We start from the raw sequence: 57,671 nt of genomic DNA, 5'->3' as shown, positions 1-57,671 counted from the left end.
TACCTGAAGCCGCTGTTGGCGAGCGACCAGTTGAGCTTTCAACCACGCAGCCAGATGGAAGAGGATCCGTCGTTCAAGCAATTGATTCCTTATGTCGTCTTGGAGTGGACCGATGCGGAAGGCCAGGTGCATCTGTTTCGCTACACCCGTGGCAGCGGCCAAGGGGAAAAGCGATTGCACGCGAAGCGAAGCGTTGGGATCGGCGGGCACATCTCGTCGGAAGACGCCGACAGCAGCGACTTGTATCGGACCGGAATGCTGCGGGAATTGAACGAAGAACTGGTGATCGAATCGAAGTACGAAGAACAGGTCGTCGGTTTGATCTACGACCCGTCGACCGCTGTCGGCCGAGTTCACTTGGGGGTCGTCCATCTGATGAAAATGGAATCGGCTGACGTCCGGAACAACGAATCGGGGCTCGTCGATTCGGGCTTCGCACCGCTGGCGGAGCTGATCAGCCAACGCGACCATTTCGAAATCTGGTCCCAGTTGTGTCTGGATCATTTGTATCCACAGACCTAGCGCCGGAGTGAAGGCTTCAGCCGATCTGGCTGCAAACGGTCTAAGAAACGGCAAAACGACGCGTCCCCGCGCGTCTCAGCCCCCAGATTCGACGACAACAATTCGCCTGCTGCCCCGCCGCGGACTCGGGCTCCAGGCGACACGTTTACGAAATCTGCGACGGTGACGTATCGCACCCACCCTCGTTTTCCGGGTGCTAGCCATTCAATGGACGCAGCATGTTAGCAGCGGCTTGAGTACCGATCGCGCGGCCGGCGTTGGTTCTTTAGCTCGCGTCGATGTAACAATATCCCAGTGTCAGGTACGCCGCTGCGGCGAACGTCGCAACCAGCAGCGCGTAGGGAAGTTGCGTGGTGACGTGGTCCATGTGATCCGCTCCCGCTCCAAACGATGCCAGGCTGGTGGTGTCGGAGATCGGCGAGCAGTGGTCGCCAAATAGCGCGCCTCCGGTCAGCGATCCAATCGTCAAAAGGACGCTGCCAGAAACGACATCGCCCGCCATCGCGAGCGCCAGCGGCATCATAAAGGGAGTCATGATGGCGTAGGTTCCCCACGACGTGCCGGTGAAAAACGAGATCAACGCAGCGGTCCCAAACGTTACCAGAGGCAACAGGCTGGCTGTCATCCACGGTTCGACGGCCGAGAGTACAAACTGGGGAGCCCCCAGGGACTTCGAGATCGAATTGATACAGTAGGCTGCCGCCAGAATGAGAACCGCTGGCAAGACAGCTTTCATGCCATTGAGCGCCACCGACATGCCGTCTTTCGTGCTGGTAAAGTGTTTGCCAAGCGACATCGCAATTGCCATGTAGGCGATCGCCGCCAGGAACGCTTCGAGGATCTTTGTCGAACCGGTGAACCAAAACGTCCCCAATGAAATGCCGACAATCATCAGATTCGGAATCAGGAAGAAGAGCAGCAGGTTGGGTTTGCCACGATCGCTTGGCGGGATCATGTCGAATTCGATTCCAGTGAGTGGTGTCGCGCCGTCGCGGAGCACCTTGCCCGTTGTCTGCGCCCGCAACTCCGCTTTCCGCATCGGTCCGAAGTTGGGGAAGAGCCGGAATGCGACTAGCCCCGCCATGATCACGGTCAGCCAACCGTAAATGTTGTAGGGAATTGATTGAATGAATACCGCCATGCCCTGTTCGGCCGTTTCGACAGGACCATAACCTTGAAGCAGTGCGGCGATGTAGACCGCCCAACCGCTGATCGGGATCAGGGTGCAGATCGGCGCACTGCCCGAATCGAGAATGTAGGCAAGCATTTCCCGCGAGACCTTGTGGCGGTCGGTCAACGGTCGTGTGATCGGCCCGCTGAACAATGGACTGAAGTAGTCGCTGAAGAAGACACAACCACCCAAGATCCACGCAAAACCGGTCGCTGACCGCGGCGAGCGAACTCTCTTTAACGCCCAATCGGTAAACGATTGCATCGCCCCAACGCGAATGTAAAACGCGATCAGAGTGCCGACCGACAGTTCGATCAGCATCACCCAGATAAAGTCGTCGTTTCCGAGCGATTCCCGCAGCAGATGGGCCAGCCCAGTGATCGGGTCATAGCCCGCCAAAACGACGCCGACAATCGATCCAAACAACAGCGACAGGACGGCGTCCTTCAGAACAAAGGCAACAGCCAACGCAACCACGACAGGCAGCAACGACAAAAATCCGATCTCTAATTCAGTACCCACGAGGCTGGTTGCCTTTCATTCGTTGCAATCTGTTCCGCCACCGAGAACCTGCGGTGTCGGTTGTTTGGTGTTACGCCAACACCCCGGACAGCTCCTCGGCCGAGTGTTTCGACAATCCGTAACGGCTCATCGTCCGCGGTGCCTCGGCCAGATAGTCGCGATCCATCACCACCGAGACGACCCGAATCAGCGCCGAAATGTTGGAGACATCGACATCCAGTTGTTCCCCCAAGGACTTCAGGAAAACCAAACCAAAGCCAACGTCCTCTTGGAAGTAGCGGTTGTCGAGCTTTTGCTGTGCCTTGATCCCCGCAAACCCCCGGGCGGTCGAGAAGCCTTCGTCGTAGTTGGCGACCTGCATGTAACCTTGCAGGCAGCCGAGTTCCGGATCGGGAATGATCTTCAGCCCCAGCTTGTTGCCGATCGCAATTCGTTCCTCGTCAATCGCAGCCATCAAACGTCCAACGGCGGGCGTGACTCCCTCTTCGTAGAACAATAAATCGCCGCCGGTTCGTTCGATCAACGCCGCATTCAGCAGGGTGACCGCGGGATGGATGACCGGGTTTCCGTTCTGCAAGCTGGTCTGCAGCACGTTGGTCGCAGGTGCGATGCAGGGATAGACATCGCTGATTCGGTTCAGCACTTGAGCCGTGTGCTTGGCTGGATAGGCCGACAGGAAAACGCCAGCTTTCAGCTTGAGGAAGACGCGGATTTTCCCTGGCTCGGTGATTCGCACAGCGTACGGAAGGGTCGACGTTTCGGCGACAATGATCCCATCGTTTTCCAGATCGATCCCGGACGCTTTGACAAATTCGAAGCTGCCGCCGCAGGAACTGGGGCAGATCACAACCATTTGCCCCGATCGCAGGTGCGGCTTGCATGCGTCGGCAAACGGCCCCGTGCTGTATGCCGGCCCCACCGCAAAGATCATCTCCGCTCCATCGAGCACGTGGGCGAGATCCGTTCCGGCGTAGTCCACTGCCGCGAAACCTTCCAATTGGCCTTCGCTGTGAATGCCGCCATTTTGACTGATCGCGGTCGTGTTTTCCGTAAACTGCTCAAAGTCGAAAATCCGCACGGTGTGTCCGTGCTGGGAAAAATCAAAGGCCATGGCGCAACCACCATTGCCCGAACCCAAAATAGCGATTTGCATAACGTTTCCTCGTTCGTTGCTCTGTCTTGTTGGCAAAGGGTTTAGTGTTGCATTCGTTTGCGGTAGGAAAGTGGCGTTTCACCCAGCGTCTTTTGGAAACTGCGACACAATTGCGATGCGCTGGAGTATCCACAGGATGCTGCGATTTGTTCGATTGTCATGTCGGTGTTTGCCAGTTGCGTCTGCGCTTGTTCAAATCGAACTTTTCGAATTTCGTGTCCCAGCGTATGGCCGATCGTCTCAAGAAATTGTTGTTCCAGCGAGCGTCGAGAAATCGGTATGTGATTCAAGACATCCGAGACGTTGATTCCCAAACTGGCATTCTGGCGGATGAAACGGATCGCTTGCACGATCTCCGGGCTTTCGTATTTCAAAATGTCTGTCGATTGGCGAACGGCAACATGCAAGGGCTTGATGCGGATCGGTTCCCGAGGTGCATCGGCACCATCCATCATTTGGTCAAGCATTGCCGCAGCCTCAAATCCGTGTTGCTTTGCAGCCAACACGATTCCAGACAATGGTGGGCTGGAAATCGAACTCAACAGGCCGTCATCGTCTCCCGTGAGAACTGCGACATCGTCGGGCACACTGATCTTTAAGAAGTGACACCACTCGGTGATCAGGCGTCCCTGTCGGCCATCGGCAGCAAACACGCCCGTTTTGGGTGGCAGTTTCGTCAGCCAGGTTTTGATCAAATCCTGTTGCGTCTCCCAGTCGTGTTTGAACCACGTCTTGTCGCGGTACTTCCAGAACAGTTCACACGTCTGCCTCGCTTCTCGCAATTTCTTTTGAACCTGCTCAAAACGTTTTTGGGAGTACTGTGGGTGGGGGGGATTGAAACAAGCGAGTTTGTCGCGTTCAAGCGACAGCAGGTGTTTGACGATCAAGTCGGCACGCGCTTCGTCATCCGTTACGACATTGGCAATCAACGGATTGTAGGTTCCGGGGGTAATGGTTTCTAAGTCAACGATTGGAATCTTGTAGCTCAAATGCTGACGACGCGCCTGCAGCGAAAGGAACCGCGACAGGATCCCGTCGCCTCGCCAACCGGGTGGCAGTTGCAGCTTGCCTTGTGCATCTCGCGGCGCGCACAACAACCTCCAGCCTCCATGTCGCTTGGCGTATTCGGCAATACCTTCAATCGCGGCGAGGCTCCAGGTCCCTTCCGGATCAAACAAAATCGCCACCGAGCGCTCACCGCGAAATGGTACAGGATCGGTTTGCTGTTCTGCCATCGTTGCGTCGGCTCAAGGCAATTAAAGAAGCATCGTGTAAGAGCGAGAGTACTTGCAGATGCTTATATGAGAAACGGTCTTTGGCAAAATTCCCAAAGTTCTTCACGTGCGCAAAGTGGCTATCGCTTTGCGCAAATTTATCATTGTAATGCAGGACTTGCAATCCTAAGCTTGCAACATCGACTGCTCTGATTTGTCCAGGCGAGTTAGCGATACGAACTCGCATTCATGCGTCACGCAAACCAAACGGATTTGTATAGGTTGCGGATGTGTCTATCCATTGTTTTCCGACGAACTATTTAGGTATGCCAATGACAACCTGCAAACGTGTTCCTTGCTCCTGCCCTTCCCAAAGACGGGGTTTTACGCTTGTCGAACTGTTGGTGGTGATTGCCATCATCGGAATCTTGGTTGGACTGTTGCTTCCCGCTGTGCAAGCGGCTCGTGAAGCCGCTCGACGGATGAGTTGCACGAACAATTTAAAACAGATTGGACTGGCGCTGCACAACTACCACGACACTTATCAAAAACTTCCACCAGGACTGATCGATCATTCAAGTTCGCAGTCGAGCGCGAAAGCGGGTTGGGGCTGGTCGGTTTTTATCCTGCCTGCAATTGAACAGTCGCCGTTGTTTGACGCGTTGGAAGTCAATACGAAGTCACTGGATGAACATCGCGGCAGCACCACCGAAACAGTGACGACCGTGCAGACGACCACGCCATTGTCTGTCTTCGAATGTCCGTCGGATCCTGGCCCCAGCATCAACACGAAGCGTGGTGGACATGCGAAAACCAACTACGTCGGCGTGTTTGGAAGTGGTTTTTCGACCTCTAGTGCAGGAGGCGGCTACCATGATTCCAATGCAAAAAGTTCGCAGTTTAATGGGCTTTTTGCTGGCAACAGCAAGGTCCGTTTCCGTGACATCCTGGATGGACTCAGCAATACATTTGCCGTTGGGGAAGTGGAGTCGCTGAACAAAAATGCCGGCGTTTGGGTCGGAAATTATGGCCCCAATCGATGGGGTGGCGTCTACTTTGACGCTCGGATCGGGACGCTGATCAATGCGACTTCCGGGACCAACCCAAGCTGGGCGAGTACCGCAAACTTCAGCAGCTTTCATCCCGGCGGCGCACATTTTGTGAAGGCCGATGGATCGGTTGGATTCATCACAGAGAACATCGACGGTCGCACCTATGAAAATCTCGCCAGCCGCAACGATGGCAAGGTGATTGGCGAATATTAGTGCGAGGATCGATTATGAACAGTGCGTTGGGTGTTTTATGTTGGCAGCAAGCGGGTTGCCCCCGAGGGCTTCAGCAGCTGGAAACGCTGGTTGGCAACAGCACCAACGCGGATTCCTACAGCTATCCGGTGTTGTTTCGTCGAGTGCCAGGAGCCAACTTGCAGTCGGTTGTTCTGTCGCCCGATCCTCGGATAGTGCAAGCAATGATTACGGCGGCACAGGAGTTGATCGAACTTGGTGCCAAAGCGATCACGACCAGTTGTGGATTTAACGCGATCTTCCAGCAAGAAATCGCTGCCGCATTGGACGTGCCTGTCTTCACATCCAGCCTTCTGCAGATCCCATTTGCCCGTGCGATGCTTGGGCCCGGCAAAACGCTGGCCGTTGTCACGGCCAGCGGCAGTTCGTTGACATCGCGTCATTTTGCAAGCGTCGGTGTGCATGATATGCACGGCCTGCAAGTGATCGGATTGGAAGAGAACGAGCAATGGAACAAGATCTTTAGAGCTCCGGAAGAAGAGATCGATATCGAGCAGTTTCGCGAGGATCTTGTTGGGCTTATGTCCCGCGTGGCCCAACAGGCACAGGTCGGTGCAATTGTGCTCGAATGTACCGATCTACCACCGTTTGCGAACGCGATTCGCCAGGCGACGGGATTACCCGTTTTCGATTTCATTTCGATGTCCAACTACGTATTCGAAGCTGCCGCTGCGCATGAAACGCCAGTGCCTACCACGACCTAAATCCCCCCCCCACTCGCATCGGCGACTTCATACCGTCGTATATCGGTTGACTGTCCGCTCGATCACTCACGGCCCGGTCAGGCTGCTGCGTCACCGTTGCAACCGGCGAAACAGGAAATGAAAGTTATAGACATGTTCGAAAAGAAAACTCCGCATTTATCATTGGCCGCAGTCGCAGTACTGCTCTGCAGTCTGTCCACTCAGGCAGTTGCTGCAGAGCTGAAAGTCAGTGATTTCAGTTTTGAAGGTGAATACGGCTCTGAAGGTGCTTCGCTTAAGCAACTCGGCAGTAATCACTTCTTGATCCGTCTGAAAACCGTTCCCGAACAACCGCGTTGGACAAACATGGTGCAATTCATCATCGAGAGCAACGCAAAAGGAAACACGCTGCAGATCGATTTAGAAGTTCCCGCTAACGAGTCGGGACTGAATGAAAAGGGCGTGCGAGGATTCATCAGTTGGTCGGCGGATCGGGAAAATTGGAATCCCGTCCCACGCAAGGTTACGGAGCGCGATGGCAAGACATTTGTAAGCTTAGTTTTTCCCGAATTCACCCAAGACAAAATCTATGTCGGTGGTGAAGTTCCGCTGTCCTACGAGCACTGTGTCGCGTTGCTGAAAGATTTCCAGCAACATTCCGATGCCCAGTTGCATGAAATTGGCAAGTCGGTGCAGGGAAGAACGATCTATCGATTGACGATCACCGACCCTAAAAGTCCCATGCCACCAGAGAAACGCTGGGCGCATCACTTCGTCAACCAACACTGCTATGAATATAACGCCCAGTGGCGGATGGTCGGGATGATCCGTTATTTACTTAGCGACGCAGGTGCCGAATGCCGGCAGAAGCATGTATGGCATTTCGTGGTGCAGATGAACGTCGACGGTCCCGCTTCAGGATTAGGTCGCGTTAACACGCAGGGCCGCGACATGAACCGCTCCTATTCGTCGAAGGGGTCGGGGGTCGAGGAACAGGCCTTCGAGTCGTTTGTCGTTCAACGCGACCTCGAAAGCTTGATGGCTTCGGAAACTCCAATCACTACAACTTGGTCGATGCACACATGGGATGGTCCGCTGGTCGAACCGATGGTCCGTCCCGGTCGTGACATGGGAACCAAGGTGGGCCCCTGGACGGAACTTCGCGATATTTTGGCCGCGACGGATCGTGACGGGCAATTCAAAAAAATGTACAGCGCCATGTCGATGAAGCTGACTCCAACAACTTGGTGCAGCGGAACGTTTATCCAATTTGGAGTCTCCGCCTTTTGCTGCGAAGGTGGCGGCCACATTATGAGTCTCGACGAGACGCTGAAAACCGGCGAAGTTCTCACCAAAGCCCTACATGAATTTTACGGCAAAGCTACGCCGTAACGGGTGACCGTCGCTTCGTCATTGCCAATCGAATTCTATCTACACACTGAGATTTGATCATGAGAGTTTTAACTGCTTCGACCGCACTATGTGCGGTACTTGCCTTGCTTCTCGCCGGGTGCGGCGGCCCGAGCGATCAGCCCGATCTTGGGCTCGTCACCGGCGTAGTTTCCGTAGATGGCGCGCCAGTCGAAAGCTTGTTAGTGACGTTTGTTCCGGACAATGGACGGCCGTCATCGGGAGTGACCGACGCTCAAGGGCAGTATGAACTCAACTACATCGGCGACAGCATGGGAGCGAAAGTTGGCCACCACAAGGTCCAGATTTCGACATTGGATATCGGTGAACCCAACCGCCCCAAGAAAGAGATGCTGCCAAGCAAATACAACACGCAGACTGAACTGACTGCAGACGTCAAGGCTGGCGAAAACAAACTCGACTTTGCTCTCTGATTTCGACGAGGCCAAAGGGGCGAGAAGCGCGTCGCGACAAGGAAATGCAGACCTTCTAGTGACCGCCCCGCTGCTGTTATTCACCGCCAATGTGCTGACGATCATGGTCGGATCGTCATTCATACTGTGGCTGGTCCTCACCTCACTGGTGCTGGTCATCGAGCATTAGCGCGGCAGTCGAGCCTTTAAGCGACCGCGTGCTCAGCCGTCCAGTGGACGCAGCATCGTCGCAGCGGCTTGCGTGCCGATCGCGCGGCCGGTGTCGAGGCCGGCGGTGTTGTCGAAGTCGAAGTGGATGCCGCCGAAGATCCGGCTGAGGCCCGCTTCTTCAGCCGCTTCGGTGAAGCTGGCGAATGTCCGCGTGACGACCAGGCTGGGATCCAGCGGACGTTGTCCTGGCGATGCGAAGGCGTCGGTTTGGCTTGTGAAGCTGACGTTGTCCCCCAGCAGCTCCGTTAAGACGGCATCGGCGGCGCCCGAAAAGGTGCTGTGGCCGGAGGTGTAGGTCGGGAACGGTGGACTGGTCAACAGCGGTCGCCATGCGGCGTCTTGGGCCGTTGCGGCGTTTCCATCTTCATCGGCTCTCTGGATCGCATCGATTGGCCGCCACAGATCGTAATGGTACTTGGTGTCCCAGGCGGCGATCCCCGCATCGGCCATCGCGAGGTTCAGCAAGGCCAGCGTGCGGGCGGTTTCAAGCAACGGTTGCTGTTGCCCGACCAGGACGTCGGAGGCGATCTGATTCCAGTGTCCCGGTGGCGTAAAGGTTCCGCCTCCATCGGCCCAAAAGATCGCGATGTCGGTCTGGTCGGCGGTGCGCTCGACGCTGTCGACGCCGCCCAGTCGCATGACTTCGTCGACCGATGCGGCATATTCAGCAGTGGTCAACGCGGGCGGAGCTGCCGGGCGAAAATCAGTGACATCGTCGACGACAAACGGATCGACGTCGACCCACTGAGGCAACAACGGAGGCAGGTAGCCGGGGAAGGTCCGTTGCCAATCTCCTGGAGCGTCGCCGTGAGTGTACGTTCGCGTTGCCAGTGATCCATCGTCGTCACGGAGGGCAAGCATCTGCAGTCCGACCGATTCGCCAAAGGCAAGCCCCGCTGTTCTGTCGGGGCCGTCGGCGATCATGCTCAGCGATTCGTTCCGCGCTGCATTCCAGATCGCCATCGAATCGGCGTCGGGATAAAGTGCCGTCGAAACCGTGTACGCCGCCTCGATCGCTGCAGCTTCGGCGGATGCTCCGGCAGCCGGGGCGACGGCGATCGGCAGATAGGTTTCGTAGCCTCCCTCGATTGCCGCGATCGCATCGAACATCGCCGTCTGGATCATCGCCAGATTGCGAGCGACGCGCGGCGGTTCGGACGTGACGATCCGTCCTTCGTAGGGATCATCGCTTGTTGTCGTCCATTCTCGTACGACGTTCAATGCGGTAGCGTTCCAATTGGTTGCCAGATTGCCGCGACGAATCTGTCGGGTCGTGGTCGTCGATTGCCCCAGTGGATCGATGACCGTGACGGTCAATTCATGGATGCCCGACGATAGGGTTGTCGTGAATTCGAACGCTCCGGTTTGCGCGTCGACCGCCAGAGACTCAAGCACGACGCCGGTTCCATCGGTCAACTGCACCTTTGCTCCGGCAACCGACTGCCCCACCAGTGTCACGTGGTCGCTTAAAATCACACCGTTTCCGTCGGGATCCGAGTCGGGATCGGTTCCGACGGCCAATGCCGGTTCGCTCGCATATCGGTGCTGGGCATTCAGGATCCGCAGTGCATCGATCGGCGTGATCTGCATATCTCCGTTGGTGTCGAGATAAAAAGCATCGGTCGGACGGCCCAGCGGCAACTGGTTTTCAATGCCGCTGTTGATGCGATTCAGAAGGACGACGACATCGGTATTGGTCACCGTACCGCTGTCGTTAACATCCAACGGCAGCACCGGGTTCCGCCAAGCCGAATCCATGCACCACCGCGGCTCCAACCGCTGGATCTGAGGCGTTCGAGCCTGGTGGATCGGAAGCGTACTTCGACAAAAGTTCCGTTTAATTCTCATGTAGGGTTTCTCTGATAAACTACAAACTACTGTGGATGAACAGTTATAAACCCACTCACCCGACCAGTTTGCGAATCAGTATATACTGTTCCCTGTTCGGTTCGACTACGTGTGGTCGTGCCAGATTGTTTTCCGACTACGCCTGATGCTGGCCCCAAATCGATCTCCTTAGAGTTGGGAACACTGCGATTCGAAAGGTCAATGGAGTAGTTAAAGCTTCGGCAAGCTTTACTGTTTTCTCTTCCATTGATAATGTCATCGGAGCATTGACCGCCTGATGTAATTGCTCCGACCCCCGCTGCTGTTTCAGGAGCATTTGCAATACTTTGCTCTGCAGCGGCACCAATGCTGGAACGTCCAAGATTCGTAACAAAATCGACACACTTAGCGAGTAACGACTTTTCTTCCCGAAGTCCAGATGGGTCAATCAATTGAATCACAACGTTCCCCACGTATCGCTGCAAGTTTGTATCACCTCCTCCAAACCCAATCGGGTCTTCGCTCACAAACCTTCCGATCTTCGCATCATAGAACCTCGCCCGGTAGTAGTGCAGCCCAACCGCGTCATCGAACTCACGTCCGGTGAATTGATATCGCGTTCCAAATGCCGCATCCGTTTCCAACACCAAGTTCCCGAACGAATCGTAGCTCAATCGATTCAGCAGGCTGCCATCATCACCGATCAATTCGCGTGTGGTGCCCAGGTGATCGGTCAAGTACCACTGGTTCTCGGCTGAAATAACAATCTCTTGCGACAACACCTGGTCGATCCCAGGGCCATGGAAATACCGAACGGCAAGCTCCGGTGCTTCCGTCGCGAGCGAACCATCGGCATCCACAAAATCCAACAAAACATCTTCGCGGTCGTAGACGAACATCTCGGTCGATTCGCCGCCGGCGGCGTCGCCGTTTTCATCGACGGTGCGTGCAATCCGCCGATCCAACGCGTCGTAGGTGTACGTGACCTCTTGAGCGATCACATCGCCCGATGAGAAATCGGTGACTCGGAACAAGCGATTTCGATGATCAAACCCAAACGTTCGATAGTCTCCCGTCGCATCCTCCGTCCGACGAATCATGTTGCCTTCGGCGTCGTACTGGTAGGTGTACGTCCCATCGGAAAGCAATCGGTTCGCGCCGCCGGTTTGGTAGTTCGCGCCGTGGAGGTGGGAATCGAGTCGGTTGCCGTTGGCGTCGTATTCGTAGTTTTCGTTGCCGCGGATGTCGGAAGCACCACGCGTGGCTCCCGTCAATTGGTCGCGATCGTCGTAACTGTAGTTGGTCGCGCCGGAAATGTCCCCGATGCGAGTGATGCGACTGGACGAATCGTAAGCGAAGTCGTAGAAGGCCAGGACGCCATCGGTCGCGTCGGTGTGGTCTAGATCGGTCAACCGATTGATTTCGTCGTAGGTGTAACGCGTGTTGGCGACCGACAGGGTGCGAGCGACGTCCGCATAGCGCTTGATCGACTCGTACTGGCCGATTTGGTTGAACGCCATGTCGACCGCTTTTTCCGTTGCCCCACCGTCCGATTGATCCATCGCGATCGGGCGGTTCAGCGGATCGTAGGCAGTCGTCGTTTTGGCCCCCAAGCCGTCGGTGACGCTCAGCACATTCCCCACATCGTCGTAGGTGTAGATGAGGGAATGCTGGAGGGAAGGCTGCAGCCGATTGGAATCCCCGGTGTCGATGGCGGCCAACGCCTGAACGCCTACGTTGGCGGTCAAGAACGCATCGACCCGAGTGACGCGGTCGCGGGCATCGTAGGTGTAGTCGTAGCGGCTGAAGTTGTCGTCGATCGACAACACATTGCCCGCTTTGTCATACGCGTAGGTGATGGTCTGCTGGAGTGTAGGCTTTAGCCGATCTTCGGAGGTAGTATCGCCTACCAAAGCCTCGATTTCAGCGGCCAACCATTGTTCGGTGACGACGCGGTCGAGATCGTCGTACTGGAAAACGGTTCCACGTCCGTTGCGATCGAATTGGCGAATCAGGTTGTCGACCGGATCGTAGGTGAAGTAGGTCGTGGCGTCCAAGGGATCGGTTTCCGAAATCAAGCGACCACGCCCGTCGTAGTCGAACCGCGTGGTATTGCCAACCGGATCCGTCAGGGCGATCAAGTGGTTGTCACCGTCGTACTCAAACCGCGTCTCTCCGCCATCGGGATCGATCGTCGCGACGCGTCGATGACGCGCGTCGTAGACGAAGTGAGTGGTGTTGCCGTTGGGATCGGTGACCGACGCGATGTTCCCAAACCGGTCGTACCGCGTTGTCGATTCGTTGCCAAGATCGTCGCGAACCACAGTCGGGCGGTCCATCGAATCGAAGACAACCGTTGTGACGCTGCCCGCCGCATCGGTCGTTTCGACAGGATTTCCCGCTGCGTCGTAAACAAACGAGGTGACCGGAGATTCCAGCGGCCCAGCGCCATCGGGATCGGCTTCGATGACCATCGTCAACCGATTCATCGCATCGTATTGCATCGTGGTCCGGTTACCGTTTTCATCGACGATCGCGGTTTGATTTCCGCGGTCGTCGTATTCAAACCGCCGCGTCGCTGCGTCGGCGGTACCGACCGCAAAGGTGATCGATGTCGGCAGGCCGGCCGCGTTGTAGTCGTAATCGGTTACGCGGCCCAAGGGATCGGCGATCGTATCGATCAAGCCGTGAGCCGCGTAGGTGATTGTCGTGACCAGATCGTCGGTCTGGCCGTTGATCGCATCATCGATCTGCCCAACGACCTCCCGAATCGCCGTCGTGTTGCCAGTGGCCGGATCGAGGGTATAGAGCGTCTGGCGTCCCAATTCATCGGTGACCGAGGTCAATTGATTGAATGTCGTGTCATAAGTCATCCGCCGCGGCGATCCCACTTGGACCGACGTGGTGGTATCGATCGCCGTTCCGATCACGCGGTAGACGCCAACGGCGGCGCCATCGTCGGCGGCGATTTGCAGCGTATACAGACCGGCGAGATTCAATTGCGTGGCATCGATTGCGATGCGTCCCTCCGCATCGTCGTCAAAATTGGTGACCGATCGGATCTCGTTGCCATTGGGATCCAGCAGCCGAATTCGCAACGTGATCTCCGGTGCGTCGATCGTGACAAAGATCGCGCCACCGCTTTCGACCAACCATTGCATCTCGTCGACTTCACCCGCAGCGTCGATCGATCGCACCCCAAGGTCGTCGCTGTCGTCGACCTGTTCGGAAACGATTTCCGGCGGCGAATCGACGATTGTTCGCGGGGACGGTTCGGTGATCGATGCAAAAAATTCGAGCGTTGGCAGCGGCGTACCTTCCTCGACCACGCGCGGTTCCGCTTCCTGCAGTTGCACCGCCGTCTCGGTTGCCACGTCGACCGGCGACGCCTCCGACAAGCTCACCACCACTTCATCAGCCACCTGCCGCTGACCCGCTGTCGAGCCCCCGTTGCGCGTTGCCCGGATTCGGAAGTCACCTGTAGACCTTCCGTCGGCATCGCGAACCAACACCGTATACGTTCCGCTTTGCGGCAGCGACGCGACCGCCAGACTATCGGCAGAGGACGTCGTCACCTCGGCGACCTGGTTGCCATCGGGAGCAAAGAGGATCGCCTGCAGGTATGAAAAGCTGGAAGTGATCTCAGCCAACTCGATCGACAGCGCATCGCCGGCTTGCCCTACGAACCGAAACGTATCGAGATCTCCCCGCCCCAGCGTTGCGGTCACTTCTTCGCCGTTGACGATCGTTTCGGAATCTGCGTCGGCCGCGGCGTCGATCACTGTGGCTGTTAGCCTGTAATCGCCGGTATTGCTGCCGTTGTCATCGCGAACCACCAGGGTGTAGATGCCGCTGGTCGCAGCATCGGTCACGCGCAAGTTGCCGCCGGTGGAAGTCGTCACTTGATCGACCTCAGCTCCCGCGGGATCAAACAGCATCGTTTGCAGGTAGGAAAACCCGTTGTCGACTTCGCGGAAGGCGACCAACAGATCATTCCCCGCGTCGACGGAGATCGTGTAGGTATCGATGTCTCCCAAGTCCAATCGACCATTAACCGTCTGGCCGCTGGTCAACGGGACGTTGTCATGATCGGCTTGCGAATCGATCACCGTGGCGGTCAAACGGTAATCGCCGACATTCCTGCCGTCGGCGTCGCGAACCACCAGCGTGTAGATGCCGCTGGTCGCTGCATCGGTCACGCGCAGGTTGCCTCCGATGGCGGTCGTGACTTGCTCGACCTCCGCTCCCGAAGGATCAAACAGCATCGTTTGCAGGTAGGAAAACCCGTTGCCGACTTCGCGGAAGGCGACCAGTAGATCATCGCCCGCGTCGACGGAGATCGTGTAGGTATCGATATCTCCTTGGTCCAACCGACCATTAACCGTCTGACCGCTGGTCAGCGGGACGCTGTCGTGATCGGTTTGCGAATCGATCACCGTGGCGGTCAAACGGTAATCGCCGACATTCGTGCAGTCGGCATCGCGAACCACCAGGGTGTAGATGCCGCTGGTCGCTGCGTCGGTCACGCGCAAGTTGCCTCCGATGGCGGTCGTGACTTGCTCGACCTCCGCTCCCGAAGGATCAAACAGCATCGTTTGCAGGTAGGAAAACCCGTTGCTGACCTCGCGGAAGGCGACCAACAGATCATCGCCCGCGTCGACTGCGATCGTGTAGGTATCGATATCTCCTTGGTCCAACCGACCATTAACCGTCTGACCGCTGGTCAGCGGGCCGTTGTCGTGATCGGTTTGCGAATCGATCACCGTGGCGGTCAGACGGTAATCGCCGGAATTCGTGCCGGCGGCATCGCGAACCAGCAGGGTATAGATGCCGCCGATCGCAGCGTCGGTCACGCGCAAGTTGCCGCCGGTGGAAGTCGTCACTTGATCGACCTCCGCTCCCGAAGGATCGAACAGCATCGTTTGCAGGTAGGAAAAACCGCTGCTGAATTCGCGGAAGGCGACCAACAGATCATCGCCCGCGTCGACTGCGATCGTGTAGGTATCGATATCTCCTTGGTCCAACCGACCATTAACCGTCTGACCGCTGGTCAGCGGGCCGTTGTCGTGATCGGTTTGCGAATCGATCACCGTGGCGGTCAGACGGTAATCGCCGGAATTCGTGCCGGCGGCATCGCGAACCAGCAGGGTATAGATGCCGCCGATCGCAGCGTCGGTCACGCGCAAGTTGCCGCCGGTGGAAGTCGTCACTTGATCGACCTCCGCTCCCGAAGGATCGAACAGCATCGTTTGCAGGTAGGAAAAACCGCTGCTGAATTCGCGGAAGGCGACCAACAGATCATCGCCCGCGTCGACTGCGATCGTGTAGGTATCGATATCTCCTTGGTCCAACCGACCATTAACCGTCTGACCGCTGGTCAGCGGGCCGTTGTCGTGATCGGTTTGCGAATCGATCACCGTGGCGGTCAGACGGTAATCGCCTGAATTCGTGCCGGCGGCATCGCGAACCAGCAGGGTATAGATGCCGCCGATCGCAGCGTCGGTCACGCGCAAGTTGCCGCCGGTGGAAGTCGTCACTTGATCGACCTCCGCTCCCGAAGGATCGAACAGCATCGTTTGCAGGTAGGAAAAACCGCTGCTGAATTCGCGGAAGGCGACCAACAGATCATCGCCCGCGTCGACCGCGATCGAATAGGTGTCGATGTCTCCCAGGTCCAGATCCGCTTGGATCGTGCGACCGCTGGTCAGGGCAACGGTATCTGCGTCGGCCGCGGCGTCGATCACTGTGGCTGTTAACCTGTAATCGCCGGTATTGCTGCCGTCGGCATCGCGAACCACCAGGGTGTAGATGCCGCTGGTCACGGCGTCGGTCACGCGCAAGTTGCCGCCGGTCGATGTCGTCACTTGATCGACTTCCGCTCCCGAAGGATCGAACAGCATCGTTTGCAGGTAGGAGAAACCGGTGTCGACTTCGCGGAAGGCGACCAACAGATCCTCCCCCGCGTCGACCGCGATCGAATAGGTGTCGATGTCTCCCAGGTCCAGATCCGCTTGGATCGTGCGACCGCTGGTCAGGGCAACGGTATCTGCGTCGGCCGCGGCGTCGATCACTGTGGCTGTTAACCTGTAATCGCCGCTGTTGCGACCATCGGCATCGCGGATCAGGACGGTGTAGCGACCGGAGCTGGCGAGATTGGGAAAGTCGAGATTGCCGCCGGTAGTTTCGGTTGCTTGTCCCAGTTCGTTGCCATCGGGATCAAACAGGACCACTTGCAGGTCCGAGGTCCAGCCCCTCTGTTCGCGAAATGCGATCGACAGCTGTTGTCCGGCGATCACATCGATGGAATAGGTGTCCATATCGCCGCGAACGTCGATCGTGCCATCGATCGTTTCGCCGCTGACAACCCGAACCGTATCGGCATCTTCCCCCCCGTCGATCACGGTCGCGGTCAAGTAAAACGGCTGGTCATCGTGTCGCGCGACGCCGGGGTCGCGGAGCAAGATGGCATAGTTCCCCGATTCGGTAAGTGGACCGCTGCGGGCAAGATTTTCGGCGAATTGCCCAAAGGTCTCTTGTTGTAGGATTTCACCGCTGGGGGACAGTAGGATCGCTTCGAGCGAGGCCGCATCGCTGCGAGCCACCGACACCCACAGCTCCGCACCCGCTGTCGCATCGATGGTGAAGACGTCGTAATCGAGCGGCGCGACCCCGTCGACGGTCGGTAGATCGTTTAGAGTCGCAGCGATGGTTTCGCCACTGGTCAGGCGGTAGGGAGCCGATGGGCCGCTGGCGGCGGTCGGTCGGTCGAGCATCACCAAGTTGCCGCGTTCGTCGTATTCGAACCGCGTCGTAAATCCACGCGCGTCGGTCTGGGCGATGATCAAATTGTCGGCGTTGCGTTGCACGCGGCTGCCATCGCCGGCCTGATCGGTCGACGCGACAGCTTGCCCCAACCGATTCAGTTCGGTTTCGGTCACGTTGCCGTTGCTGTCGACCACGCGAGCCATCGGATCGGCCGGCAGTGCCGCCGCGGGAGGAGCGACGGGATCGAGCGTTTGATCGACCGGCAATAGAATCTGCGTCTGCAGCGGTTCGAAAAACATCTCGGTGCCGTCTTTGCGAATCGACTTTTCAACACGTCCGTGAAAACCGTAAAACGTCTGTTCGACATGGCCGCGCGCGTCGATCTCCTGGATTAAATGATGGCCACTGTCGTACCCAAACGTCCGCGTGCTGCCATCGGGATCGGTGATGCGAGTCAGGTTCCCCGCGTCGTCGTATTGCAACAGCGTCTGCCGCCCAGCGGGATCGATGATCGCGTCGACTTTCCCATTGGCGTCGTAGGTGAAAGTCGTCTCCAGGCCGGTCGGATCGACAATCTTCAACAACCTCCCGGCAGCGTCGTATTGCAACGACGTGACGTTGGCATTGCGATCGGTCACCGAAGTCATGCGACCGGCGGAATCGAAGAGGTAGACGGTTTGATCGGTCAGCGTCCGGCGATAGCTGCCGTCGGCGAGCCTTTCGATCTGCGAAAAGTCTCCCGGCGGCGAAGCGTATTGCCCCGCAGCGTCGGTTTCTTGATAGCGTGTCGTCGTGCCGTCGCCGTCGACCAACAGCAGCGTACCGCCAGGATTGTCGATCAATCGATGCACGCCCGCCAATTGCCAACCGGCCCCCAGCGGACTGTCGACGGCGTTGACGTGTACGAATTCGCCGGTTAGCGTGACGGTCGAACCGCTCGCGGTGGCATCGGATACCTGCAACAAACCTTGGGTCAATTGATATTGATAGATGCCCGAGGGGAGATCGCGCATGTCCCCCTGGATCGCCGCGGTGATATCGCCTCCGTCGGCGGGAAGCGTCCAATAATGTTGCCCTGACAAAACACCTTGGCCGTTGGCGGCGCCGTCGATTTGGCTGGTGAAATCGCCGCGCGAGACCGACAGCGATCCGACCAGCCGTTGATCGATGTCGGCCGGAGCGTTGTCGTAGCCGAAGTGAAGGATCGGCCGCGGATCGGCAGTTTCAGAATCGTAGTGCAGCGTCAAACCACGCGTTGTGCCAAGCGACGTGTAAGGAACCAACGCGTGTGTTTCCAACAACGCCCCGCTGTGCAGTTCGACCTGCGAATTCGCTTCGACCTTGGCCGTGCAATTGGTCGGGGCGGTCGTCTGAGGGCATCCCGAGGCGGTCGATTGCAATGGGCTGGAGCTGACGCATGTGGACGTCGGACACGATTTGTCTTGATTGGTGACTTGCGTTTCGGGAGGTCGCGGCGTCGTGGGCGGCGGGGCGGGGAAGTGCCAACTGCTGTTGCGCACCCCCCCGGAGATCGTTTCGATCCGTTGTCCGTCGCTGCTGACCCGCATGTCCCCGACGTCGTCGAACTGCCCCGTTACAGGATTGATCGACCACAGATCCATCAGCGTGCCAGGCGCCCAGCCGGAGCGGTTGGGGAATGTCAATGGAGCGGGGGCCGTAAAGACCATCTCGCCCGGCTGGATCGTCAGGACGATATCGGGTTGCAGACCGGGCGGCAACGCCGCGGGGGTCAACGTCATCGGGACTTCAGTGATGCTCAACGTGCCATCAAACGAAGTCCCCTGCTGGTTCAACAGGGTTCCAGCAACGATTTCCACCGACGTGTCGGGGACCGCGGCCGTGGTGACCGTCGTGTTGTTGAGCGGGTCGATCGTTTGGCCGTTGGCAAGATCCAATTTGGGAAGATAGATCGGTCGCCCAATCACGTTGTTGACGCCGGCAAACGGATGGCGGTCGAGGACCAGTGGCAGTTTTTCGGCGATGAACGGGTAGCTGGCGTCGCCCGCGTAAATTTCTCCGCGGATCTTCAACGTGTCGCTGACCAGCGTTCCGTTACCCAGGTTCAGCGTAAAACGCCCCGACGCGTCGGTTAACACGCTGACCTGTCCAAGATCCACCTGCATCCCGGCGATTGGCGTACCGTCGACGTCGAGAACGGTGCCGCTAACACGGGTGTCGGTGTTGGGATCCGCAACGACATCCAGCACAAACGAACGTCGCGTTTCCGAAGCACCGTCGGATGCGATGACTTCGAATTCGTAGCGGCCGATTTCGTTGGGGGTCGGCGCCAGGTGCAACATGCCTCGAGCGTCGATGCTGCCGCTGGGCAACACTGCGGGAGCGACCGGTGCCAGCCGGTAGGTGAGCGAATCGCCGTCGGGATCGCTGGCGCCGAGGTCCAAATTCAGCACGCCACCGGGCATCATCGTTTGTGCCGCTATCGCTGGCAGCACCGGCGGCTGGTTGGCCGGTCCGATCAGGACCTCGGTTTGCAGCGGCGCAAGCAGCAGGTTGGGGTTCGCGATTTCGATTTCGATGGGAAGCGACAATTGGCCGGGACCGAGACCCGTTTCCGGAATCGCTGGAGTCAGATTGATGTAGGGAACGCCATTGTCATCGGTTCCGCTGGCGTTCGAGATCTCAACGCCGACCGGCACGTTTGGCAGCTTGACCACCGCCGGGCGTCGCGACATCCCCGACGAACTCTCGACCTGGACCGTGGCAACATACTGCCCGGTTTGAGGGTCCAGCCGATCGCTGAGCAGATGCACGGTGAGTTCGTCGGTTGCAGCGAAGGTTTCTAAATCGATCGCTGGGCCTGGCATCGCAAGACGCGATGCTGAGCTTCGCGGACGCGGCCGCGGGGCACTTTCCTGAGGTGTTTGCACTCGCAAGGCGTCGACGCGCAGCAAGGCTTCGGAGGACGATTGGGCCGCGACGCTTTGGAAGCGGACCAAGGCCTGAGCCAGTTGCATTTCCGTCAGATCGATCGACACCCGTGTCCCATCAAACTGAACTAAACCAAGACGATAATCGGCATCGCCACCAGGATGCAGCGAGAAGATCGTTTCGCCATCGGGCACCGTATCCAGCGCCGATTGCGAAACATTGTTAGGATCGAGGATCGATACCAGCAGCGTGGACGTCGGTTCGCTGAGTTGTTCGATATCGAACTCCAACCGTGGCGAGGTTCCCGAGCCGCGTTGAATCAAATGGTCGGCCTGCACGACAAAGCTATCGCGGCTGCCAAAGACGATCGCGCCGGCACTCTGCGCCACCCAACCCTCAGCTCCCGTCGCTCCGACAACCATGGAGGGAACGATGTTGATGGCACGATCGATCTCGGTCACGTTGCCCGCTTGGTCGCTGAAGCTTACGAGAACCTGTTTCGATCCCGATGAAGGCGTCTCGGTGACCGGCATGTTGAATCGCCCGTCGGCCCCGACGATCAATGGGCGTGTCGCTCCATCGATCGTTAGGGTTGCTGAGTCGCTCGGATTGGCATCGATCTGATTTCCTACCACGCGAATCGTGGGACTGACATCCGCATCCTGAGGCAGCGAAGGAATCTCGACGGCTGGTGCGGTCCGGTCGACCGTCAGAACGAAAGAAAACGCGGCATGATCATCCAGAAAACCGGTCACGGCGTGGTCGCCATCGGGCAGCGGGCTACCAAAGATGGAATCGAGATCCGCGATCGAAAGGCTCGCTCGGTTGTCGGCAAATCGGTCGGTGATGTCGACTGGCAGTCCGGTGTCGCCAACCTGCAGAGCGATTCGCGCGTCGCGGGCGGTGCCAATGCTAATTCCCAGATCGATGCGATAATCTTGGGTCAGCAGATCCAGCGTGGCGGTTGGATCCCCTATGGGGCCCGAATCGTTGGGAAGCGTTGCGGCGAGGATTGGCGTGTTGCGGTTTAACGCATTGATTACCCGCAGGGCATCTAAAGCCGTCGCGGCCCCATCCCCCGAGACGTCGACAAAGTTGCCAGGCTCCGTCCGTGGATCGACGGCACTCGAACCCGATCGATTGATCGCATTGATGATCCGCAACGCGTCTACCGGTGCAACGACCCCGTCGCGGTTGACGTCCAACACCTGAAGCGGATTTTGTCCGAAGGGAACGGCCGCTAACAGATGCCGTGTTTCCAGCTGCTCAAGCAGGCAGCGACGCTTTGCCGTGGTGACGGCTCGCCTTGCCGGTCTCATGACCAATTCCCCCCAAAAAGCCTGTTATCGAACGATTACCGAGTTGCAATCGGTCCGATTCTAATAGACCCTGGTGGGGATTGCGAGCATCGCCACTTGGCTGAGAGTCGCGGTACGTGGCTGGGCGAATCACCCTGTGTAAAGCAGGGGACGTTCCGTTGTCGGTCGCCTAATGTCTCAACTCTCGCGCAGGAAGAACGCTGGCTTAGGCGGGGATCGAGACGAGTTCGTTGTAGACGCCTTCGATGTGGTGCGCGTCGACTTGCGGTTGGTCTTCGGCGTAGGCGACCATCAAGCCGAGATCGCATAGGCGGTTGATCCGGCGAGGGATCCCGGAGCTGCGGAGCTGGATCGCTTCGAGCGCTGCTAGGCTGAAGATCTTGTCGATCTCGCCACCAACGGCGGCCAAGCGGTGTTGGATGTATCCGGCGGTCTGTTCCATCGACAACCGTTGCAACACGCATTTGACCGATACGCGTCCGTCCAAGGCGCGGTTGCGTTCGATCGTGCTGATCAACGTTGGGTGGCCGACCAGAACCAAGGTCCAAGCCGATTCGGATCCTTCGGCACCGGCGTTGATGTTCAACAGCAGGCGTAGCGTTTCAAGTTGTTGTGAATCGCTGAGCAGATGGGCTTCGTCGACGATCAGAACCGCATGTTTTCCGGCGGCGACGTTATTGTTCAGGAAGGTTTGAATCCGCCCCAACGCGCCGCGCATCGATTCGTTATCGTCGCCGGTGCTGCCGGTCCATTGGTCGGCGATATAGGAGAGTAGCTGTTCGCCGGGCAACGACGGGAAGACGACTTGAGCGACCGGGCCAAAATCGTCCGGAAGTTGGCGGACGAAGCTGTCCAGCAGGATCGTCTTGCCCATCCCACTCTCACCGCACAAGACTGCCGCGCTGCGACGATTCTCGACGCCGTAGCGAAGTTTCAGCAGCGCCGTCTGATGGACTTCCGAAGGATAATAAAACTGTTCGTTGGACCAGTTTTCAAACGGGCGTTCGGTCAGATTCCAGTGGCTTTTATACATTTTGGTCCTTCCCCAGGCGATTGATTCAACGATCAGCGAGCGAATCCAGAGATCGTCGCAACGCTTTAAACGGCGGCGCCGGATGCGTCTGCGTCGGTGTAATTTTCGATCAGGCCAATGTTTTCGATGCCGACGGCGCGGATCCGACGAGCGTACGATTCGAGCGTGTCGGGATCGATCCGGCGCATATCTTCGATCAATACCACCGCGTCGAAAAATTCATCGCTCAGCGGAATCGAAAGTCCAAAGCTGGCGTGTTGCAGGGGTCCAAAATCGACCACGATCAGGTCGAAGTGGAGTTTCAGACGATCGAAGAGCGACGTGGCACAACGGTCGATCTGCTTGAGTTGTTCCGGTGACTTTTTCAACAGCGGCAGGAAGCAGAAGTTGTTCGAGATCGACAGCACCGCAACTTCTTCGACCGACACATCCTGGGAGATCGCGTCGACCCAGTCGTTGCTCATTTCCAGTTGCAGTTTTTCCAGTAGCGATGGGTTTTCGGTATCCGCATCGACCAACGCGACTCGCAAGCCAGTGTTGGCGGCAACTTGGGCGATCGCAATCGCTACGGTCGATCGACCCGTCTCGCGATTCTGGCTGCTGACGGCCATCGTTTGCAGCCCCTCGCGACTTGCTCGCTCCAGTTGCGTCCCCATCGGCTGCAGGTGTTCGGCGACCAGGTTCTTTGCTACTTCGGGCAGCAGGAACTCATCGACTTCCCAGACCGGTGTAAACGCTGGCAGGGCTTCGCGTTCGCTGGCCGCAGAGTGTTTTGGAAACGTCGGCTCGATGCTCTGAACCGCTTCCACCTTTTGGGCTAGTTCCAACGTTTGCAGCTTCGCCGACCAGGCATCATAGGCCGTGGTGCCCGGGCGGACATCGATCTGTGTTTCAGGTTCCGCTTGTGTTTCGGGTTCCGCTGTCGGGGCGACGGGAGTCTCCGCCACCGGTGCTGGTTCTGGAGCGTCTGCGACGACGGGTGGGGTGACCGGTTCTGGAGCGGCAGCTTCCGCGTCGGTGGTTACCGCGACGATTGCTTCGGGTTCCACGGCTGGCGGTGTTACGGTTTCAAAGACAGGCGTTGGTTCTGCGGTTGGCAGCGGTTTTTCAACTGCGGTCGGCAGCGTTGCGACTGTCGGAACCGGGCTGTCGATTTGTTGTCCAGTATCGACGCGTGTGCGTGGGGAGACCGTTGGAGCATCCGCCGATGCGACGGGACCGTCCGTCGGTGGGTGGAAATGAGGTCCACCGACCGCGTGCGCCGCTTCATTCCGGAAAACCTGTCCCGAGGGCTCGTCGATCCATACGGCTTTCGTCCCGTTGGCCGACTCACTGGCGGTGCCGGGCGTTCCGGTGCGTTTGGCGTAGGCTTTGCGGAATGCCTGATCGATACTGGTGGTCATAGCTTGGTACTCAAGAACAGGTTCATCGACTAGGAACGTATGACTGTTGACCGGCATACGGAGGTTGATTTGGATTGGCGTACGGATTTCCGCCCGCCGCAGGCTGAGATGTCATCGGGTAACCGGCGGCTGCCGGCTGACCGTAATTGTTTTGCGGTGCGGCGTAATTGGGGGCGTATCCGTTGGGTTGCTGAGCTTGGTTAGGATACTGCGGGGCCGCCGGTTGATTGACGTAACCCTGCCCCGGAATGTAGGTTTGGGCAGGCACTTGCTGTTGTTGCAGCTGTTGCTGTGCGAGCTGTTGCTGCTGTTGCAATGCCATTTGATGTTGCGCCATTTGCTGCTGGGCTAGCTGCTGTTGCTGAGCCAGTTGTTGCTGCTGCTGTTGGGCAAAGTCTTGTTGCTGAAGAGCCTGTTGCTGTTGCTGCGCAGCATAGGCTGGTGCTGCGACGTAGGGTGGGTATTGCGGCGGATTCAGCGAACTTGGCGCGACGGCCGTCGTTGGGTAATTAAATTGGTTTCCTGGACTGGCCGTTTGCCCTGAATTTTCTGGCAGCATGGCAACGTTGGTCGGTTCGTCCGAGTGTCCCACAGGCTGAACAAATTGTTGCCAGTCGGCGATCGTGTCGGGCGTGCTGGTCGGTTTGTAGACAGGGGATGGCGTGGTCTCGGGCTCCACAAGACTGGCGATGCGAGGTTCTTCGGTCGCGGGAGCTTCGAGGGCGGCTTGGCTGTCGGTCGTTTCGCTAGCTTCCTCTGCCTCTTCCGGTGCGACCGGTTCGGTCGCTTCTTGCGGCGCATTGAGGGCTAAGTTGGGGATCGGGAAGGCGGGCAGTTCGGTCGACGGTTCGTCTTCGATCTCGCCCAGGCTGGGCAGACCTGCATCCTGTTCATGCATCGATCCACTCTCGTCGGAACCGGCCGCATCCTGTTCGCTGGGACGCGGTGTTGTCTGTTCCGACGGAGAATCGATTGGCGAAGGATCCAGCGGGTCGATCGTTGGCGAGATCACGTCGATAACGGCCGTTTGCGGAGCGTTTGACTGGTCGATGCTGGGGTGATCCGGTTCGGCCGACTCGGATTGCAAATGATTTGCTTCGGCAACGTGAACCGGTTCGTTGGAGATTGCTTGATGAGGATCTTCGGCCAGGTATTGAGCTCGCGATGCCGGCGGCACGTCGCGGGTAGCGATGATCGCTACGGTTGCAACCGCCAGGAACAGCAGGATCAGCACCAGACGCGATCCAACCGTCTCCATCCACGTGCTGTCTGCCGGTTCGTCGATCGGCGGCAGCTCGGGGAGATCGCCATAAGTATGACTGGCGTCGATTCGTTGGTAGACCGGTTCCGGGGCAGGGGCTGTTTCGGCAACGGGCGTTGTCGGAGGTGGTGTTTCGATTGAATCGGTGCTTGCAGCGACCGTGGGCGCAGCGTCGACAGGCTCGACCGGTTGTGGGCGATCGTTCAAGTCGGGGATGCGGAATAGCGTTGGCAATCCGCCACCCGTCGGTCGAGACGATGGGCGTGGTCGGTGAACCGTCGGTGGGGTGGACGTTGACGACATCTGGTCATTCCTTGACACGTGGCGTTTTGCCATCCTGGGGATTTTCTGGCCGCGCTTTGCGAACCTAATCGCCGCACAAGCTCCTCTATGTATCGGTATCGGTACCGATTAGAAGGATCTTGAGCGATTTAACGAATAGTCAATCGAGAAAGACGAGGCAAGATCGATCGATTGTGCCGGTCAGTCGGACCTGTCGATTTGTGAACGTTTGCTTGCGTTGCGGTACTGACAGAATGGCTCACGTGCTTCAGACTGTAGGCAGACATGTTTACCATGGCTGAACATACCCCGCAAATGTCGTACAATCGGGCGCCCCCGCACTACCGTTGCCGTAGCTGCCCCCCGGATGAGAAACTAAACCAGCCTTCGAGATAGCAAATACTTTCCATGACCAACCCTATCGATCTACTGCCTCACCTGATTCGCGAACGCATCCTGATCCTCGACGGAGCGATGGGAACGATGATTCAGCGATTGGGACTGGACGAAGCGGGGGTCCGTGGCGATCGGTTTGCCGATCACCACAAAGATTTAAAAAACTTCTCTGATATCTTATGTCTGACCCACCCGGAGAAGATCACCGATATCCACCGCGCTTATTTTGAAGCGGGAAGCGATATCGTCGAGACCAACTCCTTTGGCGCTTCGCCGGTCGGAATGGTCGAATTCGATCTGCCTTTGGAATTGGTCGACGAGATCAATCACGCGGCGGTTGCGTGTGCTCGCAAAGCTGCCGACGAATGGACCGAACGGACGCCGGGCAAGCCGCGGTTTGTCGCTGGTTCGATCGGTCCGACGACGCAGCAGTTGGCGATCAGCACGCAAGTCGACGACCCGGCGTTTCGCAGCACGACCTTCGAAGCGATGGTCGCCAGCTACAAGGCCCAAGTGAAATCGTTGGTCGAAGCGGGAGTCGACATCCTGTTGCCCGAAACGGCGATCGACACGTTGAACCTGAAATCGTGCCTGTTTGCGATCCAAGATTACTTCGACGGCGGTGGACGCCGCGTGCCGGTGATGGTCAGCGGAACGTTCGACAAGGGAGGCCGGACGTTTGTCAGCGGCCAGACTGTCGACGCCTTTGTGACTTCGCTGGCTCACTTTCCTTTGCTATCGGTCGGCATGAACTGTGCCCTCGGCCCCGATGTGATGCGTCCCCACGTCGAAGAGATGTCGCACGCGACGGGGATTCCCGTCAGCTGTCACCCCAACGCGGGGCTGCCCAACGAGATGGGGCAATTCGACCTCGATCCGCCCAAAATGGCGGAAATCGTCGGCGAATACGCTGACAACGGCTGGATCAACATTCTGGGTGGCTGCTGCGGAACGACTCCCGATCACATCCGCGCGATGGCTCAGCGAGTGGAGGGCAAACGGCCCAAGCAGGAACAGACCGGGCCGATCTACACGCGACTGTCGGGCCAATTGCCGATGGTGATGCGTCCGGAGATCCCGTTCACGATGATCGGTGAACGGACCAATGTGACCGGCAGCAAGAAGTTCGCTCGACTGATTAGAGGCGATCAGTTCGACGAGGCGGTCGAAGTCGCTCGCGAGCAGGTCCAAAACGGTGCGACGATTATCGACATCAACTTCGATGATGCCCTGTTGGATGGTGCCGAAGCGATGACGCGGTTCCTGCGTTTGATCTCGGGCGACGACGTCGTGGCGGCAGTGCCGGTGATGATCGACAGCAGTAAATGGGAAGTCATCGAGGCGGGGCTGCGGAACACGCAGGGTAAGGCGATCGTCAACTCGATCTCGCTGAAAGATGGCGAAGAGGAGTTCCTGCGACGGGCGCGATTGGTTCGCCAGTATGGTGCCGCCGCGGTCGTGATGGCTTTCGATGAAGAGGGGCAAGCGGCCGATGAAGACAATAAAGTCCGGATCTGCAAACGGGCTTACGATCTGTTGGTCAACGAGGCGCGGTTCCCACCCGAAGACATCATCTTCGACCCCAATATTTTGACCGTCGCGACAGGGATGGACGAGCACAACAACTATGCCGTCGATTTCGTCAACGCGGTGGCTCGGATCAAGAAGGAATGCCCGGGAGCCAAGACCAGCGGCGGCGTCAGCAACATCAGCTTCAGTTTCCGCGGCAACGACCGCGTCCGCGAAGCGATCCACAGCGCCTTCTTATATAAGGCTGTGAAAGCTGGGTTGGACATGGGGATCGTCAACGCGGGGCAATTGGAGGTCTACGAAGAGATCCCCAAGGATCTGTTGGAACATGTCGAAGACGTGTTGTGGAACCGTCGCCCCGATGCGACCGACCGCATGCTGGAGTTCGCCGAGACGGTCAAGGGAGACGGCAAGCAGAAGGCGGGCGAAGACCTCGCGTGGCGCGACGCTCCTGTCATCGAACGGATGAAGCATGCGTTGATCAAGGGAATCGACAAGTACATCGTCGAGGATACCGAAGAGGCGCGGCAGCACTTCGATCGCTGCCTGCACGTCATCGAAGGGCCGCTGATGGCCGGTATGTCGGTCGTGGGAGATCTGTTTGGCGAAGGAAAAATGTTCCTGCCGCAAGTCGTCAAAAGTGCTCGGGTGATGAAAAAGGCTGTCGCTTATCTGGAACCATTCATGGAGCAGGAAAAGCGAGAAGCTGGGATCGAGAGCCACGCCGCGCGGGGCACGTTCCTGATCGCTACGGTCAAGGGAGACGTTCACGATATCGGCAAGAATATCGTCGGCGTGGTGCTGCAGTGCAACAACTACAAGGTGATCGACCTTGGCGTGATGGTCTCCAGCGAGACGATTCTTGAAGAGGCGGTCAAGCACAACGTCGACATGATCGGTTTGAGCGGGCTGATTACGCCTAGTTTGGACGAGATGGTCCACGTCGCTCGCGAGATGAAACGCAAGAAGATGACGTTGCCGCTGTTGATCGGCGGAGCGACGACCAGCGCCAAGCACACGGCGGTTCGCGTTGCCCCGGCGTACGATGGTTCGGTGTTCCATGTGTTGGATGCCAGCCGCAGCGTGAATGTGGTCGAGAAGTTGATCAGCGCCGAGCATCGCGACGCCTATATGGCCGAAAACGTCGAGATCCAGAAAAAGCTGGTCGCCAGTTACCGCGACCGCCAACAGAAACTGGTCCCCTACGCCGAAGCGTTGGAAAAACGTTTCGCCACCGATTGGAAGACGGTACAAATCGATAAGCCCGCGTTTACGGGGACCAAGACGCTCACCGATTTCCCGCTGGAAGAGATCCGGCCGTTTATCGATTGGTCGCCGTTTTTCATGACTTGGGAACTGAAAGGGAAGTTCCCCAAGATCTTCGACGATCCTACGGTCGGAGCTCAGGCGAAGGAACTGTACGAAGATGCCAACCGCGTGTTGGACGAAGTGATCGTGGCCGGCTCGTTGAAAGCCAACGCGGTCTACGGCTTCTGGCCCGCAGCCAGCGACGGCGACGACGTGATTCTGTACACCGATGAATCGCGTTCGGCGGAATTGACTCGCTTCCATTTCTTGCGTCAGCAATGGGAACGCAAGGGACAATCGGACTTCCGTTCGTTGGCCGATTACATCGCTCCGGTCGATTCGGGACGCGAAGACTACATCGGCGGCTTTGTGGTCACCGGCGGCCTGGGGGCCGAAGCGTTGGCGGCGAAGTACCGGGAGGAGCTGGACGATTACAAAGCGATCATGGTTTCAGCGGTTGCCGACCGGTTGGCCGAAGCGTTTGCCGAACTGATGCACCAGCGGGCTCGCGAGGATTGGGGCTTCGGCAAAACCGAAGGCCTTTCGACCGAGGAGTTGATCGCCGAGAAGTACCGCGGAATCCGTCCGGCGGCAGGTTATCCCGCCAGCCCCGACCACACCGAGAAGCGAACGCTGTTCGATCTGTTGGACGCCGAAAAGCAGACCGGTGTGGAGCTGACGGAAAGCTTCGCGATGACGCCTGGTTCGAGTGTCAGCGGACTCTATTTTGCCCATCCGGAGTCGCGGTATTTCGCTGTCGATCGAGTCACCAAGGATCAGATCGAAGCCTATACGGCACGGAAAGGAAAGCCGTTGTCGGAAGTCGAACGCTGGTTGTCGCCGAACCTGGCGTATGAGCCCTCGTGATATTGCTGACGGATCGGCCCTTCCCGAAAAACTCGCTCGGCGCTCGTTCCACGCCCCTTCTAGGCTCCCAGCTTCGCCGGGCGTGTGAAGGCAAACGGCTCACTTCGCCCTCACCGAACGAGGTTTAGCCGATGATGAGGCAGACTGGGTTCCGGGGGGCTGTGACTCCGTTCACGGGGATATTGGCGTTGCATAACGCGGGAAGCGTTTGATGATTTTGGTGATCCCGCAACGGAGTCGCGGGATCACATTGGTTCACGCGACACCCGGCCCCACTTAGACATGGATTCCTTCCCGTGGAGGAAGGTGCGGAGTTGGACATCCACACCAAGAGTGCCTTAGGGCTCTTTGCAAACCGCCCTTTTGGGCGTTCCGGCCACTCCCAAGCCAAGCCAGCAATACCGGGAGACAATGCAATATGCATCTCCTTTTGGGGTGTGGTGTCACCGATCGATGGTTGTTAATCAGCCATTGCAAACCTCCTCTCGACTCCTAATAAATCATGACACCACCGTGATGCTCCGGTAGAGCAAACGGATCGTGATCGCATAGACTGTGGACTCGCTCGGGCCGCCTCGCGATGGCGAGAATGCATTTGAAAAGATGCTGGCTTTCGCGGGCAAGATGCCGGCGCACTCGGGGAACCACGAAATACTTAAGACGAGGCGGAAACAAGATCACTATGGACACATCAGCATCATTGCTCTCCGATCGCGAACCGTCGGAACTTGGCGACAAGCCGCCTGCCGTCGTTCCGCGTCGCTACTTGCTGGCGTTCATTTTGACGACCTGCTGTTTTTCGATGTGGGGATTTGCCAACGACCTGACCAATCCGCTGGTGAAGGTTTTTAAGGAGGTCTTCCAGATCAGTAACACGCAGAGTTCGCTGGTCCAGTTCGCTTTCTATAGCGGCTATTTCACGATGGCGCTGCCAGCAGCATTTTTCATTCGCCGGTTCTCCTATAAAGGAGCGATCATGGTCGGGTTCGCCCTTTACGCCGTCGGCGCGTTGATGAGCATCCCAGCCAGCTTGAACACCAATTTCTGGATCTTCATCGCCGGCTTCTATGTGCTGACGTTTGGATTGGCCTTCTTGGAAACCAGCTGCAATCCGTACATCCTGGCGATGGGCCCAGCCGAAACGGCGACGCGACGTTTGAATCTAGCTCAGGCCTTTAATCCGATCGGCTCCTTGACCGGCATGATCGTCGCCTCGCTGCTGATCGCCCCCAGCCTGAACATCGGTTCGTTTCGCGATGCTGTCGAAAATCGCGATCCCGCCGCGGTGCAGTACCTGCAGGCGGAATATCCCGACGGGCTGCCCGATTTCGCCACGGAGTTCGGCGCGTTGGATAGCGCTGCCAGCGCGGGGCTGAAGAACATGAAAGCGACAGCGCCGGAAGAGTTCCTGGCGATCCAAACGCACGACCTGGCCGTGGTGCGAACGCCGTACGTGGCGATCGCCGCCGTCGCGTTGGCATTTCTAGTCCTGTTTGCGGTCGCCAAGATGCCCGACTTTCGACAGCCCGAGCCGGACGCCCCCTTCTTCGAGGTCGTTGGCCGGTTGTTGGCCCGTCCGAATTTTCGTGAAGGAGTGATCGCGCAAGCGTTTTACGTGGGAGCCCAGATCACGTGTTGGACGTTTGTGATTCACTACGGCATGGAACAGGTTGGACTGACACTGGCCCAAGCTCAGAATTGGAACATCGCCGCGATGGTGATCTTCCTGATCAGCCGATTCATCTGCACCTTCCTGATGCATTACGTTAGCGCCGGCCGATTGTTGGCGTTGTTTGCGATCGCCGCGGTTGGTTTCACGTTGGGAGCGATCCTGTTGCCGGGCAAGACCGGCCTGATCTGCTTGGTCCTCGTATCGGCCTGCATGTCGCTGATGTTCCCGACGATCTACGGCATCGCATTAAAAGATCTTCCCGAAGAGGAAGCCAAGCTCGGATCGGCCGGCTTGATCATGGCGATCGTCGGCGGGGCGGTGCTGCCGCTGATGCAGGGCAAGTTCATCGACGAGCTAGGCGTCCGCAGTTCGTTCTACTTGCCGCTGATCTGTTTCGTCGTGATCGCACTGTTTGGCATCCGCACGTTCACCAAGTTCGAACGCCCGACAGTCACAGCAAACCACTGAGGCTCGCCGGGCGCTACCAACCGGCGACGTCTACGGCGCGACCGCTCTCAAACAGCGTTGGCAACGACGTCGTGCAACGGTTGTGCTCGTTTCTGGCCGACAAACGTGACTGCCATCAGCGGTTCGTCGTGGCTGATCGAGACGGTGTCGAAGTATTTGTTGGCGGCGGGCAACAGCGTTTCGGAGAAGTCTTGGCGAAAGACTTTGTTGGCAAAAGATATCGTTGCTTTTTGATAAACTCGCCGCAACCAAGGCTGTTCGGTCGGGACGTACATATCCAACAACAGCAACCGCCCGCCTGGTTTCAGCGCTTTCCAGATCCCCTGCAGCGCCGGGTCGAATTGGTCGGTGGAGAGAACGCCCAACGAATACGACGCGATGACAACGTCGACCTCCTCCTGGATCGGCAGGTCCAAACCGTCGCGCAATAGAAAGTGATACTTCAGCACGTCGCTTGGTTTGCAACAGGCGACCGCGCGTTTGGCCATCGACGGCGAAGAATCGACAGCATAGATTGTTCCTCCGTCGCGGAGCCAGGGATACAACAGTCGTAGGCTCAAACCGGTGCCACAGCCCCAATCGAGGACCGTCGCGCCGGGTTGCAGCCCCAGCCCTTCGATCGCACTTGCTTTTAAAACCTCTTCTTTGCGCATCGTTAAAGACAAATGCAGCATGTCATAGAACGCGCCGCCAATTCGATAGATCTGCATCGAGGGTAATCCCTTGGAATAATTAGCTGGCCATCGCTGACCCTGACCTTATAGCAACTTCAATGTTTTGATGATCGACAACAATTCGCGGATCGAATTGCCCTGCGTACTACTCAGGAAGACCGGCCTTGCCACGCCACCAAACTTCCTCTTATGAACCGCGTTTCCCTTGAAGGGATACAGGAAGTTCAGGTGCTCGTAAGCAAATCCAAGCGAGAAGCGGGCAACGCGGCTGTGTCGGTATTGTTCTTGCAATTCGTACAGCGGTGAGAATCCGAGCGAGACGTATTCGATCTCTGCTTCGGCAAACTGTTTGATCGCTTCTAAAACGCAAACTGCGCTGGTGCCATGAGGAGCCTGGGCGCAGATCCGATCGAGATTGTGGTAGTAGCCGACGATCTTTTTGTTGCGGTAGATCGGATCGAAGCTGGTCATACCGATCAATTCGCCCCGTTGCCGGGCGGTCAGGAAATAGACATCTTCTTCGTCGCGACCTTGAAAGGGCCTCATCAACAGCGTGAATTCTCGACCGCTGCGATTCTTTAGCCAGGCGTCGGAAAGCGAGCGGATCTCCGCGGGATCGACGTCCGAAATCTTGCAGTGCTCGACAACCACCTGCTCGCGTTGGCACTTGTTGCGCCACTGCCGCAACTTGCTGCGCAGCTTTCCATCGAGACTAAAACCATCGATCGGCAACTCCGTTTCGATTCCAAAACAGTTCACCTGCAATCCCATCCCTTCCAATACGCTTGCGTAATGTTGATCGACCTGCAAAAAGATCGCTTTGGGATGTTGCGCCAAAAACGCTTGCGTGATCGCTCGATAGTCGGCCGGGTCGCAGACGGGATTCGAGAGGATCATCTTGCGACCGGTGAGTGCCAGTACCGGATGGCGAAAGCTTTGGTAGGCGATGTAGCCTTTCTCGTCGTCGATGAAGTACTCCAGGCCGGGCTGCAATGTGGAGTAGCCGACACATCGCTCCCCAAAGCGTTTCAGGAAGTCGACGAGAAGATCGCGTTGCTGCCGTGGAGAGGATTGCGATCCTGCAGGATACGTCGCGTCCAAATTTGTCATCACTGCACTCATGGTAAAAGTCCGAGTACAGTTGCTCGAGCGACAGTCGCCGGCGGCGCTACCGTAGACGTCGTCTTCCCCGATACCTGCGGCGAGCGTTTTCCGCTGAGGGTTTCGATTGGCGCCAACAACGGCGCGGCGGGTAGAAACCAACGTTGGAACATCCACAACAAGGGCCGAAACAGATTGCGTCCCTTGATATAAATGCTTAACGGAATCTGCCGGCAACCGAGTCGGGCTTTAAAGGTGTCGCCGTTTTGTCCGACGTTGATTCGCGACACGTGTTGGCGAAATCCAATGTCCAAATCGGAAAACATGATGTTGAAATAAAGATGCGCCTGATCATTCAATGAATAATCGATGCCACAGAACATCATCTGGAAGACATCGTCCCCTTTAAGCGAGCAGGAGACGGCGACAAGGCGTTCGGATTGGTAGATGAAGGTGAAATGAGCGGCATCGCCAAATTGACGGGCCAGTTCACGAAAGAACTCTGCCGGCAGCGTTTCCAATCTCGAATGCGATTTCCCCAAAACAGCCAGGTACAATCGATGGGCTTCGTCGGTAAAACGCTCGATCGCTTCGGGCCCGCCCGGTAGTTGAATCAACTGGCAACCGGTGTCGCGCAAACGACGCCGCGACTGACGAATGCTCGACCGACTGCGCGAACTGCGGGCGGCGAGGTAGTCATCGAAACTATCAAATGCGAGTTCCAAACGATTCATCGGCAGACTGTCGGCTTTGTAGTACCGGTATTGCCGACTGAATTGATCCGCCCATTCGCTATCGGTCTGTTCGAACTCCTTGATCACGATCAATCCCACCGCTTCTCGGCGGGCGATTGTCGCGAGGGCGTCGTCCATCAAGCGGACAACCTCTTGGTGATTGGTGTCGGGCAGCATCACCAGCCCACGCTGGCCGGCGGAGACCGGCAAACCAGCAAAGACAATTTTCAGAAACAAAAACGACGGGAGCACCCGTCGCACCCAACCGATAACTTTTTGTAACGGCGCACCGGTTAAGACGCCTGCGTCGACGCGATATCGCGAAATGCAAGAGATCGCGACCGGGCGTTTTCCATCGTAGAAAACGACAGGCCAACAGCGCGTGTCGGCCGCCATCGAGGTCTCGACGACACGGATGAAACGGAGATCGCAAAACGGATCTCCGAAGCGCTGCTGAACCGAGTTCCAGGCTTCCACGGGGACCGCATCGGCGGAATCGAAGATGCGATAGTGAAACCCGATCGTTTCGTTTGTCACGGATAGCTGCCTATTGAACACTATTGGCCGTGTTGGCCGAATCGGACTCGAGCGTAGGAAATGCCCCGGTTCGCTTCAGGCATTCCAGATACAGATTCAACAATCGAGCGTCGACCTCCGCACATCGGATGTCCAGCTGACTCAATAGTCGCAGCGTGATTCGGCAGTCGTATTTAGGGTGCAACGCTGGAGCGACACCGTTGTTATCCGCCGCGTCGGGAACCATCGTCTTGACCAATGTCTGCATCGTTTCCATCGGGACGCGAGCCGTCAAAGCCAACAGTTCCGAACGCCATTGGTCGTAGGGAACCGGACGGATTCCAGTTCCGTCGCGTTGCATCCATTCGACCAGATAGCGATAGTTCAGCGGATTGGGGTTCGTCAGATGGAAGACTCCGCCGAGCGACTCGTTCTGCAGCGAGATGCCCACGATCGCATTGGCGACATAATCGACTGGCGTCATATCCAGTTCACCCGACCGCAGCGGTGCGGATCCCATTCGCCAACAGGTCAACATGATCGTGTGCAGCAGGTCGTCGATGTTCGACGCCCCGGTCTCGCTGTGTCCCGTGACGTGGCCAGGACGGTAGATGGCGGCTGGAATACCGCGATCTTGCGCCTGGCGGATCATCGTTTCGGAAACCCATTTGGATTGGGAATATCCGTGCAGCAACGACTCGGGCGCTGGCAGCGGATCGTTTTCATCCACCGTTTCACCACGCGTCGCCTCGCTGGCCATCACCGTGAAGGTGGAGACAAAGTGAACGGGATTCAGCCGCGTCTGGGCGGCGAGCCGCAAGACTTCTTGAGTCCCCAAGACGTTGGTGTTTTTCAGTTGAGCATAGGGTGCGCCGAGATTGACATCGGCACCGTTGTGGTAGATCGAATCGACCGATTTGGCCAATTCGTCGAATTGCGATTGGGATAGCCCCAACAACGGCTTGGAGAAATCACCGCAGACCGGGACCACGCGCTTGTCGAAGTCGGGAACCGACAGCTCATATTTGCGGAGATTGTCCAGCAGACGCTGTCTGCCGCGGGCGAGGTCCTTGGCGCGGACCAAGCAGTAGATATTGGCATCGGTCTGCAGAACCAACTGCTCCAGGACAAACGCACCAACAAACCCCGTCGCTCCGGTCAGCAGAACCGCATGCGGACGACTAAATTCGTAGCGAGCACCTGGCGGCGGAGCAATCGCCGGATCGAGCATCGCCTCTTTGACGAAATCGACATCGATCGCTTCACGTCCCGCACGACTCAAAAGCTTGGCATTGGCAAGCGTCGCATCAGCGCTTTCGGTACCGGCGTTGGCTGCCGCGAAACAGGTGAAATCGGCGACGCGACGATCGGGATGCCGAGCAACCTCTTCAAGCAAATGTAAGAAGAGATCCTGTAGACCGGCGATCGTCGCCGGATCGTATTTTGCGGCGTCGTATTCCCAAGCTCCGATCAGCGTTCCGTTGGCGATCTGCAAATGCAGACAGATGGCGTTGGTCGATTGGGCGTGTTCAAAATCGATCGACTGCAATGAGATTCGATCGACGTTGGCGGTCACGCCGGCAACGCCAAGCCCCATCGCGGCCAAGGCCGCCGTATCCTCCCCGGGGATTTCACGCATCGCAAATCCAACAGCCAGCGAACATGCGACCGATCCCAAGCCGGCGTCCTGTTGCAGTTGGGTTAGCGACACGGGAGAGTGTTCGCTCGCGGCGGTCACAGCCGACTGATTGCGAGCCAACAATTCCAGGAAAGTTGGATCGTCGCCGGTTTGGCTACGGACGGGAACTGTCGTTGCCAGTGGTCCCACCAGACGACGCAACTCAGGCTGTCGACGACCGTGCATCGCGTGTTCCAGGACGATGTCGGACCGATTGGCGCGGCGATGCAACAGAATCTGAAAGGCTGTCAGCAACACGCGTTCTTGGGGGACATTCTGCTGTGCTGCCAGGGTCACCAATTGCTGCGACAGATCCGCCGAGATCCTGAACCGCTTTGTGGCATGGTGCAAATTCAGATCGTTGCGATCGTGATCGGTTGGCAATTTAAAGTCCCATGGGGCGTCCTTGAGCGTTGTGCTCCAGTGTTTTTGCAACTGCTGTGCATGATCTCCCGAGAGCCACTTGGATTGCCAAGCTGCAAAATCTTCGAAGGTCACTTTCATCGGCGACGACAGCATCGCTTCGCCCCGCTGTTGCAAGCTGTAATTGGCCAGCAATTCTTGCAACACGATCGTCAACGACTGAGAATCGGCAACCGCTTGGTGCGCCGTCACGACGACAACCGTTTCGTGCCGCTGCACAGGCACAAGATCGATTCGGACGCAGGAGCCCGAATGCAGATCGAACGGCCGATCAACACAGTCTTTCAACCGCTGCGACAGTTCGCTGGCCGCCGGAGGCTCGTGCAGCTTCACGCAACGGGCTGCATCGCCGCTGTCTGCGTAGCTTTGCACCAGGCGACCGTCTTGCGTATGGAAACTCGCCCGCAACATCGGGTGTCGCTGACGCAGATGCTCAAACGCATACAGTATGTCGTTTAGGTCCAAACGACAGGAAACCTTCGCGATCGACACGACATGCTGTGATGCGATGTCGTCCATCGGTTGCAGGGCTGCGATCTGTTGCGCCGTCAGAGCAAACGTCTCTTCATGGAACGCCAGGGGATCCAACGGCACATTGCTGGATGCCTCGGTCGCGTCGCCCGCTCCGCTGGTTTGGGAAACATTGGCCGATTCCAACAACTGACGCAGCACAACTTTGGAGAAGTCTTTGATGCTCGAACCACCCAGCACACTTCCCATTGCCAGCGTGACGCCCAATTCGGTCTCGATCCGATTCATCAGATCGATCGCCATCAGCGAATCGAGTCCTAGGGTGGTCAACGACGCTTGGCGATCGACCTGAGCGGCTTCGATTCCAAACACGTCGGCAACTTGGTCGGCGATCAAATGCTCGACCAAACCGATCTGTTCTTGAGGCGAAGCGGCGATGATCCGCGGTCCCAGCATGCCACCGGCACCGCTGTCGCGTTGGTCTCCGATCACATCGGCGAACATCGGGGCGTTGGCAACCATTGGGCTGAAGCGAGCCAGCGCCGACCAATCGGCGCGGCAGGCTCCCAATTGCACCGGATTTCGCGACAGCATCTGGCGATAGACGCGGAACGCTTCATCCATGCTGAACGCTTTCATGCCGATCTTGTCCAGATATTGAGCTGTCTTTTCGTTGCGGTCGACAAATCCAGCTCCCGACAACGCGGTCCAGTTGTAGGTCAGCGCGGGCAGCCCCAGCGACTTGCGGTAGTGGGCCAGGGCGTCGAGGAAACAGTTGCCGGCGTTGTAGTTCGCTTGCTTCGCACCCCCAACGACATTCGAGAAGGAGGAGAAGCAAACAAAATGTTCCAGCGGGGCATCGAGGGTCGCTTGATGTAGGTTCCATGCTCCCAGCAGTTTGGGATCCATGACCTTGTTGAAACGTTGATCGTTGAGTTCGACGATAAATTCATCGTCCAGCACCATCGCGCTGTGAATCACTCCTCGCAGCGGAGGCAGCGTGGCGGTGATCTCATCGACGACGCGACGCACGTCATCGGGACAGGTTACGTCGCCGCGCGCGTCGACGACGTTGATGCCCGACGCTCGCAATCGTTCGATGTCGGCAATCGCCGCTTCGTCGCGGGCCCCACTGCGACTCATCAGGACCAGATGCCGGGCCCCATGTCGCGCCATAAACTTGGCGTGTTCCAGACCAAATCCGCTCGCACCACCGACGATCAGGTAACTGGCGTCTTCGCGGAACAGATGAGCGTCTTCGGTGCACGGGCCGATCTCCAATCGATCGACTTCAAACGAAAGGACGTTTTTGCCGATGTGTTTTCCTTGCGCCATGAAGCGGAAGGCGTCGACGACTTCGTTGATCGGGAAAACCGTGTGGGGCAGCGGGCGGAAGTCGCCAGCTTCAAAGCGTTCTGACAACTCTGCAAACAGCGACGCGATAAACGACGGCCGATGTTCCAGATGCTGCGCCAGGTCGATCACAAAGTAGGAGATGTTATTTCGCAACGCCTGCAGCCCGATCTTGGAATTTCCGTAGACATCGATCTTACCGATCTCCAGGAAGCGCCCAAACGGTGCCAGCACTGAGAAGTTCTTCGGAATGAAGTCGCCCGCCAAGGAATTCAAGACCGCGTCGACGCCGCGGCCGTTGGTGATCGCCATGACTTCGTCGGCAAAGTCCAACGAACGGGAATCCATCACGTGCGGAACGCCCATGTCGTGTAACAGTTGCCGTTTTTCGGGCGTCCCGGCGGTTGCAAAGATCTCCAGGCCAAGGTGTTGAGCAATTTGAATCGCTGCTTGCCCCACACCGCCAGTGCCGGCATGGATCAAGATGCTTTCACCCGCTTGCATATGAGCCAGGCCGCAGATCGCGTATTGAGCTGTCAGGAAGACGGTCGAGAGGGTCGCTGCTTCCTGGAACGAAAGATGATCGGGCATCTTGAAGCACAAGCGGCGATCGATCGTGGTGAACGAGCGGAAGGAATAGGGAGCCATTCCGGCCACCGAATCGCCCACTTTCAGATCGGTCACGCCATCGCCAACGCGAGTGACGGTTCCCGCGAAATCATCGCCAAACCACAGCAGGTCGATCGGGTTGCCGGGATACATTCCCAACGCTTTCATCACGTCGCGGAAGTTGATTCCGCCCGCTTTGACTTCGATCTCGATTTCGCCAGCGGCAGGTTCGCGGCGGCTGGTTTCGTTCAACGACAGATTCGTCAGGATGCCGGGCTTTTCGGTTTGCAGGCGATAGGCAGCTTTGCCCGCGTCGCTGAACGCATCGCGGGTTCGATTGGCCAGTTGATCCAACGGTACGCGAGCCAAGCGATTGACGTGACGAACGCCGTCGCGATAGGCAACTTCCAGTTCGTCGTTGCCCGACAACACCTCTTGCAACAACCGATCGTGTTCGGTCGATGTGGCGCTGGAGTCCAGGTCGACCACGGTCCAACGGAACCCCGGGTGTTCGTTGTTGGCAACGCGTGCGAAACCAACGATCGGCGAGGAGGCAAGTTGCGGACAGCTATCGGTTTCGAGAACGCTTTGGGCACCTCGTGTCACAAATCGGACGCGTGGTGGCTGAGCGAACGGACGTCCTTCCAACAGATGGACCAACCGCAACGCATGCAGCGTTCCAGTCGCCTGAGCTTTGGCCAGATCATCAGCCTGCAATCGTTCGGTTGTGCAATGATCCAAAGACCAGCAGTGGACGATTCCCGCCAACGCGTCGACCTGGACTTCGGTGTCGGCCATGATCCGGCGCAAGTCGTCGACCGATTCGGGATCGATCGTGAATCGATCCTTGCCCTCCTTGCTGAACGTGTCCCCAACGCGAACCGAGACCGCTTGATGGCCTTGTGCGGCCAGCGTTTCGCAAAGCGTCTGACCAACGCCCTGCTGATCGATGAAGACCAGATAGGTCGCCGGTTCGAAAGCGTCGGGCGATGTTGTCGTCGCGGCGCCGGAGACATCGGGCGTTGATTCGGCTTCGGTCGATGCTGTCGCTTCCGCGGCGTTGTCGCCCGAATCTTCGGGCTGCCAGCGGAACTGATAATAGCCGTTTTCGATCGCGTCGGGCGACTTCTTTTGCTCCACCAGATCGGCGCGGAAGCCTAAGATGTCGGCGATCCGATTCCCCTGGTCGTCGTAGACAAAGATGTCGGCGTGCAAGCTCTTGCCATCATCGGCGATCTGTTTGGCGTGCGTCCAGAAACGTGTCGGTGGATTTTCGCAGTACATCCGCACGCGACCGATAAATTCGGGCAGGTAGAAGTAATCGGCAGCCTGTTTTTCGGGAGAGATCGTTTGGACGCCTTTGAAGATGTGGAAACAGGCGTCCAAGACTGCGGGATGGATATGGTATTGGTCGACGGTCCGTTCGATCCCCGCCGGCACGATGACTTCGGCCAACGCTTCGCCGGTATCGCGCCAAACGTGATGGATGTGGCGGAACAGCGGCCCAAATTCGTAACCGGCTTCGGCGAATTCACCATAATATTGTTCGTGTTCCATTTGGTCGGGCAAGGCCGCGCGGATCTGCGGCAGATCAACAGCCGCCGGTTGCGGTGCCGCCAGCAAGGTCAGTCGACCTTCGGCGTGCAGTTTCCAATCATCGCGTCGGCCCGTCGAACTGTAGACGCCGTAGCTGCGATCCTTTTCGTGGAAGACGACGCGAACACGAGGGATCCGATCGGCGGAGATAAACATCGCATCTTTGATGTCGACGTTTTCGACGACATACGCCTCTTCGGGGAACAGATGCCGAGCCAACGCCAGACCGATCTCGCAATAGCCCGCGCCGGGGAATACCACTGAACCCCAAAATGAATGGTCCGAGAGGTAGTCGAAGACGGCTAGGTCCAGCGCCGATTCCCAGGTCGGTTCGGGCGCGATCACGCGGCGTCCCAACAGCGGATGGACGTCGGGCTGCAGCCACAACAGATTCATATCGTCGGGGCTGAGCCAATTGCGTTGGTGATGCCACGGGTAGCGGGGCAATTTGACCAAGTGCCCCGGCGTTTGGTTGACGGCGGCCCAATCGATCTCGATTCCAGAGCAGTGCAGCCCGGCGACGTTGCTCAGCAGATGTTCCGATTCATCGGTGTTGCGGCTCAACGAATGATAGATCGTTCCCTGTTTGCCTTGGTCGACGAAACATTGATTGATCGAACTGAGCAGTGCCGGATGCGGTCCGATCTCCAGGAACGCTTCGGAACCGGCGGCGATCAGATGCTGGATCGCGGTGCTGAAGAGAACTGGATAGCGGACGTTCCGCCACCAATATCCTGCATCCATCAACTCGCCCGCCAATTCGCTGGCGGTGACGGTTGAAACCAGCGGAATCTGCGCAGGCCGCGGCTGGATATCAGCTAACGATTCCAGCAGTTCCGCGCGGATTGGTTCCATCTGATGCGTATGGAAAGCGTAATTGACTCGCAACCAACGCATGAACGTCCCCGATTTCTCAAGCTCGTGAGCGATCGTTTCCAACGGCTCGGTGTCGCCGGCCAGCGTGACAAGATTGGAACTGTTGATCGCCGCGACTTGAACGCGATCGTATCGATCGCCGATCCGCTGTCGCGCCTCGGCTGCGGAGAGTCCAACGGCCAGCATCCGGCCGGTCCCGGCCATCGTGTCTTGCAAGCGGCTGCGATGATAGATCACCTTGACCGCATCGGCCAAGCTGTAGACGCCGGCACAATAGGCGGCGGCCACTTCGCCAACGCTGTGCCCGACCACCTTCGATGGCGTTACGCCCCAGGACTTCCAGAGTTCGACCAGGGCCACTTGCAACGCAAAGATTGCCGGCTGAGCGATCGCGGTTTGATTGATCTTCGAATCGGCTTCGTCCCGCTTCATCTCGGTCAGCAACGACCAACCGGCCAGCGGTTGCAACAGCGCATCGATGCGTTGGATCGTCGCCCGGAAGTGCGGTTCGCGGTCGAGCAGCTGGCGTCCCATGCCCCACCACTGCGCACCTTGTCCGGTAAATACAAAAACGGGTTTGTCGTGAGGACCGGTTGTTTTTGCGTGCACAAATCCAGTGGCTCCACGCGGATCATCCAACCAGGCTCGCATGCGATCTTGCATCGTTTTGCTGTCGGCAGCGGTGAAGACCAAGCGGTCGTGATGCTGTTCCTTGCGGCTGCCCGCGGAGTAACAAACGTCCTCCAACGGTAACGACGGATCGTCTAATAAGTCGATAAGAGATGCGACGTAGCTTTTCAGCGCCACCTCATCGCGAGCCGAGATCGGCAGCAGGAAAGGTCGATCGGCCAAGACGGTTGCCGCACGGCTGGCAGCGCCGTTTGCCTCGCCGTTTGCCTCGCCGTTAACGGCTCCGTTACTCGACCCGTTTTTCTCGTGTCCATTGGAATGCGAATGCAGTTGTTGGCGAGGGGCGGTGTGAGCCGTTGATGGCTTGGCCGTCGGCGGAGCGGCTTCCAAGACGACGTGCGAATTTGTACCACCAAACCCAAACGAATTGACTGCCGCGACGGGAGGCTGTGAATCGTAGTGCGGCAGCGGTTGCAGATGCGTCGCGACCTGCAGTTGCAGTTTGTCGAAGGGGATGTTGGGGTTGGGCGTTTCAAAATTCTGATTTGGCGGCACTTGGTCCTTGTGCAAGACCAACGCCGCTTTGATCAGGCCGGCGATCCCCGAACCGGCTTCCAAGTGACCGATGTTCGTTTTTACCGACCCCAGCAGGCAGGGTTGGTCGGCGGGGCGGCCTTTCGACAAAACGTTGCCCAAGGCCGCCAGTTCGATCGGGTCTCCGACCGAGGTTCCGGTTCCATGGGCCTCCATATAAGCGACGCGATTTGGGGCGAGGCCGGCTTCGCTATACGCCTGGCGCAACATCGCCGACTGGCCATCGATTCCAGGAACCGTCATCGATGACGTGTGGCCATCCTGGTTGACCACCGCGCCACGAATCACCGCATAGACCGAATCGCCATCGGCGATCGCTTGACGGAGCGGTTTGATGTAGACCATGCCAGCTCCCTCGCCACGGACATAGCCATTGGCCCGCGCATCAAACGCAAAACACTGACCATCGGGGGAGAGCATCGATGCGCGGCTGAAGCCCATCGTGGCGTGAGGCGTGAGCATCGAATTGACACCGCCGGCCAACGCGCCGGTCGATTTCCCCGACCAGATGCTCTGGCAGGCCAAGCTGACCGCGACCAACCCCGACGAACAAGCTGTGTCGACCGAAACGCTAGGCCCTTTGAGATCCAGCAGATAGGAGACGCGATTCGATGCGATGCTCAGCGTGCAACCGCTGTTGGTATGCACGTCGGCGATCACGTCTTCGGACATTTGAATGCTGGCGAAATCGTGGCTCGCCACGCCAACAAAGACGCTTGTCTGCGAGCCTTTCAATTTCCCAGGGGCAATTCCCGAATCCTCGATCGCTTCCCAAGCGGTCTCCAACAGCCAACGCTGCTGAGGATCCATTCGCGATGCTTCGCGTGGCGAAACGCCCCAGAACAGCGGATCGAAGTTCTCGATCCCGTCGATGAATCCACCCCGGCGAGTAACCATTCGGTTGGCGACATCGTTTTTGGGGTGGTAGTAGTGTTCGCGATCCCAGCGAGTCTCGGGAACCTCGACAATCCCCGACCGCCGCTCGGCGATCAAACTCCAGAAGCTTTCAACATCGACCACTCCGCCAGGTAACCTGCAACCAATGCCCACGATCGCTAACGGTTCCCCCTGGTGTAGAGCAACCTTGGAATCAACATTCATACTTTAAGAACCTGCCGTTTTTGAATCGCAGCCATAAAAACCTACCCGCACCGGGCTCGTGTACCGGGGGTACATGTTGCTACACTCACCCCACACCCCTAGCTTAACTACACGCATAGTGATATACAATTGGATGTAACGGGATTGTCAATTTGGTGTCGGTACACTTATTGAGAGATCCCTGCGAGAGGGGGGGGCGAGAAGCTGTTGATTACCCACAAGTCGCCGCAAAAATAGCTCGTTTTGGCACGGTATTTGCGCTTGTAGTATTTCATTTTGCACAATGAAATCTCAAGGTGAAAGCATGCAACCGACCAGTATCGCATACGAATTTCAAGATATTCAACTTGGAGACAAACGTCTCAACGATCGAGCCGAAGCGTTGCTCGCCTCGCTGGCGGCCAACCCTTCGGCCAGTATCAACGAAGCTTGCAGTGGCTGGGACGAAACCAAAGCCGCCTACCGTCTATTCGATAACCCCAACGTCGATCCCGAAGCCATTCTCGGGGCTCACGCTGAAAAGACACTCCAACGAATCAAAGCCCAAGACACCGTTTGCATCGCACAAGATACCACCGAACTGGACTACACCGCGCATCCGCCCGGAGGCGTCCGCAATCTCGATCGCTTAGGCCGCCGTGGACTTTACGATCATTCCCACATCGCCTTCACGCCGGAGAAACTTTGTCTCGGGGTGGTCGGTGTTAAGTTCTACGATCGCGACAAAGAAGCGCTCGGCACCAGCAAGAAGCGAGAAGGCCAACCCCTACACACCGGCGAAGGGCAACGATGGCTCGATGGTTACCGCAAGGCCTGCGAGATCGCCGGAAAATGTCCTGAAACTCAGATCGTTTCGCTGGCCGATCGCGAAGGAGACATCTACGACATTTTCGTCGAAGCCGATCAGCATGAAACACCGGCTCAGTTCGTCATTCGCTCGCAGCGAAAACGCTCGTTGCCGGAGAAAGACCCCGATGGCGGGCCTGCGGCTTATAAGAAAATGCGTGCCGAAATCGCATCCGCCCAGCCGGTCGCTTACCGCGAAGTCCAGCTTCCCCAAACGCCCGAGCGAACCAAAGGATCAGGAAACAAACAACACCCCGGCCGTGAAGCACGCACTGCGAAGTTAGAAATTCGAGCGAAGCGGATGACTCTTCGTGCGCCACACAACAAGCAGTCTTCGATGCCGCCGGTCGAGATCAGTGTCGTTTGGGTGAGCGAGATCGATGGCCCAGGCGACGGAACCGAAGTCGACTGGCTGTTACTGAGTTCTCTGCCGGTCGACACGATTTCCCAGACGCTGCGGATTGTGGATTTGTATGTGGCTCGTTGGCCAATCGAAGTATTCTTTCGAGTTTTCAAAACTGGCTGCCGGGTCGAAGAGATTCAACTCGAAGCGAGAGACCGACTGATCCGCGCGTTGATGTTTTACAAAGTGATCGCATGGCGGATCATGTTTGTGACCTTCTTAGGCCGCGAGTGTCCAGAGCTTCCCTGTGATGTCGTCTTCAGCGAAGCGGAATGGAAGTCGGTCTGGAAAGTGGTGAAAAAGACGGCTCCCCCAAAGCAAGCTCCTGAGCTGTCACAATTCATCCCGGTCCTTGCGACCCTTGGCGGCTACAATCACCGCGAAGGCGACGGTCCGCCGGGAGCCGAAGTGATCTGGCGAGGCACGCGGCGAATGCTCGACTTCGCCCTCTGCTGGCAAGCCTTCGGACCAGACCAATGACTTGTGGGTAATCGACAGGGGGCGAGAAGCCCCCTGGCTGCAATTCACAGAACGCGAAGCGCATCGGATGGGGGAGCGGCAGGGCTATTCAGACGAGGCAGCGGCCTTCAGAAACACTTAGCGTCGCGGCAGGAATGCATTTCCCAAGCGGCTAGAAATGATCGCCGGCAGGACGACGAGATCCCCCACCAACGCGGCTGCCAACATGCTTGACATCAGCCAAGCGAATCGAGAGATCGGAGTAAACGGACTGAGCGCATAGACCAGCAATCCCAGCCCACAGATCAAAGAGGTTTGCAGCATCGCCCGACAGCAGTGCCGATAGGCGTAGACCAACGCATCGTGTTTGGACAGTCCGGCAGAGGCGCCACGTCGGAACCAAGTTACGAAATGCAGCGTATCGTCGACGGCGATCCCCATCGCAGCGGTGATCGTCATCATCGATCCAATCTCGACTTTGACGTCAAACCAGCCCAGCAGCCCAAACAAGACGACTGCTGGAAAGATGTTCGAGACCATCGCCAACAAGCCGGCAACAACGCTTCGCAAGGTGACCATCATCGCGACCGCAATGAGGGCAAAAGCAGTGATAAAGCTGCGGGCCATATCCTCCAACAACTGCTCCTGCGACTTTTGGATCAAAGGCATGCTGCCACAGACAACGCTACGGACTCCTTGGTCGCCAGCCCGCTGTTCGATCACCTCGGCGATCGATACCTTCAGTTCTCGGCCGATCCGTTCCAAGTCGATATCTTCGGCGGTCGGCACCCTTGCGCTGATCCGCCACAACTCCTCCTGAGGGTTGTCTTGGAAGTATTGCATTTCGCGATACATCTCGCGCAGCGATTCAAACCGTCGCTCCAACACAATCCGCTGAGCGATCTGGCCGATACCTCGCGTCCCCGAACGAAAGGTGTCGGGATAACCTGGTGAGAAGTTGACCGCCGATACGGTCCCGCCGATGCCGTCGACTTGCATCGCTGCATGCTGCACTTTGCGAACCAGGTTCATGCGGTCCAACATCGGCGTCCGGCTGGTGCTCCCATCGATGGCAGACTTGGGGATTCGAAGCACGATTTCGACAGGCGTCAGTGGGCCGATCTGAGTTTCAAACCATTCATAATCCTGCAGGATCTTGGCGCCGGGCGAAAACAGATCGTGGACTCGCGCTGTCGATTGCAGCCGCGTGATGCCAGCGATTCCGGCCGCCATCGTCACCGCGGTGATCAGCAGGATCGCAGGCGACCAGCGGGCAATTCGATCGACCACGCTTTGATAGGCAAAACCTTGCTTCGGGCCAGTCCCTGCGTTCAGCTTCGCCCCCCAACGCCGCGGCGGCCACAGTTCCAACTGGCACGGAAACAAAAGAAACAGGATCCCCGTTCCCAGCACGACACCGACAGCGGCAAACAGTCCAAACTTCTGGATCGGCAGCAGGAAGCTTGTGACCAGTGAAATCAGCCCCAAGCTAGTCGTCAGCGACGACAGCCAACAGGGTGCAAAAGCATGCCGAATCGCTTTAATCGGTGCTCCTTGCAGCCCTTCGCTGGCGACGACATCGCGATAGTTGTTAACCAGGTGAACGCCGGTGGAAATGCTGAGCACAAAGACCAACGAGGGGACCATCAGCATTACGCTGTCCATCGTCGATCCGGCAAACGAGATCAACGCCAGGCTAAGCATCTGGCAATAAACGGCGTTCACGAACACAAACGCACTGATCGCAAAACTGCGAAAGCTGAGATACAGGACGACGCAACCGATCCCGTAGCAGACGATCGTATACCACTCCATATTCTTCTGGCTCGCCTCATCGATCGCGACGCCATCGTAGGTCGATCCGGCGATATGAATCCGATCGCTCGGCAAACCGACAACCCGGCTGGTCGTCTCGCGAACATGAGCCAACATCGCATCGCGCAATCGCCACCCCTCGGGCGTCAGCATCAGCACAACCGAACTGATCACCGGATCTCCCGCCGCTTTGGGCGCACCGACGATCCAACCGTTGAGTCGCGCAATCGCTTGGGATTTTTTGAGCGATAGCGGAGGGGCGGTCAATTGTTTGACCAGATCGTTGCCCGAGGTGACAAACCGAAACAACTGCACCTGCTTCTGCCCCGCGATATCGACAGGCTGCTGCAGAAGCTCCGTCAGCTCTGCCTGCCGCGGATCGTCCAGATGACAACCGTCCCAGCTGAGTATCAGGACATCGTCGCTAACGAACTGCTGCGAAAACCAAGCCAGATCCTTGGTCTCTTGAAACCGTTCGGGCAACCAGTCCTCGGGACGGTTCGAATTGGTCGCCAACGCGTCGATCGCGCCGCGAACAATCGGTACCACCCCGAACAAGGCCAGCAACAGAATTACGATTCGATAACGGTAAATAATGCGAGCCCCCACTGCACCTCAACCGGAAACGGAAACCCAACCACAAGGATGGCCACTGGATCATAGGCGATAATGCATGGGAGAGTAAGCACATCAACGGTTGTGGCAGGTCTTCGGCCTGGATTACTTCGCACGCCCCAAAAACGGTTCGACCAAGTGCTGCAGGCCGATCGCCGCCAGTTCGGCGTTCACATCTTCGGTCGACGGAGATTCGAGCGTGTCGGTGACCTCATCGGCAATCGATTGAGCGAATCGCAGCCGCGCGGCTGCCAGCGTACTGCGAAACTGCGGCGGCGTGACCGTAGCATTTAATTGGTTACCAATCCGAACCGCCAGCATCGACTCGGTGTCGTCGGGATGATCCGTTGAGACGCGAAGTGCGCTGTATTCAAAATTGCCCGGATTTGCGTGTTCGAACCGTTCCATCGCACGCCACACGCGAGCCAGCAGACATTCCCGCCAGTTATCCAGCCAGGTCGGATCATCGACCTGCATCTGATCGATCGGCGGGACCACCTCCGTCGGCTCGCGGCGATATTGCGCCGCCGCCGCCGCTCGGGCCGAACGCAACAGATAGTCGCGCAGACGCCCCTTCTCCGACTCGCCAAACCCCTTCGAGGCAAGATGTCCCAACAGCAGGACCAACGATTTGTCGGCCGCTTCGCCATCGCCCCACAGATCGATCAGGTAGTTGCGCATCGCCGTGATGTAACGCATCGTGTAGCCACCGGCGCTGTCGGCTTGCGACCAACGGGTCGATTGCCGCGCCAATTGGATCGTACGATCGGGTGGATGCGTGGGAGTCATGATGCGTTATTGAACCTTCAAATGAAGGCGGGGAACGTTTTCGACTTGAGCCGATTCTTTGGAAAAGAATAACGTATTCTGTGCCTGCTTGCTGTGGCTGACCACGACAAACGTCACCTCAGGATCGGGATACGCAGCCAAAAATGCATCCAGTTCGTCACCGAAAAAACGGACGTTGTCGTTTGCTTGGTTCGCCAACCGTCCCTCGGTGTTGTCGATCGTGGTGCTGCACAGATATTTCGCTTTGGCAAGGTTCTTGGCAGTCGGCGAGTTCTTCCAGACCAGCGCACCTTCACCCTGTTCCTTCCATGAGCTGGCCTGTCGAGCGTCGATACCATACAGGCGAAGTTCCAGTTTTGCCGCCGCGCCCCCTTTGACCGCTAGACTGATAACCGCGTCTTGCAGTTTGGCCAACGGATGTTCCCAGCGACTGACGTCGAATTTTAAATAGATGTACTGCAGCGAGCCGTCTGGTTTCGTGGGCAACTGCACCGACAACGTATCCTGCTCGCCCCGTGGCTTGTCGTCGCCTCGCACGACCGTCGTGTCAGCCCCGGTTCCCGATCGTGTCGTGATCTGCTGAAATCCCGACAGCGGCCCGCTCGAATAATCGGCGGCAACGGAAATCTGTGCGTCAACTTGCGAAGCGACTTTGTCATCGGGGGTCATCAATCTCAAAAACACGTCGTAGCGGCCCGGCGGCAGATCTTCGCTTTCGAACCGCGCCAACATCTCCAACGATTTACCCGGTGAAGGAATCCGAACGCCGGCGACCCGCAGCGGGAACATCGTTGCCGGCCGCTCGTTGCCGCTAGATAGCGGTTTCAGAAAGACCCGAACCTTCGCGGCGATCGCGGCTTTTCCTGCCAGGATTGCGGGATCGGTCTGGCGATTCGATGCGGTGTTGACCAACCGAAATCGAATCAGTCCCGGCTGCCCCGCCAGGATTCGATCGGCCTCCAATATCACCGCCTCCATCCGCAGTGGCGCTATCATCTCGGGCGTCACGACAACCGGCTTGGGGCGAACGGGTTCAGATGGCGGCCGCGCCAGACGGTTTTCAGGCTGCGGCGGGTTTGACCTTGGCCGCAGCGCAAAGATACCCGCCACGATGGCGAACAACGCCACAACGATAAGCGCCGCGATGACAACCGTGGGCGATCCGCGTTTCTTGCTCGCCCGCGGTGTCCGCGTCGGCGGGTCGTCTTGAATCACGATCTCCAACGGCAGGCTGGCAGCTTCCTTGTCGGGGGGTGGCGTTGCAGGGGGCACCGGTTCGTCGGCCAAGAATTTCAATTCGTCCAACAGCGCGTCGGCGCTCGCCGGACGATCTTTAGGTTCTTTGGAGAGCAAACGGTCGATCAGATCCGAGAGTTCCTGAGGCACATGTTCGGCGAATTCGGTCAGCGAACGCGGAGAATGGGAGGTGATCGCAATCAACATCATCGCCACATTGGTATAGCGAAACGGCAACTCGCCGCTGCACATCTCATACAGTACGATCCCCAAACTGTAGAGATCCGAGCGATCATCGACGGGTTCATCGGCGGCTTGTTCGGGCGACAGATAGCCGGGCGTGCCGACGACCGCACCGCGCCGCGTCAACGAATCGACAGGACCGCTCATCGCCGCCAAACCGAAATCCAAGATCTTCGGCCGCCCCTTTTCGGCTTCGATCCAGATGTTGGCCGGTTTGATGTCGCGATGCACGATTCCTTGCTTGTGCGCCGCCCCCAGCCCTCGAGCGATCTGGCGTCCGAGTGCGATGATCTGCTTGATGTTGAACTTGTAGCCTTTCCGCAGAATCTGTTCGAGCGACTGGCCTTTCAGCAACTCCATTGCCAAAAAAGGAGTGTTACCCTGTTCATCGACTTCAAAGATCGTCGCCACATTATCGTGATGCACCGCCGCTTGGGCGCGGGCTTCGCGGACGAAACGTTCGCGAGAATTCTTTGACGCCGCGATCCGTTGGCTCATCACCTTTAAAGCGACTTTACGCTGCAACCGTTGGTCCTCGGCCAGAAAGACCTTTCCCATCCCCCCTTCGCCGATCAGCTCCAAAACTCGATACGCCCCCAGCCGTCCAATCTCATCGGGCAGTTCGGGCGGTGACAAATAGGGGTAATCTTCGGAACGCGTGCTCATCCGCATTTTGGATTGATCGAGATCGGGACGCTTGCCGCTGCGTTGGGCATCAAAACCCCAGACTAAGTCCCGACCGAGCGCTATTCAACGGTAGAAATGTGAACCAAGCCAAGTTACGCGCAGTAATCGACCCGCTGGCCCAAACGCCCTTCCCACAGCTGGCTTTTTGCCTTGAGTTCCAGCGATTCAGATCGGCACCCGCTGCGTATCCTAATCGCGATCGCAGTCCATCGATCGCAACGTCCTAAGGCATGCGTAGATTAGCGGTGTGTTTGAGCCGGTCAACACGTTGGCGGCCGCATCGATCCAGCCACTAGATAACGTGTTTGTGCATGACGTTAGCGTTTTTGATGGGGAATCCATTCTCATCGGTACGGAAGGCCCAAACGTTGTTGTGGGAAAGGCTGTTCTCATACCTTTGTCAGCGACCAGGGATCGTTTTTGTTGCCTCGCGTCAATCCAAACACTGCTGCACCGCGGATCATCAAGCCCTTGGGACTGCAATTACCGTGGCGGCTGACCACGCGTAAGTTACCAACGTTGCGATCGCCGACGCCTGGGCAAGCGGCATCTCCGGCGATGGCGTCAGTGGTTTTACTACGTCCTAAACGATACGATCGAACGAGCAGGTGTTGTCTTCGACAACGTGAATGAGACCGGTTCGATCAAGAGCCACGTTGCCCATGCCAACAGCGGATTTGAAGGAGATCACCCCCGCGAATGATCGACTCTCAGATCGCATCCAATCGTCGTTCGTTAGCGAACGTGTCGGCAAGGGTGCCTCGAAGATTTCCAGGTGGCCTTGTCTCTTTTTTGCATGGCCCCAAGCGGCTCGTTTGCATTGCCTCTCCCCCCCTGATTTGGTATCACTGGAACTGTTGATACTGCACCGAATTCCATACAGCTACATTCACAATCAAACGTTCATGAATTGGTTGCCCGAAACCACTCGAGCTTGGAGCGACCTGATGCGTGAGACGCATGCTGGCGATGCCGCCGCGTCGGATGAGTTGCTGGGAATCATCGGCCAGTATTCAAACAAAACGGTGGCTCATCACCCGATGCCACCCAACCTTCGGGCCCAACTGAGCGATTCCGATCTGGTGTAAAACACTCTGCTTGAGACCGCTCAAAATCTCAGCGAATTTCACGATGCCGACCGGCGCGAGGTCGAACTCGAGTCGGGACTTTTCCATCGCGAGGATTCGTCAAGTAGCATCGTGAAGTCAGTCCAACGCGATGAACAATTGGAACTCGCGATCGTTCCCCTTCCCGATCGCGCTCGCAATGTGATCGAACCTCGCAACATAAAAGGGAGGCGTTGGGAAGCGGTTGGCGACCGATTAGATGTTTCCGCCGATGCGGCCCGAAAATTGTGGTCCCGCGCCGTGAAACGCCACCAAGAGACATTGGCCGTTCAGGAGAGTAGCTTTGGCTAATCCCGCCACCGATGGCGACGCCCCAGTCGACGCGGCAAGCGATCGACATCTCGACGAACACACAAGTCCTGAAGATCCTCAGCGCGATCCCTATCTCACCGAACCGGTGTCGAATGAATTCGATGAAAACGACGAACGATTTAGAGCCGTCGCACAACGACGCTGGCCGCAGAACAACAAGACCGACCACCAATTTGAGACGATCAACCGTACTGAATTAAAAGTCGCGAGCTACGCATCGGGAACACAGGTCGGTCGATTTGTCCTTGAGCATAAAGTTGGTCAAGGAGGATTTGGGATCGTCTTCAAAGCGATCGACCCGCAACTGGAGCGCGATGTCGCCATCAAGCTCCCCCGTGTCGATTGCGATTCGGGGCAAACCGATCGCATCCATCGCGAGGCGAGAATCGTTGCGACGCTGGAACATCCCAACATCGTCCGCGTCTACGAAGCTGGGACCGACGGCGAAACCTCTTTTATCGTCTCCCAGTTCTGCGACGGCCCGGATCTGAGAATGTGGCTGCTGTCCAACGACAACCATCCGTCACCGGAACAGTCGGCCGAACTGATTGCCGAGCTTGCCGATGCGATCGCGTACGCCCATCGCAATGGCGTCCTGCACCGCGACATCAAACCGGGCAACGTGCTGTTGTTTCCAAACAACAGTTCGACGCCCGCGTCCTCGAAACCCACTCGATGTCGCTTGCCGTTCATACCCAAAATCACCGATTTCGGTCTCGCGTCGATGCAGTCCGACGATTGGTCCCGAACCCGCACTAGCGTGGTGATCGGGACCCCGATGTACATGGCTCCCGAATGCATGGGGGCTGGCACGCAGCGCCCCGGTGCAGGATGCGACATCTACAGTCTGGGAGCGATCCTTTACGAATTGCTCACCAAACGACCACCGCTGGAAGGCGAGTTCTTCGGTCAGCTGCTGCATCGGATTGGCAACGACGTCCCCGTGCCGCCTCACGTCGTTTTCCCTGATGTCCCCAACGACCTCTCGTTGATCTGCAGCAAATGCCTCAGCAAAGAGGTCGACGATCGTTATCGATCCGCCGTCGAATTGCACGACGACCTCCGCCGTTTCCTGGACGGTCAGCCGATCCAAGCGAGAATGCCCACCTGGCGAGATCGTTTTGCGAGGTGGACCTCGCGTCCCCAACGACTACGATTCGCGGGGCACTACACGATCTGGATGCATTTGGCGGTCGTCGCCTGGTTGGTCGTGCAATTTACCACCGCCGTCGCGCTTGGGTTGAAGCTGCCGAACACGGCCGCGCACGTCCGAGATATCGCGATGGTTTCCTGTCTGTTGCATTTGCCCAACGCGTGGCTCGGTTGGCGCGTGTTCCGTGGCTCGCGGTGGGCATTTATACCGGCGATGCTTACCAGCGTCGCATCGTTAGCGATCCTCTGCTATTCCGCGTTCAATTCCAGCGTCGCGTTCGATTACAACTATCCCACCACGCTCTCGAAAGTTGCGGTCTTCTCGATCCTGATCATTGCCAGCCTGATCGATTCGCTCAATTACGCGTTTGCGATCCCAGCTCATTTTCGCACGGCCCAGCCCGACAACGATTTCCGACGATCCTTGCTCTAGGCTCTGGCCTCCCCCTCGATCGCGTCCTGCGCCAGATTCGCACCGGTAGAACTCAGGGCAAGTGGATATTTCCAGTCGAATCGCTGTGGAAAGAATCCGACGGCGTGATAAAACACATCGATTGAGATTGGCAATCGACTGAGGGCCCGGTTTTGACAGAGACACGAAATGAATCGCTGGACAACTCCCCTGAAAGGCCAGACGCCCTGACACCGCACACGGTAACAACCCTTTCAGACAGGAGCGTCGAAGAGGTTTTTCTACGGCCAGGGATGAAGGTCGATCGGTTTGTGCTAGAACGCGAAGTGGGCCGCGGTGGATTTGGAATCGTCTACCAAGCGTTGGATCCCAATCTAAATCGTTTCGTGGCGCTGAAGATACCGCGTTGCGATTCGCGCGACGCGCACGTCAGCCGCTTGCAACGCGAGGCGCAAATAATCGCCACGCTCGACCATCCTGGCATCTGCCGGGTCTATGAAGCGCAGTTTGATAGCCGCATCCCCTACATCGTTTCCCAATTGTGCGACGGTCCCGATCTGCGCGAGTGGTTGCTGGACAACCCCAATCGATTGAGCTTTGAAGCGATCGCCGAACTGATTGGTCTGTTGGCCGATGCCCTGCAATACGCTCACAGCCAAGGAGTGCTGCATCGCGACATCAAACCGGGCAACGTGCTGTTATTCCCACCAAAAGCTGACAACACCACCCCCTCGACGCTCTCCTTCCAGCCTCGGCTGACCGATTTTGGCCTGGCCTCGATGTCCTCTGCCGATTGGTCCAACACACGTACCAGTGTGGTCCTGGGAACGTTGATGTACATGGCACCCGAGTGCCTCGACGGCGCCGAGTCCGCGCCAGCCGCCGGGGCAGACATCTACAGTCTCGGCGCGATGATGTACGAACTGCTGACCGGCCAACCGCTCATGGAAGGCGCCCAGCTAGGCGAATTTCTGCAGCGAATCTCCAACGAAACGCCCGAGCTGCCACATCGCATCCGCCCCGATACGCCGATCGATCTGTCGTTGATCTGCAGCAAATGCCTTCGCAAAGAGGTCGACGAACGCTACCGATCCGCTGCGGAACTGAGCGATGACTTGCAGCGGTATCTCGATGGCCGTCCCGTCGTAGCGCGGATGCCCACCCGGTACGAACGATTTACCAAATGGTGCTCGCAGCCCCAGCGACTCCGCATCGCCGGGCTCTCATCGCTGTGGTGTCATCTATTAGTCGTCGGATGGATGTTCTCCCAACTGGCCGTCATCATCCCCCTGGGGCTCACTTCTCAAGCCGACATCGTCCAGTCGGTACAAGATTTTGTCTGGAGTGCGGGCTTGGTTCATCTGCCCAAAGCATGGCTCGGCTATCGCCTAATCTGTGGTTCGCGTTGGGCCTTCTGGATATCTGCGGTGACCAGTCTAGGATGTCTGTCCATCTTTCTCGTTTCCGCTTTCGACACCAGCGCCGCCTTTGAACACAGCTTTCCCACGCCGCTGACCAAGGTCTCGGTCTTCTCGATATTGATCATCGCCTGTCTTGTCGAATCGATCAATTATCTGCTAGCGATTCCAGCTTACCTTCGCACCCGAGCCAAGAAACCTCGCCAACAGCCGGTGTCGTGATGAACGCGGGGGATTCGAACATCAATTCCTCGCAATCCGACCGAACAATCGGTATTCTCGTCCGCATTGGCAAACAGCCAACCGCTGCCGTTTCGGTTTGATCATCCGGCAGTTATTATCGATACATGGAAGTATCATCAGAACTCGCAGATGCGATCGTACGTTATGTTCACAGTCCCGAATATCGACCCTGCAAGCCGAAGCAGATCATGCAGGCGTTGGAGTTGCCCGAGGATCAGTATCGCGAAGTCCGCCGCACGGTGAAGTGGCTCGTCCTGCAAGGACAACTCGATTACGCGTCGAACCATCTCGTGATTCCGCCCGGTGAGTCGCATGCGACCAAGCGGCGGCAGAGCTCTCCGCTGGTCCGCGGTATCTTTCGGCTCGCTCAAGCCGGCTTTGGCTTCATCCGCCAAGAAGGAACCGGCGAACAAGCCGCTCCGCTGGAGGACGTCTTTGTTCCCGAACCGTATGTCGCCGACGCCTTCGATGGCGACTTTGTCGAAGCTCGACTGGTCACCAACCGCTCGCGATCGCGCGGCGGGATGGAAGGCCACATCGAACGGGTGATCAAACGCGCCACGCGGCAGTTTTCCGGAACGTTCCGCAAAAGCGGGCAGGATAATCTCGTCCTCTTGGACGGTACGCATCTGAAGCATCCGATCTCGGTCGGCGACACCCGCGGGCTGCCGCTGAAGAACGAGGACAAAGTGGTTGTCGAAGTCGTTCAGTTCCCCGAGCGCGATGGCAGCGGCGGCCAGGGCGTGATCATGGAGGTGTTGGGAAGCAGCAAAAATCCTGCCGTCGATACGATGGCGGTGATGCGGCAATACGGTTTGCCCGAAGAGTTCTCCGAAGAAGTGATGGCTGCCGCGCGAGAACAAGCCGACAAGTTCGACGAATCGATTCCGGCCGACCGCCGCGATCTCACCGATCTGTTGACGCTGACGATCGATCCGTATGATGCCCGGGATTTCGACGACGCGATCTCGCTGCAGGAGATCGAAAACGACCACTGGCGGTTGTCGGTACATATCGCCGACGTTTCGCACTTCATCCCCGAAGGATCGATCCTCGACCAAGACGCCAAGCAACGGGCGACAAGCGTCTATCTGCCCGACCGCGTCGTGCCGATGATCCCCGAGATCATCAGCAACCATCTGGCCAGTCTGCAGCCCGAGCGGGTTCGGTACGCGAAGACCGTCGAGATCGAATTCACCGGCGGCGGTGCGGTTGTTGCCACGCAGGTCTACAACAGCGCGATCCGCAGCGATTGCCGGTTGACCTACGAACAGGTCGATCAGTTTTTGGAAACCCCCGATGTGATGCGGCAGAAGCTGGGGGATGCGATCTGCGATCAATTGCAGCGAATGCACACGTTGGCGATGAAGTTGCGAGCTCGCCGGATGGAACAGGGATCGCTCGAAATGGACCTTCCCGAGATCAAGATCGATCTCGATTCCAACGGCAAGGTCCGCGGTGCGCATCTGGTCGTTAACACCGAAAGCCACCAGGTGATCGAAGAATTTATGCTCGCCGCGAACCAAGGCGTTGCGACTTGGTTCGACGACATGAAATTCGATTTCCTGCGTCGCATCCACCCCGCTCCCGAGCGCCGCAAGCTGCGACAACTGGCTCAATTCCTAAAGGATATCGGTATCCCCGGAGATGATTTAGAGAACCGCCACGCGGTCCGCCGAGTTTTGAAATCGGTCAAGAACACGCCGTTGGATTACGCGGTCAACTATGCGGTTCTGAAGGCGACCAACAAAGCGATTTACGGTCCGCATCGCGAGGGGCACTACGCCCTGGCGATGGATCACTATTGCCACTTCACCAGCCCGATCCGCCGCTATCCCGACCTCACGATCCATCGGATGGTGCAGAAGTTGACCGAGGGGAACAAGAATCCCAG

28 protein-coding genes (2 of these 28 running past the window's edge) are annotated in these 57,671 nt (G+C 57.7%); 13 read left to right on the top strand and 15 right to left on the bottom strand.

Annotated elements, in window-relative coordinates; all coding sequences use genetic code 11:
• On the top strand, positions 1–522 hold the 3' portion of the coding sequence (locus EC9_RS05230; RefSeq protein WP_145342978.1) for a phosphoesterase. The gene continues 90 nt to the left of window position 1, outside the view; the window shows 522 of its 612 coding nt (coding positions 91–612); its start codon lies beyond the left edge, outside the window; its stop codon occupies positions 520–522.
• 265 nt (positions 523–787) lie between these two features.
• Here the strand turns inward: EC9_RS05230 and EC9_RS05225 are convergent, their stop codons facing one another.
• The 3 genes from EC9_RS05225 to EC9_RS05215 form a co-directional block, all read right to left on the bottom strand.
• The gene (locus EC9_RS05225; protein ID WP_145342976.1) at positions 788–2,215 is read right to left on the bottom strand and encodes a Na+/H+ antiporter NhaC family protein; all 1,428 of its coding nucleotides are present in this window, start codon (positions 2,213–2,215) and stop codon (positions 788–790) included.
• A 70-nt stretch (positions 2,216–2,285) separates the two neighbouring features.
• The gene (locus EC9_RS05220) at positions 2,286–3,368 is read right to left on the bottom strand and encodes an NAD/NADP-dependent octopine/nopaline dehydrogenase family protein (RefSeq protein WP_145342974.1); all 1,083 of its coding nucleotides are present in this window, start codon (positions 3,366–3,368) and stop codon (positions 2,286–2,288) included.
• Between the two features lie 41 nt (positions 3,369–3,409).
• Entirely contained in the window at positions 3,410–4,603 is a 1,194-nt protein-coding gene (locus EC9_RS05215) for a substrate-binding domain-containing protein (RefSeq protein ID WP_145342971.1), read from the bottom strand.
• Positions 4,604–4,908: 305 nt separating this feature from the next.
• Here EC9_RS05215 and EC9_RS05210 point away from each other — a divergent pair, with 305 nt between their 5' ends.
• The 4 genes from EC9_RS05210 (at position 4,909) to EC9_RS05195 (ending at position 8,413) form a co-directional block, all read left to right on the top strand.
• Entirely contained in the window at positions 4,909–5,847 is a 939-nt protein-coding gene (locus EC9_RS05210) for a DUF1559 domain-containing protein (protein WP_315852312.1), read from the top strand.
• Between the two features lie 14 nt (positions 5,848–5,861).
• Complete coding sequence (locus EC9_RS05205) at positions 5,862–6,590, top strand: aspartate/glutamate racemase family protein (RefSeq protein WP_145342967.1); 729 nt, start codon at positions 5,862–5,864, stop codon at positions 6,588–6,590.
• Positions 6,591–6,707: 117 nt separating this feature from the next.
• Positions 6,708–7,961: a M14 family zinc carboxypeptidase gene (locus EC9_RS05200; RefSeq protein WP_145342965.1), complete on the top strand. Its 1,254-nt coding sequence runs from the start codon at positions 6,708–6,710 to the stop codon at positions 7,959–7,961.
• A gap of 59 nt (positions 7,962–8,020) precedes the next feature.
• Positions 8,021–8,413 (top strand): carboxypeptidase regulatory-like domain-containing protein, encoded by a 393-nt coding sequence (locus EC9_RS05195; protein WP_145342963.1) that lies wholly within the window; start codon positions 8,021–8,023, stop codon positions 8,411–8,413.
• A gap of 201 nt (positions 8,414–8,614) precedes the next feature.
• Here EC9_RS05195 and EC9_RS05185 read toward each other — a convergent pair whose 3' ends face one another.
• From EC9_RS05185 to EC9_RS05165, 5 genes are all read right to left on the bottom strand, one after another.
• On the bottom strand, positions 8,615–10,471 hold the full coding sequence (locus EC9_RS05185; RefSeq protein WP_145342959.1) for a phosphatase PAP2 family protein: 1,857 nt from the start codon (positions 10,469–10,471) through the stop codon (positions 8,615–8,617).
• Between the two features lie 26 nt (positions 10,472–10,497).
• The gene (locus tag EC9_RS05180) at positions 10,498–21,444 is read right to left on the bottom strand and encodes an RHS repeat-associated core domain-containing protein (protein WP_145342957.1); all 10,947 of its coding nucleotides are present in this window, start codon (positions 21,442–21,444) and stop codon (positions 10,498–10,500) included.
• Positions 21,445–21,649: 205 nt separating this feature from the next.
• Positions 21,650–22,477 (bottom strand): ExeA family protein, encoded by an 828-nt coding sequence (locus EC9_RS05175; protein WP_145342955.1) that lies wholly within the window; start codon positions 22,475–22,477, stop codon positions 21,650–21,652.
• 65 nt (positions 22,478–22,542) lie between these two features.
• Complete coding sequence (locus EC9_RS05170; protein ID WP_145342953.1) at positions 22,543–23,880, bottom strand: P-loop NTPase family protein; 1,338 nt, start codon at positions 23,878–23,880, stop codon at positions 22,543–22,545.
• A gap of 22 nt (positions 23,881–23,902) precedes the next feature.
• A complete protein-coding gene (locus EC9_RS05165) occupies positions 23,903–25,444 on the bottom strand; it encodes a hypothetical protein (RefSeq protein ID WP_145342951.1) in 1,542 nt (513 codons plus the stop codon).
• Positions 25,445–25,831: 387 nt separating this feature from the next.
• Here EC9_RS05165 and metH point away from each other — a divergent pair, with 387 nt between their 5' ends.
• Together metH and EC9_RS05155 are read left to right on the top strand one after the other, a co-directional pair.
• Positions 25,832–29,524 carry a methionine synthase gene (gene metH / locus EC9_RS05160; RefSeq protein WP_145342950.1) on the top strand — a complete coding sequence of 1,231 codons (3,693 nt, stop codon included), beginning with the start codon at positions 25,832–25,834 and terminating at the stop codon, positions 29,522–29,524.
• Positions 29,525–30,206: 682 nt separating this feature from the next.
• On the top strand, positions 30,207–31,664 hold the full coding sequence (locus tag EC9_RS05155; RefSeq protein WP_145342948.1) for a sugar MFS transporter: 1,458 nt from the start codon (positions 30,207–30,209) through the stop codon (positions 31,662–31,664).
• 47 nt (positions 31,665–31,711) lie between these two features.
• On the opposite strand, the gene EC9_RS05150 is transcribed toward EC9_RS05155, so the two are convergent.
• Genes EC9_RS05150 through EC9_RS05135 form a run of 4 tightly spaced genes read right to left on the bottom strand, consistent with a single transcriptional unit; the run spans position 31,712 to position 44,020 of the window.
• A complete protein-coding gene (locus EC9_RS05150) occupies positions 31,712–32,374 on the bottom strand; it encodes a class I SAM-dependent methyltransferase (RefSeq protein WP_145342946.1) in 663 nt (220 codons plus the stop codon).
• Positions 32,375–32,422: 48 nt separating this feature from the next.
• A complete protein-coding gene (locus EC9_RS05145) occupies positions 32,423–33,448 on the bottom strand; it encodes a DUF2156 domain-containing protein (protein ID WP_218934597.1) in 1,026 nt (341 codons plus the stop codon).
• An 8-nt stretch (positions 33,449–33,456) separates the two neighbouring features.
• Positions 33,457–34,710 carry a GNAT family N-acetyltransferase gene (locus tag EC9_RS05140; protein WP_145342942.1) on the bottom strand — a complete coding sequence of 418 codons (1,254 nt, stop codon included), beginning with the start codon at positions 34,708–34,710 and terminating at the stop codon, positions 33,457–33,459.
• Positions 34,711–34,720: 10 nt separating this feature from the next.
• Positions 34,721–44,020, bottom strand: coding sequence for a type I polyketide synthase (locus tag EC9_RS05135; protein WP_145342940.1), 9,300 nt, complete (start codon positions 44,018–44,020; stop codon positions 34,721–34,723).
• A gap of 283 nt (positions 44,021–44,303) precedes the next feature.
• Between EC9_RS05135 and EC9_RS05130 the strand changes: the two genes are divergently transcribed.
• On the top strand, positions 44,304–45,749 hold the full coding sequence (locus tag EC9_RS05130; protein ID WP_145342938.1) for an IS4 family transposase: 1,446 nt from the start codon (positions 44,304–44,306) through the stop codon (positions 45,747–45,749).
• 117 nt (positions 45,750–45,866) lie between these two features.
• Here the strand turns inward: EC9_RS05130 and EC9_RS05125 are convergent, their stop codons facing one another.
• The 3 genes from EC9_RS05125 to EC9_RS05115 all read right to left on the bottom strand — a co-directional run bounded on the left by EC9_RS05125 (position 45,867) and on the right by EC9_RS05115 (position 51,092).
• The gene (locus tag EC9_RS05125; protein ID WP_218934596.1) at positions 45,867–48,092 is read right to left on the bottom strand and encodes an efflux RND transporter permease subunit; all 2,226 of its coding nucleotides are present in this window, start codon (positions 48,090–48,092) and stop codon (positions 45,867–45,869) included.
• 171 nt (positions 48,093–48,263) lie between these two features.
• A complete protein-coding gene (locus EC9_RS05120) occupies positions 48,264–48,947 on the bottom strand; it encodes a hypothetical protein (protein ID WP_145342934.1) in 684 nt (227 codons plus the stop codon).
• 6 nt (positions 48,948–48,953) lie between these two features.
• Positions 48,954–51,092, bottom strand: a complete 2,139-nt coding sequence (locus tag EC9_RS05115) for a serine/threonine-protein kinase (protein ID WP_218934595.1) — start codon at positions 51,090–51,092, stop codon at positions 48,954–48,956.
• Between the two features lie 926 nt (positions 51,093–52,018).
• Here EC9_RS05115 and EC9_RS05110 point away from each other — a divergent pair.
• From EC9_RS05110 to rnr, 5 genes are all read left to right on the top strand, one after another.
• A complete protein-coding gene (locus EC9_RS05110; RefSeq protein WP_145342930.1) occupies positions 52,019–52,201 on the top strand; it encodes a hypothetical protein in 183 nt (60 codons plus the stop codon).
• A 111-nt stretch (positions 52,202–52,312) separates the two neighbouring features.
• The gene (locus EC9_RS05105) at positions 52,313–52,531 is read left to right on the top strand and encodes a sigma-70 RNA polymerase sigma factor region 4 domain-containing protein (protein ID WP_145342928.1); all 219 of its coding nucleotides are present in this window, start codon (positions 52,313–52,315) and stop codon (positions 52,529–52,531) included.
• The gene (locus EC9_RS05100) at positions 52,524–54,137 is read left to right on the top strand and encodes a serine/threonine protein kinase (protein WP_145342926.1); all 1,614 of its coding nucleotides are present in this window, start codon (positions 52,524–52,526) and stop codon (positions 54,135–54,137) included. The genes EC9_RS05105 and EC9_RS05100 overlap by 8 nt, the downstream gene beginning before the upstream one ends.
• A 290-nt stretch (positions 54,138–54,427) precedes the next feature.
• Positions 54,428–55,756 (top strand): serine/threonine-protein kinase, encoded by a 1,329-nt coding sequence (locus EC9_RS05095; RefSeq protein WP_218934594.1) that lies wholly within the window; start codon positions 54,428–54,430, stop codon positions 55,754–55,756.
• A gap of 125 nt (positions 55,757–55,881) precedes the next feature.
• Positions 55,882–57,671, top strand: partial view of a ribonuclease R gene (gene rnr, locus EC9_RS05090; RefSeq protein WP_145342922.1) — the 5' portion only. The gene runs 499 nt beyond the window's last position; the window shows 1,790 of its 2,289 coding nt (coding positions 1–1,790); it begins with the start codon at positions 55,882–55,884; its stop codon lies beyond the right edge, outside the window.

Source organism: Rosistilla ulvae (assembly GCF_007741475.1).
Classification (GTDB): Bacteria; Planctomycetota; Planctomycetia; order Pirellulales; family Pirellulaceae; genus Rosistilla; species Rosistilla ulvae.
This window is presented reverse-complemented; position numbering and strand designations above follow the sequence as displayed.

Bases quoted from the DNA above. Each gene is read 5' to 3' on its own strand.
- EC9_RS05180 (WP_145342957.1), bottom strand. From the start codon at position 21,444: ATGAGACCGGCAAGGCGAGCCGTCACCACGGCAAAGCGTCGCTGCCTG.
- EC9_RS05170 (WP_145342953.1), bottom strand. From the start codon at position 23,880: ATGACCACCAGTATCGATCAGGCATTCCGCAAAGCCTACGCCAAACGC.
- EC9_RS05110 (WP_145342930.1), top strand. From the start codon at position 52,019: ATGAATTGGTTGCCCGAAACCACTCGAGCTTGGAGCGACCTGATGCGT.
- EC9_RS05210 (WP_315852312.1), top strand. From the start codon at position 4,909: ATGCCAATGACAACCTGCAAACGTGTTCCTTGCTCCTGCCCTTCCCAA.
- EC9_RS05220 (WP_145342974.1), bottom strand. From the start codon at position 3,368: ATGCAAATCGCTATTTTGGGTTCGGGCAATGGTGGTTGCGCCATGGCC.
- EC9_RS05165 (WP_145342951.1), bottom strand. From the start codon at position 25,444: ATGTCGTCAACGTCCACCCCACCGACGGTTCACCGACCACGCCCATCG.
- EC9_RS05215 (WP_145342971.1), bottom strand. From the start codon at position 4,603: ATGGCAGAACAGCAAACCGATCCTGTACCATTTCGCGGTGAGCGCTCG.
- EC9_RS05185 (WP_145342959.1), bottom strand. From the start codon at position 10,471: ATGAGAATTAAACGGAACTTTTGTCGAAGTACGCTTCCGATCCACCAG.
- EC9_RS05200 (WP_145342965.1), top strand. From the start codon at position 6,708: ATGAAAGTTATAGACATGTTCGAAAAGAAAACTCCGCATTTATCATTG.
- EC9_RS05115 (WP_218934595.1), bottom strand. From the start codon at position 51,092: ATGAGCACGCGTTCCGAAGATTACCCCTATTTGTCACCGCCCGAACTG.
- EC9_RS05150 (WP_145342946.1), bottom strand. From the start codon at position 32,374: ATGCAGATCTATCGAATTGGCGGCGCGTTCTATGACATGCTGCATTTG.
- EC9_RS05120 (WP_145342934.1), bottom strand. From the start codon at position 48,947: ATGACTCCCACGCATCCACCCGATCGTACGATCCAATTGGCGCGGCAA.
- EC9_RS05145 (WP_218934597.1), bottom strand. From the start codon at position 33,448: ATGACAAATTTGGACGCGACGTATCCTGCAGGATCGCAATCCTCTCCA.
- EC9_RS05135 (WP_145342940.1), bottom strand. From the start codon at position 44,020: ATGAATGTTGATTCCAAGGTTGCTCTACACCAGGGGGAACCGTTAGCG.
- EC9_RS05155 (WP_145342948.1), top strand. From the start codon at position 30,207: ATGGACACATCAGCATCATTGCTCTCCGATCGCGAACCGTCGGAACTT.
- EC9_RS05195 (WP_145342963.1), top strand. From the start codon at position 8,021: ATGAGAGTTTTAACTGCTTCGACCGCACTATGTGCGGTACTTGCCTTG.
- EC9_RS05130 (WP_145342938.1), top strand. From the start codon at position 44,304: ATGAAATCTCAAGGTGAAAGCATGCAACCGACCAGTATCGCATACGAA.
- EC9_RS05205 (WP_145342967.1), top strand. From the start codon at position 5,862: ATGAACAGTGCGTTGGGTGTTTTATGTTGGCAGCAAGCGGGTTGCCCC.
- metH (WP_145342950.1), top strand. From the start codon at position 25,832: ATGACCAACCCTATCGATCTACTGCCTCACCTGATTCGCGAACGCATC.
- EC9_RS05175 (WP_145342955.1), bottom strand. From the start codon at position 22,477: ATGTATAAAAGCCACTGGAATCTGACCGAACGCCCGTTTGAAAACTGG.